This is a genomic window from Nostoc sp. FACHB-888, assembly GCF_014696655.1.
Taxonomy (GTDB): Bacteria; Cyanobacteriota; Cyanobacteriia; order Cyanobacteriales; family Nostocaceae; genus Nostoc.
Map to the genome: position 1 here is coordinate 57,672 of NZ_JACJQM010000026.1, position 40,953 is coordinate 98,624.

The window sequence follows — 40,953 nt, forward strand, 5'->3', positions numbered from 1 at the left end:
AAATTACCCAAAAGAATGGAGTAACTATTTATCTAAATCTGTAATAGACACTATATCTGTATTCCCGGAATTAGACTTTTTAGAACCAGAACAACTACCATTTAAAAGAAATTTTTTAATATTAGAAGAATTAGTTCGTCGAAGTGCTAAAAAAATACCTTTATTAGAAAATATGTCAGAATTCATAATATTAGTAGACTATTATTTACGCTTTAATTTGTTTGAACAAAATAATATTTAGATTTATGTCTACCAGTAACCCATTAGTTTCTACAAAATTTCAGTAAACCAAAAAGTTTTTTCCAAAGGGCGATGCCTACTTTAAGATTTTTTGTTGTCTGTGATACTTTCATTCCCAAAATCAATTAGCCATCTCCTGTAACTGATTCTAGTTCTTGAGACAGCAAATGTGTGTCTCTGAATGTTGAGGCAGGCAAGTACACTGTAAATTGAGTACCTCTGCCTATCTGACTGCAAACATTGACAAAACCACCGTGATTCTTAACGATACCCAAAGCCGTGGAAAGTCCTAAACCTGTACCTTTGCCTACGTCTTTGGTGGTGAAAAATGGTTCAAAAATCCGTTGCTGAACTTCCGACGACATACCCATACCAGTATCAGTTACCACGATCGCAACATAAGAACCCACTTTAGCATCAATATTGATCTGGGCAGAATGTTCACCAATCACTAGATTTTCCGCAGTAATCCTCAAGATACCGCCATTGGGCATGGCATCGCGGGCATTAACTACTAAATTTATCAGCACCTGATGTATTTGAGTTATGTCTCCACGGACATACCACAGATTTTTAGGGATATCTGCCTGACAGATAATAGATTTGGGGAATGTTTGAGCGATAATTTGCTCAATTTCTGCCATCAAAGGCTGAATTTGCACAATTGTTCGTTTGCCTTCAATACCCCGTGCAAAAGACAATACTTGCTTGAGCAAATTAGCGCCGCGTTTAACATTATTTTCTAGAGTTTGCAGTATTTGCTGACTCTGCGAATCGGGCAATTTCTTCTGCAACAGTTGAACTGACATTAAAATTGGGGATAGTATATTATTCAGATCATGGACGATACCGCCAGCTAACGTACCTATACTCTCCAAACGTTGCGATCGCAGAAGTTGAGCTTCTAATTGTTTCTGCTGCGTAATCTCGGTGTTCACACTCAAAATGGATTTGGGTTGTTCATTATCATCTCGGATCAATATCCAGCGACTTTCAACGATAATTACTTTACCTTCCTTTGTCAGTTGATCCAACTCACCCTGCCACTCACCTGTATTCATTACCTTCAAGTAAGCATCTTCTAACTGTGGTGAATCTTTATACAAAAGTTGCAAAACATTCTTACCCACAACTTCCTCAGCCTTCCAACCGTACAGACGTTCAGCACCTTGATTCCAAAACAAGATTTGGTTGTGGATATTTTGCACCAAAATCCCCTCAGTTGATACATCCAGCAGCAACCCTTGTTCACGGATTTTCTGTTCTGCTTGTTTTTGCTGGGTTATATCTCGCATCAGTGCCAAATGAATAAACGTACCATCGCATTCGTTACGCAATGGAACAGCATGAGTTTCTATGTAGCGACGGGTACCTTTAAATCCAACAATTTCAAACTTCAAATTTCCCTTGTTACCTTGGCAGATACTTTTATGCAAGTCGGCAAAAGCTTCTCTATACTCTGGTACAATTACCGCAGCAATTGGTTTACCAATTAATACATCAGCACTTTCCACTTCCATCATTGCCAATCCTTCTGCGTTAATTTCTAAAAGGGTTCCATCCCCGGCAATTAATTTGATGCATTCTGGTTCTGCATCTATCACAGCCCGTAAACGGTTTTCGCTTTGGCGTAAAGCTAGTTCCGTCTGCTGAAGTTGCCTGATATAACGCCACAGCAAATCATACAGCAGCGCCACCAGCACAAAATCCACAATAGCAGCGATAAAAAATGTGACTATTGCCTTTTGGGAACTTACTTGCGACTGCTGCATTCCCTGCTGTAATAAATTTTGTTCTATCTCTAAAAATTCGTGAATAAACTGTTGGATTTCTTGGCTACTTTGGTTGTCTTTATCAGATAAGATTCGCTGCCGAACTGCTTCAAATCCCTGGTTTTGTCTAAGAAAAATTTCTTGTTGCAGGATGTTGAGCCTGTTGGTAATTTTCGGCTTCAGCAAAGAAATCCACTGCTGCTTTTGATGATTATCAGCAGTTAATTTGCTAAGACTTTGACTCTTGCTATTAGTTTCTTGATAAGCTGCAACATAAATTTTAAAATCATCTGCATCTGCTGTAATTAAGTAATTACGTTGGGCAGTTTCAGTATCTTTGAGTGTAGATTGAATACTTTCAAGTTGAGTAATAACTTTATATGAGGATGTCATCCTTTGCTGGTTGTAAATCAGCTGAACAGTGTTGCTATATGAGACTACAGCATTTGTAAATACAACTGCCAGTGCTAAAACGAATATTGCTTTCAGCTTTTGGACTCGATACCATTTTTTGATCATGCGATCGCCCTTTCTGCCGCAGATGCCCTCCATCAGTTAAAATTAAAGATTAAAAACAAATACTGAAAATATTTTAATGATAATGATTGTGACAGCACAGGTAACAAAATACAATCTCTTAGAGTTGTAAATATCTGGATTCTTTAGGATAATGATTTATACATAATAGCTACAAATAAATCCGCTAATTTTTAATATAAATTCATTTTCAGCTTGAATAAGATAAGTTGCCTATCCATAACATTTGTAGAGACGTTGCATTGCAACATCTCTATATTTGGAATTCTAATTAACTCCCATTATCCGTAAATTTAAAATAAAACTAGTACAGCGCGGCAGAAATAAACAACCCATTTGAAATCAATGAAATGCCTACACTATATTCATTTTGACTTTTGATTTTTGCCTTGTGGTACTAGGGCATTGGTAAGCTGATGCGCGCCTAACGCGCCTAAACTGTATAAACACTCTTTACTGTCGTTAACTGTTAACTGTTGACGGTTAACGGTTATGAGTCATCAGTCATCAGTCATCAGCCTTCATGTAAATGTTCAAGTTAAATGCGTAACAGCTTATCAACTTAATGTTACATCAACGGTTTCTAACCGTTTAAATTTAAAACTAAATATATTCTGCAATATGCTTGACATGATTTAAGCAATATGCTAATAATTATAGTTTGTGGAAACTTTACTTCTTAATATAAGCTCTTGGCTAACGTCATTGTCATAGGTGCCCAATGGGGCGATGAAGGAAAAGGTAAAATAACTGACTTACTCAGCCGTTCCGCAGATGTTGTGGTTCGTTATCAAGGGGGTGTCAATGCTGGACACACGATTGTAGTTAAAGGTCAAACCTTTAAACTGCACCTGATTCCCTCTGGTATTTTATATCCAAATACCGATTGCATTATCGGCTGTGGAACAGTCATCGATCCACAGATTTTAATCGCAGAACTCGACCAATTAAAAGAACTAAATATTTCCACTGACCACCTGCTGATATCTGAGACAGCCCACGTAACGATGCCTTATCATCGGTTGATTGACCAGGCATCCGAAGAACGACGGGGAAGCCATAAGATCGGCACAACAGGTCGGGGCATTGGGCCGACTTATGCTGACAAATCTGAACGTACAGGCATTCGGGTTTTAGACTTGATGAACCCAGATGAGCTACGTGAGCAGTTAGAGTGGACGATTAATTATAAAAATGTCATTTTAGAAAAGCTTTACAACTTGCCACCTCTAAATCCACAAGAGGTGATTGAAGAGTATTTGGGTTATGCAGAGCGCTTGCGCCCTTACGTTGTTGATACATCCTTCAAAATAGCCGATGCGATTGCGCGACGGCGGAATATTTTGTTTGAAGGCGCACAAGGTACGCTCCTTGACTTAGATCATGGAACTTATCCCTATGTCACCTCCTCTAACCCAGTAGCCGGGGGGGCTTGCGTTGGTACAGGGGTAGGGCCGACAATGATTGACCGGGTAATTGGTGTATCGAAAGCCTATACGACACGAGTGGGAGAGGGGCCATTTCCCACGGAATTGGATGGAGAGTTGGGAGAAATGTTGTGCGATCGCGGTGCCGAGTTTGGCACAACCACCGGACGCAAACGGCGCTGTGGCTGGTTTGATGCAGTCATCGGTCGCTATGCCGTGCGGATAAACGGCATGGATTGTATGGCGCTCACCAAACTAGATGTCCTTGATGAATTAGAGGAAATTCAAGTTTGTGTCGCATACAACATAGACGGCCAACGCAGCGAACACTTCCCAACCAGTTCTCGTCAATTTGCTAGATGTCGTCCCATCTACAAAACCTTACCAGGATGGAAAGTGTCAACAACCCACTGCCGCACCCTGGAAGACTTGCCACAGCAAGCACTGGACTATCTAAAATTCCTCGCTGAATTGATGGAAGTCCCGATCGCGATCGTCTCACTAGGAGCAAGCCGCGATCAAACAATAATCGTAGAAGACCCCATCCACGGGCCTAAACGCGCTTTATTACAGGCTGACGGCACACCTGCTACCCTGCTAAGTGCGTAAATTAGTCATTGGTATCATTAGTTATTTCCTAATGACCAATGACTAACGACTAATGACTAATGACAAAGGACAAAGGACAATTTCTATGACTATTACAGTCGAATCTCAAAAACGTCCAGAAGGCAGCAAGCCAAGAGCTTTGCGCCGTTCTGGACTAATACCTGCCAATTTGTACGGTCACAAGGGTACAGAGTCAATTCCTTTGACTATTGAAGCTAAAACTGTTGAACGTTTGCTCAAAAGAGTTTCAGTCAACAATACATTGATTGAATTAAACGTTGCCGATGCACCTTGGCGCGGCAAAGCCCTACTGCGGGAACTTCAAATCCATCCAGCAAAAGGTACACCCTACCACCTCAGCTTTTTCGCGGTTGCCGGTCACGGCGACACCACTGTAGAAGTGCGGCTGCGTTTTGTGGGAGATGCTGTTGGTGTTAAACAAGAAGGTGGTGTATTAGACACCGTATTCACCGAATTGCAAGTGAGTTGTGCGCCAGAAAACATCCCAGATGTAATTGAAATCGATGTCACCAACTTGCAAATAGGAGACAGCTTGAGTATCAGTGATATACCCTTTCCTGAAGGTGTAACACCTCTAGCAGAATCAGAGCGACTTGTTGTGAGCGTTTTGCCGCCACAAATTAGCGCTGAAGATGCTGGGACAGAAACTGAAGCAGCTTCTTAAGCTAAGTAAACTGTGTAATAATTTTTGATGATACCAGGGGGAAACTCCTGGTTTTTTTGTATTTAAACCGCAGAGGCGCAGAGAGCGCAGAGGACAGAGATGACAGAAGCGACTCTTCCAGCTTTAATTGAGCAAATGTTGCAGCCTGGATTTTATCCCCATCCAGTAACAGAACCTATTCAATTAATTCAAACCCACATTTCTTATGTGCTGCTGACTAGGGATTATGTCTATAAGGTGAAAAAACCGATGAATTTTGGTTTTTTGGACTTTTCTACTTTAGAGAAGCGGCAGCATTTTTGTCAGGAAGAGTTACGGTTAAATCAGAGGGGTGCTGGTGAACTATATTTAGAAGTTTTGCCCATAACTCTGATAGGTGAGCAATACCAACTAGGGGGAACGGTCAAGCCTGTAGAATATGTGCTGAAGATGCGGCAGTTTCCTCAAGAGGCGCTATTAAGCACACTTTTTGAACAGGGTAAGTTAAATGAAACACACCTAGATGATTTGGGACGGGTGGTGGCTCAATACCATGCCGAAGCACAGACGAATGATTACATTCGCAGTTTTGGTGAAGTGCCAAAAGTTCGGGCTGCCTTTGACGAGAATTATCAGCAAACTGAAAAGTATATCGGTGGCCCCCAAACACAGGCGCAATTTACAGAAACAAAGCAATATACAGATAACTTTTTTGCTGAACGTCCAGAATTATTTGCTAGCAGAATTCAAAATAACTATATTCGTGAATGTCACGGGGATTTACACCTAAGAAATATTGCCCTGTGGCACGACAAAATCTTGCTATTCGATTGCATTGAGTTTAATGAGCCGTTTCGCTTTGTCGATGTAATGTACGATGTGGCGTTCACGGTGATGGATTTGGAAGCGCGGCAACGCAAAGACTTAGGTAATGCCTTTTTGAATGCCTACATAGAGCAAACTGGAGACTGGGAAGGCTTGCAGGTGCTACCTTTGTATTTAAGTCGTCAGGCTTATGTTCGGGCAAAGGTAACTTCATTTTTGCTAGATGATCCGAGCGTACCCGCAACGGTAAAGGAAGAAGCAACAAAAACCGCCGCCGATTATTACAAACAAGCTTGGGACTACACTAAACCAAAGCTGGGACAACTAATTTTGATGTCGGGATTGTCGGGTTCTGGTAAAAGTACCACAGCAAGGTATTTAGCCCGTCAACAGGGAGCGATTCATCTTCGTTCTGATGCGGTGCGGAAACATTTAGGGGGAATTCCTCTGTCAGAAAAAGGTGGCGATGATTTGTATACACCTGAGATGACCGAAAAAACCTACACACGGCTGTTGGAATTGGGAATTATCCTAGCTAAACAAGGTTTTTCGGTGATTTTGGATGCCAAGTATGATCGGCAGCAGTTGCGGCAAGAAGCGATCGCTCAAGCTACGAAGTATCAACTTCCTCTTCAGATTATCCAATGTACAGCACCACTAGAGGTTCTAAAAGAGCGCTTGAACAACCGCACTGGTGATATCGCTGATGCTACGGCCGATTTATTAGACTCACAACTCAAACAAGCTGAACCTTTCACTGAAGAAGAACAATCCTATGTAAAGATTTTGGATACAACTCAACCACAGCAGGCACAATTAAAATAATTCGTAATTCGTAATTCGTAATTCGTAATTTGTAATTCGTAATTGAACCGAAAATTACCAATTACGTTAGCGTAGCGTAAAGCCTTCTCTACGAAACGCTACCGCGTAGCTTGCTTCTCCGTAGGAGTAGGCTTAGAGCGAGTTATCGAGCGTTATTAGTAATTAGTTAATAGCCTTTTTTTACTTTATGGCAGATAAAAAGAACGACTTTTTTAGTATTTCTCCCAGCTTCTTTTCTCAACTTTTATTTGGGGCATTTTTAATATTTATATTAATAATGACCGGCTCCGCACCAGCCCTGAGCATCTTTTTGGGTATCATGGGCGGTTTCATTTTAGGCTGGATCACAAATGTAACCGAGAATAGCGCCCAGCCTCCAACTGTAGCCTCCTCTGATGGTGTTGATACAGGACTGAAATACTGGTTATTTTTCATGCTTGGCTTTGTATATTTAGGGTATCCAGCACCCATGAGTATTCTGCTAGGCGCAATAGGTGCTTTAGCTGGAGGCTGGATTACTGCTTGGTGGGGCAGTAAGGAAGAAACTAGAACTCAGTTGCAAGTTGAAGAGTCAGAAGAGGGCGAAATTGAACCAACGAACGACAGGATCAACAAACGGCAAACAAGAAGAACCGCCCGTCGCTACCGTCGCGGTACTGGAAGTAGTATCAATTTTAGGTTTTGGGAAAAGTAGTAATTTGGGCATTGGGAATTGGGCATGGGGCATTGAACATTAGTCAATAATCAATAGTTCTTCTTTCCCTACTCCCTCATCTCCCTATTCCCCATTCCCCACTATGTTTTTATATCTCTCCAAATTACTGCCACTATTTTTTTATCCACTAGGATTAGCCTGCGTGAGCTTGATAGTAGCATTAGTCACCTTGTGGAAACGACCGCGCACTGCGGCGATCGCAATTGCTTTTGCCCTAATTTTATTGCTATTTTGTAGTAATGCTTGGATTGCTAAATCATTAGTGCGATCGCTAGAATGGCAAAATCTTCCACTTGCAAAAATACCAGCAGCAGAAGCGATTGTGGTTTTAGGTGGCGCAACCAAATCAGCCTTTCCCCCCAGACCTACCGTTGATTTAAGCGAATCAGGCGATCGCGTGATTTATGCCGCACAACTATATCGCCAGAAAAGAGCGCCTATAATCATTCTCAGTGGGGGCCGGATTGATTGGCGTGGTAAAGGTTCATCAGAGTCGGCAGATATGGCAACAATACTTACATCTATTGGTATTCCATCTGAGGCAATTATCCAAGAACCTGACTCTCTGAATACTTATCAAAACGCTGTAAATGTCCGTAAAATTTTGGAATCTCGTGGCATTATTCAGGTATTATTAGTTACCTCTGCAATGCATATGCCGCGATCGCTTCAGATTTTCCAACGTCAAGGAATCAATGCCATTCCTGCACCCACCGACTTTTTGGTTAGTGAGGGTGAACTGCAAGAACTTGGTGGCACTCCCAAAGCCGCTATACTGAATTTATTACCTGATACTGACAACTTGCACCAATTTACCAGCGCTTTAAAAGAGTACATTGGTTCTTTAGTTTATCGCTTACGCGGTTGGCTCTAATAAAGTTATGAGTTATTAATTATAAAGTAGAGTAATTGCCTGAATTTAAAACTTCCCATTCAGTACAGACACGATTAATCGCGTCTCTCCTTTATTAACATTATGTCTAAAAACTTACCTTATATTATCCCATCCCCTCCACCCCAAGTTGAGGAAGCATTTGCCGCTTACCAAACAACCCATCAGTTTTACCACGAAGTTCGTTCACGGTCAGAGTTTCAGCGTTATTGTGAATGGTATTATACTACAGCAGAACAGAACCGCCAAGAGCTTAAAAGAATGCGCGGCGAACTGAATATTTTTCAGTGGTTTCGCCGCCGATAAGTGATTTAGATGACTTCTAACTCATTTTCACGTAAATGGGCTTTAAACTTTTTACTAAACTGGACTACAATCGGCAAATTAGCGCTTACGGGTCTGTCTCGCCATTGGGTGGCAATACCTACTACATCGCCTTCAGTGCCTTTGATATCAAAAGGCTGATTCCGATGTTCAGGATGATGATACACTACTACCGAATCTTTAACGCGGACGCGATCGCCAACTTTCATAACAACATTTACACCTAGCATTTGCTTTTTTCCAAGTATCTGCTACAAAATATATGATTAAATCGCTTAAAATTTGATTTAATCAGCTATTTCTTGACGCTTCACAGGGGTGCGACGGCGCATTTAACCCTCTGCGTCCAGGCACGTTTTAGCTATCCGTGCATACTTTTACAAGTTTTTGCCGCGTCAATGTCTATCGCCCTCACCCTTCGTTTTACCCCAAAACCAGGGAGACGAAAGAAAACGAACCGATATCAAATGTGCTTAGTACTTTGGCAAGAGATATAACCTTATTTATCTTCACTCTCGGATGTTCCCCAGGTCAACTCTCTCACCAATTTTCGTGCATAGTCAACTTAGAGCCAGGGCGATTTCCAGTTGCGGCTACACAAACATAGACGCTTTGCGGCTTCCCGCAGGGTAGTCTGCCTCCGCGAACTAAAGTCAAATCAAGGTTTTGTTTGTGTAGACGCGGTTTATAACCGCCCTTTTAATTTTGTGACTAACAATAGCTGAGAAACCTACGGTAGTTGTTGCTGTAAGCTATTCTCCAGTCCCCATCCTTTACTTTTCAGGCGGACATAATTGCTGTATTCTTTGAGGAAATTGCCGACACATTTGCTGGAATCCTTGAGGATTAAATTGCCACCAAGCAAATAATCCCAGACTTGTACCACCCACAAGCAACGTTAACACTCGCCCTAGGATTGGCAAACGTTTATCCCGTTTAGGTTTTCTCTTTAAGCTTGATGGAATTTCAAAGCTCAGAATTGGTTCCTCTGAAAGATCCAAATCTAGATCCAAATCTAGCAAAGCTTGGGAACTTTCTGTAAAAGAAATTGGTTCTTCTAATTCTTTTAGTTCTTCTTGTTTTTCTTGTTCTTCTTGTTGTTTTTGTATCTCTGCTTCTATAATCTCTTCAGGCAACGTCGGAGTCACAAATACTAAATATTCTGGGGAGACACGGCAATAAGTGAGAACAACCGACGTATTATCACGCCCATTCTTTTCGTTTGCTAAGTCAATCCAGTTGCGAACAGCATCTTCAACTGTCAGTTTCCCTGCTAACACAGGTATTGCATAATCCTGCCAAGATTGTTCTACCCAGTTATTATCACTTAAACCATCAGAACACAGTAGCAATATCCCATCTTCTTCTATAATGAATCGCTGAACCTTGAGACGCAAAGATTCTGAATTTCTTGTCCCCAACCCTTGAGTTAAGGCACTAGCATCTGATCTCAAGAGTGCCTTTCGATACAAGCTTTTAGCAAAACGTACTTCCCGCGTTGCTACATCATCATCTACTGTCAGTAGCTGACAATAATTGCGAGTAATCCAATAAGCACGGCTATCACCAACATTAGCCAAGTAAAGTTCATGGGTATTATTTGATTGCCATCCAGTACTTGTCTGCACTCGTTGTGGAACTTGCAACGCCATGACAATAGTTGTAGCCATGCGTTCTCTGCCTTGGCGTTTTTGCTCATTATTGCGGGCAGAAATCAGATTATTTACCACCCGCAAGCTTGCTTCTAATTGTTCCTGCAACAATTCTGGTGGTACAAGTACAGCTTGTTCTGTAACCTCCCTTAGTAAAACGCGCATTTGCAACTTTACAGACTGCACTGCCAACTTACTGGCAACCTCGCCGCCTTCATGTCCGCCAATACCATCGCAAACAATCGATAAGTGATGCGATAAAGGTTCATCTAAGTCACTCAAAGCATTAGGGTAGCAAGCATCTTCATTTTGCGCCATAATTGGGCCAATATCTGTAGAGCCTGCCACCTTCAAAACTAATGGCAATTCTGCCGCAGATGCTAGTAGTAAATTATTGAGTTGAGTAGCAATATCATCCAACTCAACCTCAGTTTCACACATCTGCTGGACTATATCCTGTAACCCCTTGGCTACTGATGGCTTTGCAGACGATACCCAAAACTGCCAACACTCCCCTAGATTTTGTAAACTCAGCTTCTTATCTGTTGGTGTTTGGTAAAGTTCCAACAGTCGCACACACCAACCTTGGACTCTCAAGTTGTCTGGCACTAGTAAACTGCGGCTAAGTCCTAATTCTGATAAAGGTTTCCAAAGTTGGAGAATTTGCCACAGCCAATAAACTTGTCGTACCGCCGTTGCTTGCTCCCATGCTTCAACAATAGTTGGATAGATATTTCCTGTCTCATCTATCGGCACATTTTCCAATAAGAGGATATCAGTTGTATCTCCCTCAAGGTTACTAACAAACCCATAAGCCTGCGGCAAACGTAACCGCTCTTGATATAATTGTAGATAAGGAATTACTTCCGTTGGCAATTCTTCAGGTACATCTGGCGACAGTCCCGGTTGAGTATCCAGCCAAATCTGGGAACTAATTACCTCATACCTATGTGCTACCTTTGTGCCTGGTGTGATTTTGGCAGACGATGAGCCAGTAGCCCAAAGATAGCGGTGAACTAAAGGAGTTTGACAAGTGGCACAAACACTATCTCCCATAGGATTAATGGGGCTATTACAGCTTGGATTTATACAATAAATTATCAGTTGAGTAGAAATCATAAAGGTATAAATTAAGAAAACAATTAACTCATTAACTTCGATTACATTTAGCTGGCAATGAATTGAAGGCTAGAATAGACTGGATTTGCGTACTGCTAGCTACACCTTGTTACTGAAATTAATCAAAATTATTGGTAAAAAGACCAAGTTTTCTTTCTGTAAATGACTTACGTCTGGCTGTATCTAATCGTAGAAATGCATTTACGTCAATGTATCTAGGAATGGCGCTATGCCAAGTTTTACCTTAATCTGGCTTCTGGCAGGAGCAGTTCTGTGTTTGATGGAACTGTTCTTACCATCGGCGTTTGTCGCCTTCATGATGGGAATTAGCGCTTTTGTGGTGGCACTGCTGTCTGGAGTGGGTTTGGGAAATGTATGGTTGCAAGTTGTGGTTTGGCTATTACTTTCCACATTATTAATTGTGCTTTCCCGTCGGTTTTTGCAACCACAACAACGCAAATCGAAAATTCAGGATGCAGTCATAGCTGAAACCTTAACAGAGATTCCGCCTGGGAAAACAGGGCGGGTGCTGTATGAAGGAAATTCCTGGCAAGCACGATGTGACGATGACAAATATACGGTAGCACCTCATCAAAGAGTTTATGTGGTTAGAAGAGAGGGTACTACTTTAATTGTGATACCAGAAAATTTATTGAGTCATTAGTCATTTGTCATTGGGGCATGGGGCATGGGGCATTGGGCAGGGATTAATAGTTCTTCCTCCCCTGCTCCTCTACTCTCACTCCCTTTCCTGTTGAGTTACATTTAATACTTAAAAAATCAGGAGATTTACAATGGAACAGTTATTTTTACTAGTATTTTTAGCCCTTGGTGGTTCTGCTGTAGCGGGGTCTGTAAAAGTCATCAATCAGGGCAATGAAGCTTTGGTGGAAAGATTGGGTAGCTATAACAAAAAGCTGGAACCAGGACTGAACTTTTTAATTCCTTTTTTGGATAAAATCGTTTATAGAGAAACCATCCGGGAAAAAGTCTTAGATATTCCTCCCCAAAAATGCATCACCCGCGACAACGTTGGTATTGAGGTGGATGCGGTATTTTATTGGCGGATTGTGGATATGGAAAAAGCCTGGTATAAGGTAGAAAATCTCCAGTCGGCAATGGTAAACATGGTGCTGACTCAAATTCGCTCCGAAATGGGGCAATTGGAGTTGGATCAAACCTTTACAGCCCGTTCCCAAATCAATGAACTTCTGTTAAGGGATTTGGACATTGCTACAGATCCTTGGGGTGTGAAAGTGACGCGGGTAGAACTGCGGGATATTATTCCTTCGCAAGCAGTGCGAGAATCGATGGAATTGCAAATGTCGGCAGAACGACGCAAACGGGCAGCAATTTTAAATTCTGAGGGTGAACGCGAAGCTGCTGTTAATAGTGCTAGAGGTAAAGCAGAGGCGCAAATATTAGATGCTGAAGCTCGTCAAAAATCGACAATTCTGCAAGCGGAAGCTGAACAAAAGGCGATCGTTCTGAAAGCTCAAGCGGAACGTCAGCAGCAGGTTTTGAAAGCGCAGGCGATCGCAGAATCAGCAGAAGTTGTTGCCCAAAAACTCCACACTAATCCCAATGCCAATAAAGCAGTAGAAGTTCTGTTTGCCTTGGGCTATCTGGATATGGGCGCGACAATTGGTAGAAGCGATAGCAGTAAGGTCTTGTTTATAGATCCGCGTACTATCCCTGCTGCTTTTGAGGGTATGCGTTCTGTTATCTCAAATGGTCAGGTTGACTCTAACGAGTTGTTTTCTAAGCAAATACCAGGATTAGAAAATAAGCGCCCTAGTTAGAACTAGAAGTGGAGAATGGAGACAAGGGGACAACTTTCTTCCTTGTCTCTTCGTTTTTTTCCAATGACAAATGACTAATGATAATTAACCCAGAACAGTTTATCAGCGCTATTACTGCGATCGCTAATCTTTTAATTAAGGAAAAAATTCAGCGCAATGAGACTGTAATTAAATTACTTCAGCAGTTTAAACTTGGCCCAGAGCATCCACCAGCAGATTTTAGTGGGGTTTATGCTTATGCACTGCTGGAGTACGGTGTTGGAAAACCCAACACTTAAACACGCCTACGCACTACTTATCTCATTCTTCTCGTGATCAAATAATCAAATTTTGATAATTTGTAAATCTATGACGTTATCTATTCGCCCAACCATAGCACTAAGTGTAGAAAATTTCTTACAACTACCAGAGACAAAACCAGCAAGCGAGTATTTTAACGGGCGAATATACCAAAAACCTATGCCACAAGGAAAACATAGCACTTTACAAATCGAATTAGCTTCTGCCATAAATCAAGTTGCAAAACCGCAAAAATTAGCTTATGCCTTTACTGAACTACGCTGCACGTTTAACGGACTTTCGATAGTACCAGATATTGCTGTGTTTGAATGGCAAAAAATTCCCCTTGATGCAAAAGGTAGAATTGCGAATAAATTTGAGATTCCCCCAGATTGGATCATTGAAATTCTCTCACCAGAGCAATCACCCAACCGAGTTATCCGCAAAATTACATTTTCTATTCAAAATGGAGCAAAGCTAGGTTGGTTACTTGATTCTGCTGATGAGTCAATCATGATTTTTGAACCCAACAAATTACCTGAATTAAAAGAACAGCAAGATATATTACCCGTTTTGAGTGTTTTAGAAAATTGGCAATTAACAGTCGCAGACGTATTTAGTTGGTTAACTTTTGTTTGAATAAAGCAACAGTAAGCTGACGCTAATGCACTTTTGAATCATTATAGAAAATAAATATTTGTAAAGGAAAGCTGATTTACCGTAGTAACAAAACCTCAACTCCTAAAATTTCAGCACTTGTTGCTAAAGCTTCATCAGTCGTTACCAATTGGATATTATTTTGAAATGCAATTGTCAAATGTAGAGCATCAAGTGTACGCAATGGTGTATCAAACCGACTAATCCACTCACGCGCTAAATTATAGTGAACTGTTTCCACTGCAATTTGAGTATAAAATCCACTATCTAAATCTGATTGAAACCTTTCTACAATAGCTGTTGCATCTTGCTGAGATATTTCTCGCATTCGGACTCGACGCGACAATGCAGAAACGAGTTCAACCTCAACCAACTGACTCAAACCTACTTCAGCTTCATTGACTAGTAATTGTTCAACTGCATCGCTTAAAGCTTCTGTCCAATACAAAGGAGCGATAACGCTAGTATCTAAATAAATCAACGACGTTCCTCTGTACGTGAATTGATGACAGTTGCACTCAATGACTCACCTTTAATTGCAAGGGAATCACGAAATTGTTTCATACTTACTAATTGTTCTTCTTTTTGTAGCGGAGGAACTAAACGAGCTACAGCTTTATCTTGCTCTAGCAAAATTACTTCTTCTCCCCTAGCTACTCGTTCCAAGAGAGATTTTAAATTCATAGCTGCTTCTTCAACGCTAATTCTCAACACTGCATTACTCCTGTAGTTAAGCTTGAAGATCAAAAAAAATTTCCTGCTTCCACGATTTATTTATAGAAATTCACATTATTAGCCTGCATAAGCAGGCTTTTTTCTGGTAGCCACGGGCTTGAGTCTGTGGAAAAATAAAGTGCAACATCACATAGAATTGGTATGATTATTGACTAATTTCACTAGCTTGATTTACCTGGCATTGGCTGCACAACCCAAAAAATTCTAAGGTGTGGTAAAAAACTTTAAACTTATGGCTGGATTCTAACTGGTGTTCTAAGTCATGCACGGGGCATTGATTAATTGGAATTGAGACACCGCATTGCAAGCAAGTAAGATGGTGTTTGTCTTGCTGCGCTAGACTGTAGAGGGCTTCACCGTTAGCCAAATTCCGCACTTGTACCATGCCTTCGAGTTTTAAGGCTTCTAGGGAACGGTAAACTGTTGCTAAACCCATGCTCTGATTAGTGTTACGTAGTTCTACGTAAATATCTTGAGCAGAAATGCCTTTTTTGATGGTTTTCAGTAGGTTGAAAATACGCTCTTGACTGCGGGTGCGTATGGCTCTCATAGACAATTATTTTAATATGCCACTGTAGTTGAAGCTGTTAGATGGGCTAATTGATCAATTAACTTTAACCGCTTCGTAATCTTATTTTCACTCAGTTGGAACAGAAAGTTATAGTATAGCGATCGCAGCATTCAGCAAAAGCCCGTGCAAACCAAGTATCTAGCCAAAATTTTCGTGACGCTTCGTCCTTCAGTCTTAGACCCTGCTGGCGTAGCTGTACAATCCGGTCTTAAGCAAATGGGATACGAGAACGTTGACCAGGTGCGGATTGGTAAGTACATTGAACTCACCATTACCTCGTCTGATGAGAAAAAAGCTCGTCAAGACCTCGATCGCATTTGTGACCAAATGCTATCAAATCCCGTGATTGAAAATTATCGCTTTGATTTGATTGAGGTCGAAACCCAAACGGGAGTATTTTAGGGATTGGGGATTGGGGATTGGTTATTAATTCTTCTTCCTCATCCTCCCCTGCTTCCCCTGCCCCCTGCTCCCATTCCCCGCTCCCCACTCCCTACTCCCTTTGATTAATCATGAAATTCGGTGTTATTGTTTTTCCCGGTTCTAATTGCGATCGCGATGTTGCTTATGTAACCAGAGACTTGCTGGGGCAACCGACTCGCATGGTTTGGCATCAAGAAACGGATATTGCTGATTTGGATGTCGTGATCATTCCTGGTGGCTTTAGCTACGGGGATTATCTGCGCTGCGGTGCGATCGCGCGTTTTTCACCCGTGATGCAGCAGGTTGTTGAACACGCCCAAAAAGGTAAGTTTGTGATCGGTATTTGCAACGGTTTTCAGGTATTAACAGAAGCTGGACTTTTGCCAGGGGTGTTGACTAGAAATCGGGATTTGCATTTTATTTGCGATCGCGTCCCTTTGAAAGTTGAGCGTACCGATCTCTCATGGACGCAAGCTTATACCACTGGTGAAATTATCACCTTGCCCATTGCCCACGGAGAGGGGCAATTCTACGCTGATAAAGCCACTCTTGCAGAAATTGAAGATAACGGGCAAGTTGTGTTTCGTTATGAAGGAGACAATCTCAACGGTTCACTGAACAACATTGCCGGGATTTGCGATCGCCAGGGCAATGTGTTGGGGATGATGCCGCACCCAGAAAGAGCCTCTGACGCAATGCTGGGGAATAGCGATGGCTTGAGGCTGTTTCAGGGCTTGCTAGAGAAGGTAGCGGCATTAGCTTAAAGCAAATATCGGGCGACTAGGTTGAGTATTTTGCGATCGCTGTCTGAAAGATAGATGAAGGTTATTCTAGAGATTGCGATCGCTCCATCACATCAAGCCAACATATAGCGGTTCTCATTTGGGTGCAGTACAGTTTTGACCTCACTTCCATTCCTCTCTCCTAAGAGGCTACGGTGTACGCACATCTCTGTACAAAACCAAAATGTTCTAGCTCCTCCTAAATCCTCCGATAAATTGGAGGACTTTAAGAGATTTTTGCCCCCCTTTTTTAAGGGGGGTTGGGGGGATCAAAAGCCTATGAGGCTCTAGAGGACTTGTGTATACACCGTAGCTTCTAAGGGGAGAGAGGCTTTGAATCTTACTCCCATTCCCTCTCTTCTCTACGAGAGGCTTCTCTTTCAGAGACGCGAACGCGAACGCCAACGAGACGCTACGCGAATGCAGGGAAGGGGTTGGGGTTAGGTCTGTATTGAACTCAAATGCAAACCGCTATAGTTATTCGTTGGATGACAACAAAAAAAACCTGTCCCTATCCTTAGTAAGGATAGGGACAGGTTTTGCTATGCAAAACCAGGGTGAGGTATCTCAGGATCTGCGCGATAAATCTTAAATGCTGCTACCAACAAGAGAACTTTTCAAACATCCTCTTGCGGTGAAGAGAGACAAGTATAGCTTTTGCAGAGTTTCTCCGGATTTAGTAAGTAATCAGACGGATATGATATAAGCGCTAACTTAATATCCTGCCCTTTGGCCCTCTACTAGACTTAATTGCCTACATTTACGTAAATATACTATTTTAAATTAATATATTTTGCGTATAAATTACTGTTGTATTTTCGTAAATAGTTTTACAGAAGGAAGATTTTGATGGATAAAATACATAAAATTATCAAAGGTAGTAATACTTATCGATTTATTAGTATTAACTATACTTCCTGGAGCTTAAGAACAATCTGGATAGCTTTTCTTCTGCTGTTGACAGCTACTTCTAGCAACTCGGCAGTTGCTGCAAATAATGGTGTTTCAAAAAACCAAGAATTTCAGTTAAGTGAATCTCAAAACCTGAAAGTATCTTCTATAGTATCTAAACTTAATTCACAGCAAAATATTAGCTTGCGGCAAAGGTTTCCAGCATTTAAAAAACGGAATACCGTTGCTCAATTAGAGACTGTAAAGATTCGTGATCGTTTTACTACTAACGTTAAGTCTGTAATATTTAGTAATTCTTTCCCTGTAAACAATTTTTTGCTTAAATCTCAAGAAAACTTAAAAGCCAATGGTAATTTAGAAAAACAGTTATTTGCTTCTAAAATTATTAGTGCTGATTTGCATTTAAAAGAGCAGACTAATGAATTGAAGCAAAAGCAACCTCAACTTTTTGTACAAACAGACTCTTCAGAAATTTTAGGTGATACTTTTGGTGAGACTAATAAATTACGCCAAGAACTTTTGATTGATCCCATCGTGAGGTTAGGTAAATCACCAAAAGCTGCCCCTGGTTCAAGCGCGGGTACTCCTTCTGCCTATGGTGCAAGTTTTGGTCAAGCCTATATTGGTGGTGGTTTACTTTTCCCTTTAGATGACGATAGAGATAGGGTAGATGGTTCTTTGTCTGTTGGTTTTGGTTTAGGAGATGCGGCTAAATCTGTAGGGTTGGAAGTTAATGCCAATATTACTAGTGTAGGCGGTGGTGACAGTTTTGATTTTGGTGATAGTGGCGGTGTAGGTTTTAAGCTACACAGATATTTAGGTGATGGTACAGCTGTAGCTGTGGGTTGGTCAAATCCTATTAAATGGGGAGATGTTACGAATGCTAAAGATACTATCTATGGAGTAGTTACTAAGTCATTTGCCCTGCAACCAGATAATGCTAATAACAAGTTACCCTTGACTTTTTCGGTAGGTCTTGGTAGTGGTGTTTTTCGTTCTAAAGGTGCAATAGAAGCAGATGATAATTCTGTTAATATTTTTACTAGTTTAGGTTTGAGAGTGATACCTCAAGTATCCTTAGTAAGTAGCTGGACAGGAAATCGTCTTAATATGGGTGCGTCTTTTGCTCCTTTCGATAACACCCCGATAGTGATCAATACTATTTTCACAGATGTTACTAGTAATTTGGATACTGGCTTAGGTTTTGCATTGAGTGCAGGATATAGTTTTCGTTTCTAACTGCTGAGATATATTGAAATTTAATCAACAAGAAAAACAATGAAAAAACAATCATTTTTCCTCACTTTTGCTATAGCATTCACTTTTTTTACTTATCTAGTGAGTGCGCCGATGAAAGTAAATGCTGGTGGTGCTGGCATCACAGGCGGTAGCGAAGATTCGTCTTCCTCATCTGGAGATAACTTTAACCCAGGAAATACACAGCCACCTGTTGAACCTGCACCTGGGGTAAATGTGGAATTTAGTGGTAATGGTGGTCTGAGCGTATCAACAGAAGTTCAAAATACTTTAAATGTAATTATCACTAATTTAGTAGGTCAAAATCCAGAGCCAAATAGCCCATCTGCTGCCATTATAGCTATTTTGCAGGGCGGTTTAAATGCCGAAGACTCAATGAAATTGCTACAGCGTTCTCTAGAAAATTTAGGAGTCTCAAAATCATCAGTGCAAAAATTAGTCAGTAGTTTAGTTAGTATAACCGGGAAGCAATCAGCCTCTGCATCAGGTGTTCCTGTTGGCATTAAAAATTTAGTAGCAAATTCAGCAATAGCTCAGAATGAAACATCTTTGAATGTGGATGTTAATCAGTTAAATATTGCTATTAATGCTTACAACCAAATTGTGATGGAAAGTAGTCCTGAAGTTCTGCAAAAACTGTCAAAAGATCCACAATTTTTAGAAATTGGTAAGCTGCTTAAGCAATTAAGGACTGCCATGAATAAAAATTAAAGCTTAGACCTGATTAGACTAAAGTTATTAGTGGTGCAATTTATAATCCTCTGGTTAAATTCAGAGGATTCTTATTTAAAAATATGTATATTGACTATCAAATCAATAACGTTTTATCTGCTCGTGCGCGTCTAGGAGAGGGGCTAGTGTAGGACTACTGTACAAATGCATTGTGATGTGAATTAACGAGCTTGAGGAAGTTTTCAGGATTTTCTTAATTATCCTGCGATGCCTACGGCGGTAAACTACGTAAATAGACCATGCTGTGCCCTTACGAAAGATATGGTTTTCAACTTAATCCATATTTTATATTTTTTGTCAATGCGTAAGTTCTAAATAAGTGCGATCGCCAAGGGCGTTTTTGGTTTGGTTCGATGTGTCTGGGTAAAACGCAGGGTAGCCTATACCGTTACGATCCTGATGGCTCTTTGCACTTGATCAAAACAGGATTAGCAATTTCTAATGGATTAGGCTGGAGTTCTGCTCAAAAGACATTTGACTTAACTGATTCCCCAACGCAGAAAATTTATGCTTACAACTTTGATTCGGGTTAGGGATCGGGATGTAAAATACAATCATGATAATCACAGGAAAATCCTCTTCCCTGCTATCTGCTGCCTTGTGTTTTATCCTAACCAACTATAAATATTTACCTTGGCCTACTAACTATGAAAACAGTACCAATACAGCTACCCGAAACTGTATTTTCATCTCTCCGTAAGAATCCAGAAGAATTTGTTCAAGAAATGCGAATTGCAGCCGCAGTTAAATGGTATGAATTAGGCGAAATATCTCAAAGTAAAGCAGCAGAAATTGCTGGAATATCTCGTGCAGAGTTTATTAATAGCCTGTCTCGTTATCGAGTTGATTTTATGCAGTATACTGCTGAAGACTTAGCAGAGGAACTGATGAATGTCGAGCAATGAAGCCATCATAAACTCTTCACCTTTAATTGTCCTTTTTAAAAGTAATCAAGCAGAATTACTGCCAAAGCTGTTTACAAAAATAATAGTCCCTGAAGGTGTTTTTGTAGAAGTTACAATGGCAGGAGAAGATGATGCTGCATCAAGACAATTACCCAGAGTTTCTTGGATACAACGAATAGAGGTTAGTAGCATTGCTCCTGAAGTTGCAGCTTGGGACTTAGGAAGTGGGGAATCGCAAGTTTTAAGTCTAGCTTTAAAAACTTCAGATTGTGCAGCTGTTGTTGATGATAGAGCAGCACGGCGTTGTGGCCAAGCATTGAGTATTACTACTATTGGTACAGGAGGTTTATTAGTACTAGCAAAACGACGCGGAATTATTTCTAGTATATTACCGAACATTCAAGCTTTACGTGATGCAGGTTTATGGTTATCTGATACTGTGGTGACTTTGCTTAAACAGCAGGCTGGGGAATGAGTATTATTATGCTTTTTCTTAAATTGTCTAAGTTTTATGTACTAGGATAAAACGCAAGCTGAGATTGATATGCTTAGTTTTAACGTAGGATAAAATATTAGCAGACTGGAGATTTTTCGTTTCATCATAACGATGACAACAGCAACCTCTTTGACTCTCGAAGAATTTCTCAAACTGCCGGAAACTAAGCCAGCCAGTGAATTTATAAATGGTTGTGTTTCCCAAAAACCTATGCCTCAAGGTAAACATTCGCGCTTGCAACTGAAGTTTTGTGATGTAGTCAATAATGTTGCAGAAACAGCAAAAATTGCCCTAGCCTTCCCAGAATTGCGTTGCACTTTTGCTGGACGTTCGATTGTTCCAGACGCTAGCGTGTTTCTTTGGCAGCGAATTCCTTTTGATGCAGATGGTGAAGTACCCAATGCTTTTAAAATTTATCCTGATTGGACAGTAGAAATTCTTTCACCCGACCAGAAAGCTACTAAAGTTATTAGTAATATTTTGCACTGTCTCAAACATGGTGCTAAGTTGGGATGGTTAATTGACCTTGAAGACCGAATAATTTTGCTATTTATTCCTGGACGAGAACCTGTGGAGTTGACTGGTAACGATACTCTTCCGATTCCAGAATTTTTAACACTGGGTTTGACCGTCGAGCAGGTTTTTGGCTGGTTGAAAATAGGCTGATTTTTATTTTCGCTTGGGTTTGGAAATTAAAAGTTATTTGAGGTGCAATTCGTTATCCTCTGGTTAAAGCTAGAGGATTGTTGTTTTCAGAATCACGATTATATGAAATGAAACGCAAGCTGAAATTGGTAAGGTGGGTTTTAACGTAGGCGTAGCCCGCCGAAGGCATCGCACTTTTATTAAGTAGTATCATTCCTGTGAGGATTGCGATCGCTTTTCATCAAACCCCAGTACCACAGGCTATTTTTGTGTTGGGGGGTGCTTCTGAGCGGATGAGGTTTGCGGGGCAATTTTGGCAGTCTCACCAGAATTTAGATATTTGGGTTTCTGATTTTGCTTGGAATTTAGACACTAATCGCCGGATATTTTTACAGTATGGTGTTCCTGATGCAAAGTTGCATTTGGATGGTAGAGCAACCGATACTGTGACAAATTTCACGACTTTAGCAAAAGATTTTGCTAATCAGAGGTTGCAGCATATTTATTTGATTACCGAAAATTTGGGTCTAAAGCCCCGTCGTTCTACGACGGCTTTCTCATGCTTATTGCTCATAGTTATGGTATAATTACGCTAGGTATAACAGCGTAACCATGCTTGTATTTGAGGCAAAACTTAAGGGTAGTAACGAACAGTACGGAAAGCTTGATGAAGCAATTCGGACTGCTCGTTTTATCCGCAATTCTTGTCTTCGCTACTGGATGGATAACGAAGGAATTGGAAAATATGAATTGAGTGCTTATTGCGCTGTTTTGGCTAAAGACTTTCCCTTTGCTAATAACCTCAACTCGATGGCTCGTCAAGCCTCTGCTGAGAGGGCTTGGACTGCAATCACTCGGTTTTATGACAACTGCAAGAAGAATGTAACCAAGAAGGGTTTCCCACGCTTTAAGAAGCATCAAACACATGGTTCTGTAGAGTATAAAACTACAGGTTATAAGCTTTCGGAAGATAGGCAAACTATCACATTCACCGATGGTTTTAAAGCAGGAAGCTTTCGGTTGTGGGGAACCCGTGATTTGCATTTCTACCAGTTGAATCAGATCAAACGAGTTCGGGTTGTTCGTCGTGCTGACGGGTACTATGCCCAATTCTGTCTTGATGTTGAACGAGTTGAGAATCGATTTCCAACGGGTAAAACCATTGGGCTGGATGTTGGTTTGTCCCATTTCTACACCGATTCCGATGGGCAGACCGTTGAGAATCCCCGACACCTGCGTAAAAGCGAGAAGTCTTTGAAACGGTTGCAACGCCGAATGTCCTCCACTAAAAAGGGTTCTAAGAATAGAATCAAGCGTCGGAATCGCTTGAGCAGAAAACACCTCAAAGTAAGTAGGCAGCGTAAAGATTTTGCTGTGAAGTTGGCAAGATGCGTTATCCAGTCTAACGACTTGGTTGCTTATGAGGATTTGATGGTGCGGAACATGGTTAAAAACAGAAAGCTGTCTAAGTCTATTTCTGATGCGGCATGGTCGGCTTTTCGTGATTGGTTGGAGTATTTCGGCAAAATCTTTGGTGTGGTAACTGTTTCTGTTCCACCCCACTACACTAGCCAGAATTGCTCTAACTGCGGGGAAGTCGTCAAAAAGTCTTTGAGTACAAGAACTCATAAATGTCACCATTGTGGGTTTGTACTGGATAGAGACTGGAACGCTGCTCGGAACATACTTGAACTTGGACTACGTACCGTGGGGCACACGGGAACGCTTAACGCCTCTGGAGACATCGACCTCTGCATTGGTGGGGAAACCCCTCAATGTAAGCCGAGTCGTGGAAAGAGGAAACCCAAGAAGTGATTCTTGGAATCCCCGACCGTTTACGGCGGGGAGGATGTCAAGTCGGATTATCACATGAGGCGTGCAAGTGCGATCGCAACTATTGTTTTGGGTAGCCAGGAGATTGTGGTTACATCTGTGGCAGTAGCTTCTCAAAATCAGCCATCAGAATCATTGATGCGAGTGTTGCGAGATTGCGATCGTTTTTGTGGTTTTTAACTGGGCGAGCTGGAGCTAGTTTGAATCCACGTTTAAAATAATTACTTCTTGGTAAGCATAGTCTTCAAATAAAATTTGTTGATATTCCTCTAAAGCACGCTGAAATGTATATCTGCTTTTATAAAGTTGACGCGCCTTTTCACCCATTACCTTAACTCTTTGCTTGTCATTAGCTAATTCACTAATTAACTTGGCAAGGTGTTGAGGATTATTCGGAGGGGTATTAATACCGCAACCAGCAGTTGTTAAAAGCTTGTCAATGTATGAGTTTGGCGCAGAGATAGCAATAATTCCCCTTCCTGCCGCTAACATACCGTAGAGTTTAGAAGGAGCAACTATTGATTCTGCCCCAGGTATAAGGCTAACTAGTGAAAGATCACAAGCGGTAAGAGATAAAGGCAGTAGTTCTCTAGGTTGGTAAGGTAATAAAAGTATATTTGTTAGTTTATGAGTGTGGATTGCTTGTTCAACTAATTCAGTTTTCGCTCCAGCACCAATAAAGACAAATTGAATAGGAGTGTCTTTCAGTATTTTAGCTGCTTCGGTGATACTTTCAATATCATGCAGTCTACCCAAATTGCCGGAGTATAAAACTGTGAAAACTTTGTCAATATTATACTCTTGAGCAAAATTATTTGCTTGTTTATTACAGTTAATAATATCTTCTACTGCCCAATTCTCAATTACTTTGATTTTTGGTTTTAATTCAGGATATTTATTCCCCAATAAACACTGCATAGAAGTGCTGAGAACAATAATATTGTCAGCATATTTGTAAGTTAAATAAATTAATTTAGTACAAAAAATAAATAAAAAGCTATTTTGCTTAAAAAGACCAGATATTACAGCAGATTCTGGGAAAATATCTTGGAGTAAAAAATGGTATTCCCCCCCACGAATGACTTTAAAAATAGTACCTAAAATCCCAGCATATGGTGGATTAGAAACGATTAGAACCGACGTAGTGCGAGGTAGTAAAAATATCACATATTTCAAAGCGCCTAAAAGAAAAAATATTGAACTAATAATTTTACTTAGAATACTAGTGCTGGCTGCAATAGGAGAGAAGGCACGGTTGATTATGGCTTGATTTGAGAATTCAGGAGTAGTGTTTTTTGCCTGAGTACCCGTAAATATATTTACCTGATAGCCTTTTTGAGAAAGCCCTTTGGCTAAATCGGTCATTAGTTGGGCGGTAGCAGCATGGCTAGGGTAGAAATATTGAGTGATTATTGTAATTTGTTCCATGTATTTATTGTGGAATCATCAAAGGGCTAATCCAGATTTTTTACGTCTCAGTTCTATGATTTTGACTACTGTCATAAATTCATACATGGCATAGAGTAGACAGAAAATAAGAGCCGTTATTCCTTCTAAAAAACCTAATCTTAGAAAATACATTTGGATAAATCTGATAAAGGGGCGCAGAAACCAAAGTTTAGCCGCCAATAATCTAAGTTTTAGTTTACGCTCAGTCCCTAAAGCAGATGCTTTGCCTGTTTCCAGAAATTCCACAACATTTTGGGCATCCCAAGAAGAATAACGATCATGCCGTTCTAACCAATCTCCAAATCCTTTAGAATTGGCATAATGATCGTAAGGAATATTAATTCTGCCAACTTTAGCATTTGAAGCAAAGCCTTCCCAAACACCACCTGTAAAAGTAACTTCTCCTAGTTTAAGTAAACGGGCATGCCAATTAGGATATCCTTGTGTAAGCTTGAGCCATTTACCCCAAAACAGATAACGAGCAGGCAGTTCATAAGCATTGTATTGTTGATTGCTGGCAGAACATACACACTGAATTTCTGTTGCTAAATTAGGTGGAATAATTTCGTCAGCATCCAAGAAAAACACCCATTCACTCTTTAATTGACAAGTTTCTAAAGCCCAATTGCGTTGTTCAGAAATTTTGAATGGTGGAGGTTGAATGTTAGTAAAAACTTTTATTCCTAATGATTCTGCTAACTGTATTGTTCCATCAGTACTACCTGAGTCTACAACAATAATTTCTTGACACCACCGTAAAGAGCCTATACATTGTTTTAGGTTGTAAACTTCATTCTTTGTCAGAATAATTGCTGAGATCGTCATATTATTTTTTAAAAATTATTAACATTTCTTCTTCTAGCAATGCCTGTTTTAGGAATGGGTGAATTGGTGAAGAAAGTAAATCTAGAAAATTAACAGTTTTCAGTGCAGCATTTTTTAGACTACTTAAGCCTTGGCTAGGAGCCTTTTCATTAATTCCACCTAAGTTTACTTTTGCTCTTTCTTTGCCTCCAAAAATTAAACCTACAGTATTTAAAAGTGCTTGATGGAAAATTGATATTCCTCTGCCACGACGACTATTTTGATAAATACAAGTAAAACCCAATTTTTCACACGCCATTATCAAAGCTCTAAAATTAGGAAAACTTATATGATCAGGTGGAGATACCCAAGAAACATTTTTGCCAAATAATCGTGAACTTATAGAGTCTAGGTTTGGCCCTTCTAAAATGAATAATCCATCCTTCTTAATAGAAGCATAAATTTTTTCTAGTAAATCTTGAGGATTAGGTACATGTTCTAGTACATGTCTAAGGATTAAAACATCAAATTGTTTATCTTGCACTTCAAAAAAACCTGAAATTATTTTGATACCTAACTGTTTACTACCTACTTCTGCTGTTGTTTTACTTAACTCAAACCCTTTAGCAGAATAACCAAAACTTTGCAAGTTATATAACAAATATCCCCAGGAACACCCTATTTCACCCACGTTGTGGGCGTTCGGCTGATAAAACTTAATCAAACTTGCATATTCCTTAGCTTCGGAAATAATTTTGGGATTCTTTGCTGCATCAATTAATTCTTTTTCATCTTTAGCATATGATGCCATAAAATAATTTTGAGAATAATAATCTTCTAATTCATGCTCATTAATTATTTCCTTTAAGAATAAAAACCTACAATCTAAACATTTACTAACGTTGTATCCTCTAGCATTGTTCCAGTGAGGAACAATATTATCAGAACCACAAAGAATACATTTTTGATGGCTTTTCATACTTTCCTCTTGTTTAATTTACTATTGATTAATGATTTCAAAATAATTACTAGCCATCTGTAGAGCAGTCTTTTTTATAGAATAAGTAGAGTCTACATATTTTCTAGATGCCAATATTACTTCTTGCATCTTTTTAGGAAATTGGATAAGTTCTCCAATAGCCTTAGTCCACTCTGATGGAACTCTAGAACGCACCCACCCTACGCCACCTTCAGCTACCTCATCATGTAGACCTACTTTGTCTGAAATTAAAACAGGGCATCCACAGGCTAAAGATTCGACAACAACGTTACCGAAATTTTCATGACGGCTGGGTAAAACAAACAAATTAGCCGCAGAGTATATAGCTGGCAGTTCTTTGGGTTCGCATCTTTCTAGGAAAATAACTTTGTCTGACAGCTTTGCAGATTGAAACTGCTGCTGTAGTTGTGCTTTAGTACCATCCTCATCACCACCTATAAAAACCATTCGCCATTTGAGATGTTGTAGAGGTGCTAAAGCTTGAGGTAATAAGTCTAACCCTTTTTTGTGGTGGAGGCGGCCTACATTTAAAAGTATAAATTCATCTTTATCGAGGTTCTGAGATTTACGCCACGCTTTTGCTTCTTCTAAAGCAGATTGCCAAAATTCAGTATTTAAGCCATTGGGAATAATAAAAGATTTTCCCGGCAATTTTAGCCAACGACATTCTTTGAATTCTTGCTTGCTAGTGTAGTGGATACCACCTGCATTTGTCATATTGAAGCGTTCTTGCCATAAATAATACAGTATTTTTTTAGCTGTTTTTTGCTGCCAAGAGTAAGGTCCTAGTGCGCCTCTAGGCGAAACAACATAGGGAACACCTTGAGTTTTGGCTGCTTTGCAGGCTGCTCCACTACTACGCTGCCAAACACCTGTGATATGGATAATGTCAAATTCCTTAGCTCTTGCTGTTACTGCTTGTTCCATACCTGGGCAATGAATTCCCATCCCTGGTTCTTGCTGAAAATATGTGACTTTGACCCCATTACGGATGGCTGGCTGGTTAAGGGTTAATTCTGGTTGATTTTCTAGCCCAGCGTTAGAGGTAATTACCTCTACTTCATGACCAAGAGTGGCTAATCCTTCACAAAGTTGGCTAACACTAAGTACAGGGCCACCGAACTGCCAAGCAGGGGCATAGACGGGGATGTAGTGCAGAATCTTGAGTTGGTTTTGCATTTGTTCACTCGCTAGATACTTGCAATATTTGGTCGCAAATCTGGTGACACCTCCGCTCAAAATTTTCATAAGAAAAATAGTCTAATCCTCGCGGTATTACTCCTTTAGGACGCTTCAAGGCCTCTAAAATCCCAGCCTTTACTTCTTCTAGGTCATCAGGATTAACAAGAATACCTAGTAAACCATTCCGTACTGCCTCACGACTGCCATCAACCTTACTCGCAACTACAGGTATGCCACAAGCCATCGCTTCTAAAAAAACAAAGCCAAATCCTTCTCCTTTACTTGGCATTGCATAAACATCTGCTAGGCGATAATGATCGGCTTTTTCGGCTTCAGAAATAAATCCTGTGAAAATCACTTTTTCCTGAAGATTAAGCGATCGCACTTTCTGTTCTAATCTCTCTCTATCCGATCCTTCTCCTACTATTAAATAGACTAAATTAGGAATTATTTCGCTCAATTTAGGCAACACCTCTATTACTTCATCAAACCCCTTACATCGTTCATAAGAGTCTAAACGTCCCAATGTCATCAGAACTATCTTGTCCTTCAATTCATATTGGGAAATAAGTTGAGCATTTTTCTCATCATGCCCATACTGTTCAAGGACGATCGCATTTGGCAGTAAAAATTGTTGCACCTTGGGTATATTTGCCCAGGATTGAAAACGATCCAATGTAATTTGGCTGATAGAGACGACACAATCTACTCTTGAAAGACAATAATTCACTAGGCTGTTATGAGGCTTCCAGGCTTCGATCCCATATATTTCTAGAAGAATAGGTGCTTTTATCCACAGTTTAACTAGCCAGGCAAGCGGTAGCATATAAAGATGACCACAGACAATTAAATCAAATTTGGGGTTGGCTCTGATGATACGAAAAACGGTACGAATGTAAGCGAACTTACCTTTTAGTCCGGAGGTAATATATGTGAGCTTCTGAGGCAAAGCCTCAATGCGATCAACAAGTTTTTTTCTGGGAATTCCGACCACTTCATCACAATTATCGGCACTACAGAGAGAGTTAATGAAGTCTCGGTTGTACTGTGAGATACCCCCTCGTCCTCCAAAGGCATCTGTCACAAAGTAAAGGATTTTCATAATATTTCCTGAGTACTTTAATGGGAATAAGCCAAATTATGTAACAAAAAATAAAGTTACTTTGATATTCATAATTGCTACATTCTAGTTCGTTCCATATGTAACTACGTAGTATACAATCACACTGCTATAGTTGTAAAATAATACTGTGCAAAAAATTTAGTATCTAGTCTCTAATCGCTTTTTCTGGTGTAACCAATTTCTGATCGACGACTTACTTAGTTTGACCTTTAAAAGATACTTTGACGCTAAATTTTATGATAGATATCAACAAACTTATCAAGATAAAGTCTCGTAAGAATGAATAACTAACCGTGCTTATTACACCAAGAATTGATGGAGTATAAAGACGCAAAGATACAAAAGAAAATGAACATAGCAAAGCTGGTTTAAGAAGGGGTTGTTTGATTAAACTAAGAAAACTTCCTACACAAGTTAACCAAAAAGATAGAATTAACGAGGCAAAGAAAACCATCAAATAACCACCTCGCTCAAAGGAGTCAGCCATAAATGTTATCGGCGCAGATGTGAATTCAGTAATATTCACACCGTAGTTATCACGTAACCTTTCTGAACCATCATCTAGCGGTAACTTTTCTCCTGTAATAAATTTTGGGATGAAAATGCTAGTAATTCGTTCAAAGTTCTGCAAGCCAATATATTTTTGTCTATCAGTAACAGCGTCAATCACTAATTGTCCTGTTGGTTCTGTAATTCTAGTTAAAAGTCCAAATACAGGATCATCATATTCATTACCCTGAAATTCTATCTTACCTAGCATTACTTGCGAAATAGTTGCCAGCCGATCACTAAAATCCCCGTTATAAAATCTTTGCTCTGCACGAGCATATCCCAAGATAATAATAAAAGCTAAAAGAAATGGAACCAAAAATAAGAAAATGTTTCTGAGAATGGCAAATTTTATTTTTCCTCCATAAATACTGCCTATAAAAAAGAAAAGAATTGAACGAATAACTGGCTCTCTTCCCCCAGCCATACTAGACAATATCACCGTAAAAGATATAGAAAATAGTGGGAAAAAATTTTTATGTGAAATAAGCGGTACTTGTAGACGAGTTCCTAGAAGAAAGAAAAAGAGATACTGCAAACTGCTGATAGCTCCAAGAAAGTAAAGTGGTGAATCAGATGAAACATTTCCTGCATACCTAGCATCATAATAACCAAATATGAAATTAGAAAGTGAACTTAATACAAAAACAATACCTGTAATCACAACTCCATTGCTGGTTAACTGAGTTGATAATGGTGAAAATAGAATTTGCATCTTTGGCAAACCTCTAACCTTTAGAGCCATCAAACTTCCTATCAAACTCGCCCACATGACTAAGTTAATCAAAATCATGGTAGTGATTGTATGTTTACCAATTTGATATCCTGTTGATGGCAGTATGTAAAAACATCCTAAAAAACCAATTACCCAGCAAGAAAATTGACCTGTCATATGAGCAATAGACAGTAATCTTAATTCAACACTTTTATCTAAAAATGATATGTAAATTATTAAAAATAAAGGAATAAATGCCAGTAAACCTAGAGATAGTTCAAGCAATCCTAGCAAAGCGCAAACTATCACAACGATTAAATTTATAATAAGGAAAATAGATGATTTTATAAACATTGATCATTTAGATAAGGAAGTAAGTATCAATCTTATTGATATAGAAATACCCTAAAGTCTACACTTGCGAATTGTGTAGATTTTCATAGGTAGTGATCGCTCGTTGAGTGTAACTGCTCCAATCCAGTCCCGTACTAACATTGCGAATAGATAGGACCGCCTCTCGTTTAGCTTGGAGGAGTTGGGAATTATTAGCTAGGTTTTTTAAACAGATGGCGATCGCCTCACTATCCCTTACAGGTACTAAATATCCGGCAGGATACTCTTCTATACCCATGTCTAACTTGACTGGTTCCACACCAGACATCCTTAATAAATCTTCGCCACCAGTATTAGTTGTGCAGATTAACGGTAACCCACACGCAAGAGCCTGTACCTGTACACAAGCCAGCCCTTCTTCAATACTTGGCATAACAAAAACACTACTATTGCGGTAGTAGTCTACTAATTCCAACTGCGGTACATGACCAATCAATTTAATTCGTTCATCTGCTACTGTTAGTAAATGAGGGGTTTCTGCCGTAGCTCCACCAACCAAACATAATTCACTATTGGCTATATTTGCCTGCATAAAAGCTTTAACTAAATAATGAATACCCTTACGTACGCTTAAAGAACCAGCATAAATAATGCGAAATAGATTATCCTCTTTTAATCCCGATGAAAAACTTTTGATATTTGTACCGAAATGGTTAAGTACTAAGCGTTTTTCAGGGAAACCCTGAGCTAGGAAACTACGTTTTACAAACAAGCTTGGTACTGCAAGTTTATCTGCCATTTTATACTCTCGTAATTCCTGGGCTACAATCTCTGGGTGTGTTTCTGTCCAATGCAAACCTAATTGCTGATATTCTTCCCTCAATAGTTGACATTGCACCTTCATGTGAGAAGAACTACGTTCTAACAAAAAGGGTATATTATTCCGTTTCGCCCAGTGCAAAGCAGGTTCAGAAAAACTTGACCAGCCATGTACTAAAGTACTGCCTTCTAGGTATCTACTTGCTGCTTTAGCAAATAGATTGTGCAATAAAGCTTGGGATTTCATCACCAAGTTTTCTTTGCCTATGTAGTACATAGCTTTTCCTAATAGAAGAGTTAAAGGCAAACTTACTACTTTATCATCAGGTATTCCCCATTTGCGGGTTTTGTATTTAGGATAGTTGGTGATTAAACGATGTAAAACGCCTGCGGAATGTAGTTCTCTTGCTAAGTCAAAAGCGTGCCATCTTCCGCCAACAACAATAGATATTTTCATATTTTATTTCTGGTAGTGTTGTATATATGTGGATAATTTCATTAAGATCACTTAGCAACTGAAGAATTAGAGCAGTCATCCACAGGCGTAGCCCACTACGATCTATTTATTAGCTTCTTTGATGCAACAGAGCAAAACATGACTTGATGTCAGCAAAGGATGAAGCCATGACTTTTTATCAGTAATTAATGTAGGAATAAAGATAAATATATCTGACCAATTTGCCAGAATATCATACTGATCAAAAACACTATAAGAATAAGCAATACCATCTCCCTCTGACGACATATAACCTCTTCCCTTAGTCTTTATATAATTAGCAAATCCCCATAATCCAAATTTGTAGAGCAATAATCTAATCCATCTAGTCCATAATTGTCCTTGACCAAATCTATTTCCATCTGATATGAAAATGGCGCGTCGTGCAACTCTTACCATTTCCCTAACAACTTTTTCAGGTTGAGCCACATGATGCAAAACGCCAAATGAGCAAACAACGTCAAAACTTCCATCATCAAAAGGTAGACATTCACCTTCTGCACAAATCAGTAATTCAGAACTGATACCTTTTTTTATACCTTGGTTGATTAATGCTTGGACAGGCTCTACTCCAATAACTTTTAAGTCAGGATATTTATCAAGGAAGTACTGGACACCACGCCCTGTTCCACACCCTACATCAAGAACAGTAGTTACTTTCAAATGATCCATAAAGGTCGAGATATACTTGAGGGCAGTATCATGTGCGCTATCTTCACCACCATGCATTTCATCGTACTTCTCTGCTGTATCCGTATAATATTTGCGTTGTAATTTTACATCTTTTCTCATCATTCAGACCTCCAATGTTTTATTAGAATATTTTTTTCATGCTACCATACACTATAATTAATACGGTTTTCTACCAAGTACAATAAGTGTTTGTGCATACTGTTCTTTAATATTTTCAGACACAGGAATATAAGGAATAGTAATATTGCCAAGAATGAAGCACACCGGATAAACGATTTTAGAAATTACTAACCAAGGGTGTGCCGCAAGGAATCCAAAGTAATTATGAGGCACTGTATGAATACACTGGAGTGATAAATTTTCAAACTCTTGCTTATGTAAACTACAGCTATAGTCCATTTCTGGCACATTATAACCACCTAAATCTCGTTCTCTAACTAATTTCCTCATAATATGCTGACCACACGGAACTACAGAAACAATCCAGCCGCCTGGTTTAGTTAAAGAATAAAGTTTATTCCAAATTTGCTGACGTTGTGATAATTCCAGAAAATGCTCTACTACACCGAAATGAAAGCACATATTATAAGAATCAGTACTCTCATAATTAAAAATATTAGCAACTTCGATAGTTGCTTTAATATCCTGAAACTTCCTAACCTCTTCTAAATAATTCTGCGCTCTTGATGCTACAGTAGCAGAAACATCTATACCGTGAACTTCAAACCCATTTACAGCCAAACTTGCTAAATGAATTCCTCCTCCATACCCCAATTCAAACAACCGATCAGATGGAGTAACTTTTGTGATTCTTAGTATTGTTTGCCAAACTCGCCCAAGCCTTTTAATTTTTTTTAAATTTTCTGCTGAGTAGCAGTGATGTTCATATCCTTGAAGTTCTAACTCTTGTTTCCAAACTTCACTCGCATCATAATTCGTATTCATCATTGACTCCTCAGCTATATAAATTTCATTTCTATTTTTTTATGAAAGTAAATACATACTGCTACTTTTAAGGAAAATGAGACTGTTATACCTATTAAAATTCCCAACTCTGACAACCACATTCCTAAAAGCAAGACAATTATCAAACGTAAACATGGTTCTACTGTTTGAATTATTAAATAGGCATTCAAAGCACCTGATAGTTGCAAAGCAGAATGAAACTGTATAGCGGCAGCTTGTCCCACAACAATAACAGCAATCCAAGGAATCATCCACTCACCACCCTCGAAACTTCTTCCCAAAAGTAACTTCATTATAGAAGAACCTAATAAGATACCTCCTATAACCAGAACTAACATAAGGCATAATAAAACCTTGACTGTTTTTATTAAATAACGACGTACTATATCAGGATTTGTCCAATCTAATTTTGCTGTACTAGCACTGGTTAAGGCATTTGATATCAAGCCGACTGGCAGCATGAGTGCAGTGATTCCAGTGTAATGACCAAGACTCACCAAGGAACTAAAGATAGAAAAAGCCCATATATCAATTCTTGTCGAGAATGATTCTAGTGAATAAGGGAAAAAAGCATGAAAAAGAGGGATTAGGGGAGGTCTTTGTTGACTAATTTCTCCTGTAATCATCTGTCCTTTTTTAAACCATCCCATTCCTAAAGAAATAGTATGGATGGCAATATAAATAAATACTACTGATTTAACAGACAGTAAGCTTGTTAACAGTAAAGCATATATTAAAACTAGATAACTACCTTGTAGCCCTATTCGCATGAAATATTGTCCATCAATACTACCAGCTGCAACGTAAATTGCAGATAGACAGCCACCAATGAAATATATAGGAAAATTTGCATTATATACAATACTGAGCCAACGAAAATTTTGTGGAATTTTATCAAAAACTAGGCTTGCAAATACTCCAAGTGGAATAAATATTACAGAAAGGCAGAAAGCATAATATATAGTTCTACGCCATGCTTCTCTAACTGATATTTGTTTTGAGGTAATCAAACCTTTTAATAGCCTGTCCCACTGACAAGTACCTAAAACAAAAATACTTGATGGGACAAGTATTACTAATGCAAGTAAACCTCTGTCTTCAGCACCTAACGTGCGATTGAGCAATAGAGAGGCAGGAAAAGAGAGAGCAGACATCAAAAGTTCCCAGCCAAGACTACGCGATGCACCAGGAGTAACTTTGTCTAGTATCTTAAAAAGATGTTTAGGCATATCAACTAGCCTTCACAGCATAAGCACGCATAACTCTTGTATATATTCCTGTTGAAGGGCCTCCAGTTTCTACAAAATGAATTAGCTTGATTATTTGCCTGATTACGCCCCAGATTCCAAATCTGGCTACACCTTTTAAAGAGGTTGGTTGCGGCCCATGTTCTTGAAATTGGACATTTCCAAAACCACAGGCTAAAAGTATATGTTTTAAACTGATAGCTGTGTAAGTTACTTCATGGGTTAAATCACCATATACCACACCGCCAGAGAGTGGTGAATCACCATTTGGTAGTTGTAAAATGAGATGACCACCAGGGACTAGAGCAGAGTATATAGCATCCAAAAATTTAACTGCTTCGTCTTTATTAAAGTGTTCCAATATATCAAAGCCTGTAATTAGAGAAAATTTATTTGGGTTTTGTAATAGATATTCAATCGCATCAGCACAAATAACTTGAGGGAATTGCTGACGAGCAATATTAACTTGTTCTTGACTTATATCTACCCCATATAAGTCAGTAAAACCCTCGGCTTGGAGTAAGTTCATAATATTACCAGATCCACAAGCAATATCTAAAACTTTACCGTTTTGAGCAATTCCCTTGAACCAATTACTCATAGCATATTGCAGGTTTATTATATTCCGGTTATCCTGCTTATAAGGATTAGCATTTAAATCGCGCTGAAATTTTTTATTTCCTGAAACATAATTATCATAGAGGCGTTGTCGATAGTTCATTTATCTACCACTTTTAATGTATTTACATTTGCTTGGATGGCAAGAAGACAAAAAATTAGCCGTAGCTAGATTCCTTGCAAAGTGACGTTCCATAAAATGAAAAAATAGTATTAAGGCATAATATTATGTAATTGATTTACTTATTGAAAAAATTTTTAAACTAAACCTCGATTAATCTAATATTTACTTATTACTAGATGGTTTGCCCAAGCGGACAAGATTAGCAGTAATTAAAAAATCATCTTCATATTTATTAATATATTTATTAGATAATTGTTTAAATAATTCAGGAAATTTAGCCTTAAATTCTAAAGATTTATGGTCGACTTGAAGAATTAAATCTTTTATTTGGAAACCTACTTCTTGAAAAATATCACAGTATTCTTGAGTACTTAAACGTGAAAATAAATCAAGCTCAACATAACGTCCTCCACTTTGAAAATCTTCATTATTTTGCAGAAATGAAAGAAAGTATTTCATATATTGTTCAGAATCTAGTAACAAATGGTTAAACGCATTTTGTAACCCACCGCGTCCTGAAAAATGATCGCCACCAGCACAAAACCATAGAGGCCCATAGCTAGCATATAGGCTCCCTCCTGCTTTTAAAACGCGAAATGATTCTTTAACAACTGATTTGAAATCTTGACAGTGTTCAAAAACTGCATCTGACGCACATAAATCAATTGACTCATCTTTGATAAATGAATGATTTTCCAAAGGAGATTGATAAAATTCTACTTCAACATTTAATGATTGTTTACAATAATATGTAATTTCACTCCAAGAATCTTTGAATTCAAATAAATCAGTTGCAATAATTTTTTTAGGCTTTAATCTTGCCCAAGAAATCACATCCCAGCCAGTTCCAGTCCCTTGAACAAGGATAGTAGCTTCTTTAATTTTGCATAACGCTGCTCCCCAAAGACGACGAGTTTCCAAAGGCATTCCACGTCCGGGAAGGACGAGGGATGGTTGAAGAATTTTGAGAGCCTGTGAAGATAAAAATTGACTAGCATATATAGAGAGTAAGGGGCGACTAAAAAAGTAAAATAAACGCTTCAATATGCTTGTTTTATGTAATTTATCTTGTTCTAACCAAGAGATATTATAGTAATTTTCCATGATGTCTACTCACAGCACAAATCTAATATAGTTTTTAATCGGCTTGTATATGTATTTGTATCTTTGGTAATAATTTGCATACCAAACTTTCGCATTAGTTCTCTTTCAATAGGATTTTGCAATAACCATTTGCACTTATTAGCTAAATCCTCCGGTGAGCTAAAGAAACCATAATCAGGATATCCTGCTAAGATTTCTCTGTGTTCTTGAGTATCTTCATAAATTCCACATCCACCACAGGCTGCTATTTCAAATGTCCTCATAGTTGATTCATCTTTATTACGTTTTCTAACAATACCAAGTGACAAATTAGAACAATAAATAGCCAACCGGAATTCATGATCAAAAACTGCTGGTAGTTTTTGCCATTTTTTTAGATTCAGTTTATCCCAAGCTGGACCATAAATTTTTAAATTAAATCCATTCAATGAAGCTATAGCATCCAAAAAAGGAATACGTTCACTATCACCTACACCTATAAAAGAAATATCTGCTCTAAATGAATCTTGCTCAAATTGAGAAAGATTTACCGGCTGGTGACAAAGAAAAGGATCATAGCCAAATGGCAAAAAATGAACTTTTTTAACTTCATGTTTAATTAGCTCTGACAAGATTTTTGTTTTTGTAGATATAACTAAATTATAATTTTTAAGATTTGATAAAAAAAATATACTTTTATGGTTGGGATTCCACGGGTAATCAGTTAAATAATTAACAATTTTTGCACCTATTTGAGAACATATATCGAACACTTCATTTCTCAAAGGAAAAAGTCCTGTTACTAAAACAACTTGTGGACGTAGCTCCTTTATTAAATTAAATAGTTTTTTATTAAATAACCACCATTCAAAAGGACGTTTGCCTGATATTTTGAAAAATCCTTTACCCCATAAATATTTCATAGATGGGGCGTAGGAATTCCAATTTGTATCACCCGTATAAAATAAAAGGCCTAACTCTTGAGATGCTCTGGCCAATATAGAACCTAATTGATAATTTTCCGAAACATTACCAATGATAAGTATTTTACGGTTCATAATTATATAATTTAACTCCTAAATTATCCACGTTTGCTTCATGTTTAGCCCATAAATTTACATAGTCTAAATCTTGAACTACATCAAAAAAAATACTGATTTCCCAAATTAATACTAGTTAGAGCAGCCTTAACCCAGTGATTTTACTTAAGCTAGACTTAATCTTATCTTTCCTATCAGAATTATTCTTTCCAGTATTTCTATGAGAGTAGTAGTAATTATAGTCATTATTATCAGTAGCCACACCATTCACCACCATTCCCAGCATAGGTACACGCGAATGCTCTAACAATGCCTTTGTAGCCTTAGCCGCAGCAGAATTAACCACACTAGGACGTGCAATTAACAACATTCCATCTGCCATTTTGCCTACTATCGAGGCATCTGCCAAAATACTTAAAGGTGGAGTATCGATAATTACGCAATCATAATCTTGGGCAGCTTGTTTCAATAACGCATTCATCCGTTGTGAATCCAGTAGTGCAGCAGGGTTGGGTGGCATGGTGCCAGCAGTGAGCAATTCTACATTTATCACCGCTTCCTTGGCAGCTTCTGCTAACGTAGCCTGTCCCACTAAAACATTACTTAACCCCATCAAATTAGGTTGTTTCCATATTTCGTGTTGACGGGGGCGGCGCATATCTGCATCAATCAACAGCACTCGCCGTCCCATCTGGGCAGTAGCCACTGCTAAGTTAGCTGCCACAAAAGACTTACCCTCATTCATCACAGAACTGCTAATCACAATTACCTTTAGTTCCTTATCAGAAAAGGTAAAACCCAGGTTAATCTGGAGCATTTCAAAGGCTGCATTGACTGAAGAATAAGGGTTATCGAGTACTGGCAATTCAGTTATACTCTCACCACGAGCCAGCCTAACTTTTTGATCAAAAACCGGAATTGTACCCAACAAAGGATACTCAAACAACTGTTGGGCTTCTTCTGCCGTCTTCACAGACTTGTCCCCAGCTTCTAGCAACAAAGCTGCGCCAATAGCTAAGAAGAATCCTAAAAATCCCCCTAGTGCCAAATTCAACAGGATACGAGGAGAAACTGGTTTTTTCGGGAGTAAAGCTTCAGAAACAATCCTGGCATTACCCACATTCTGATTTTCCACCACCTGAACTTCTTGCAATCGTTTCAGCATTTGTTCATAGGTTGTTTGCGCCACCTGTAGCCGTCGTTGTACCTGTAGCTGTTGTTGTTCCAGTTTAGGTAAGATTCTAAGACGTGCTTGATAAAGCATAAATGCCTTCATCAACACACCAACTTGATTCTCCAATCCCAACCTTTCTACTTCCACTTGCACCAAATTAGCGGTTAGAGCCTGCTTAAGTTCTCCTATTTGCAAATCTTGCTCTGGGACAGGTTGTGAAGTACCTAGAGTTTGGGTTACTCTACCTTCTAGCTGCTCTTTAAGAGCTTGTTCTTTATTTAATAAACTAGTAATAATTGGGTGGTCATCAGTAAATCGCGACCTCTCAACAGCCAACTCATCTTGAACCTTCTGGTATTCTGATAGCACTTGTTGCACTGCTTTTGATTGGCTTAAAGTGCTAAGTGCCATAGCTTGCCGTGTGTTCAACGCCAATTGGTTTTGCAAAGCACTAGAACGAGTTCTAGCATCAACCAACTGCGCCCGCAGTTGAGTTGTCTGGCTGGATAATTCATTCAGCCTTTTTACTCCTTCTATAGCCTCTTCTTCTAAAGAAACAATTTGGTATTTTTCTTTAAATCGGCGCTGTGCTGCTTCTGCTTCTATAACTTTTACTTCGACCAACGGTAATTGCTTATTTAAAAATTCCCGTGCAGCTGTAGCTTCCGAACGGTTAGCCCGAATGTTGCTTTGTAGATAAACACTCATCAATCTATTGATGATAATTGTTGCTTGTTCAGGATCAACACTACGGTAAGAAAGCTGCAAAATATCCGTTCCTCGGATACTTTTGATTTTCAAGTTACGTAGAAAATTGTCTATTTCTAAAGGTTCTCCCAGCTTATCTTTGAGCTGTAATTCAGCAATGGTTTTTCGAGCAATAGGGTTTGAGCGAATGATTTCGGCTTCAGTTTCCAAAGGATTAGAGAGATTTGTTACCCCACTGAGCTGTCCTAGCTGCTCACTTACACCTGTAAGAGAAGAGACACCATTTTGCTTGTTAAAAAGGAGTTTCCCCTCGGCTTCATAGATTGGTTTTTGGCTAAAAGTAACCAAACTTGTGAGTCCAAAGATCGACCCTATAATGATTGCTATCAGTAGCCAACGTCTTTTTACAATCAGCAAATACTGTTGAAAATTAATCGCGTCTTGATCGTCTTGGTGGGAAGGCATAATTCACGTAATATTTTAGATATTGAAACTTTTAGACATTTACTTCGCTCATTTGTACTCATATAGAGCGGTGAAGTAAAAGAGGATAGATCAACTTGCTCAATATTGTCTGAAATTGCTCCTTGTTAATTGCAACTAGTAGTCTGTGAAGTTTAAATTAATGGTTAAGTAAGCTCGTAGTAAAGACTTTAATCCTTATCTTCAAAGCACTAAATTCCTTACTACAAACCATCAAAACTGGTTTGAAAAAGTACTAGGGGTTTGGATAATCTATAAAGATTTAGTAAATAGGTTATCAAGCTTCTTCCTAAATAACATACGTATTATTACGGTTTTTTCTACATGATGCTATAAGGAGATATTTGCAAATTTCACTAGCTCAACTTGTTTATAATCTACTGTTCGCCGATGATCTAGCGGTTATCGTTTACTTGAACTACATCAGTAAAAACACAGTACTGCCCATCAGTCTAAACCTATTTAAAACCTTGTTTTTAGCATCTGGCTGGAAATGCTCTTCATTGCGGCAGAGCCGCAAGTCTTAAGGCATCTATAACGCTTCTCGTTTGGATGCAATATATTTTGACCTCTCTCCTAAAAGGCTACGGTGTACACACATCTTTTTGCTGGGTGCAAAATGTGTATTGATCCCCCTAAATCCCCTTTAAAAAGGGGGACTTTGAGAGCTCTTTGCCCCCCTTTTTAAGGGGGGTTGGGGGGATCAAAAGGCTGTGC

The 40,953-nt window shown here is 39.1% G+C and carries 41 protein-coding genes and 1 pseudogene (1 of these 42 cut by a window edge); 22 read left to right on the forward strand and 20 right to left on the reverse strand.

Translation table 11 applies throughout. From position 1 onward, the window contains the following. A protein-coding gene (locus H6G26_RS17775) for a DUF3800 domain-containing protein (RefSeq protein WP_190730506.1) crosses the window boundary here: on the forward strand, positions 1 to 241 show its 3' end. It extends 908 nt beyond the left edge of the window; 241 of the gene's 1,149 nt are visible here — the last part of the coding sequence; its start codon lies off the left edge, out of view; it ends in the stop codon at positions 239 to 241. A gap of 124 nt (positions 242 to 365) precedes the next feature. Here the strand turns inward: H6G26_RS17775 and H6G26_RS17780 are convergent, their stop codons facing one another. Beyond that, the gene (locus tag H6G26_RS17780; RefSeq protein ID WP_242053779.1) at positions 366 to 2,564 is read right to left on the reverse strand and encodes a PAS domain S-box protein; all 2,199 of its coding nucleotides are present in this window, start codon (positions 2,562 to 2,564) and stop codon (positions 366 to 368) included. A gap of 677 nt (positions 2,565 to 3,241) precedes the next feature. Here H6G26_RS17780 and H6G26_RS17785 point away from each other — a divergent pair. From H6G26_RS17785 to H6G26_RS17810, 6 genes are all read left to right on the forward strand, one after another. Continuing rightward, on the forward strand, positions 3,242 to 4,585 hold the full coding sequence (locus H6G26_RS17785) for an adenylosuccinate synthase (RefSeq protein ID WP_190730508.1): 1,344 nt from the start codon (positions 3,242 to 3,244) through the stop codon (positions 4,583 to 4,585). A gap of 85 nt (positions 4,586 to 4,670) precedes the next feature. Then, positions 4,671 to 5,270, forward strand: coding sequence for a 50S ribosomal protein L25/general stress protein Ctc (locus H6G26_RS17790; RefSeq protein ID WP_190730509.1), 600 nt, complete (start codon positions 4,671 to 4,673; stop codon positions 5,268 to 5,270). A gap of 99 nt (positions 5,271 to 5,369) precedes the next feature. Continuing rightward, a complete protein-coding gene (locus tag H6G26_RS17795) occupies positions 5,370 to 6,899 on the forward strand; it encodes an AAA family ATPase (RefSeq protein WP_190730510.1) in 1,530 nt (509 codons plus the stop codon). A 187-nt stretch (positions 6,900 to 7,086) separates the two neighbouring features. Continuing rightward, on the forward strand, positions 7,087 to 7,593 hold the full coding sequence (locus tag H6G26_RS17800) for a hypothetical protein (RefSeq protein WP_190730511.1): 507 nt from the start codon (positions 7,087 to 7,089) through the stop codon (positions 7,591 to 7,593). 103 nt (positions 7,594 to 7,696) lie between these two features. Further along, the gene (locus tag H6G26_RS17805; protein WP_190730512.1) at positions 7,697 to 8,488 is read left to right on the forward strand and encodes a YdcF family protein; all 792 of its coding nucleotides are present in this window, start codon (positions 7,697 to 7,699) and stop codon (positions 8,486 to 8,488) included. 102 nt (positions 8,489 to 8,590) lie between these two features. Beyond that, entirely contained in the window at positions 8,591 to 8,812 is a 222-nt protein-coding gene (locus tag H6G26_RS17810; RefSeq protein ID WP_190730513.1) for a hypothetical protein, read from the forward strand. Between the two features lie 5 nt (positions 8,813 to 8,817). Here H6G26_RS17810 and H6G26_RS17815 read toward each other — a convergent pair whose 3' ends face one another. Continuing rightward, positions 8,818 to 9,060: a ferredoxin-thioredoxin reductase variable chain gene (locus H6G26_RS17815; RefSeq protein WP_118165770.1), complete on the reverse strand. Its 243-nt coding sequence runs from the start codon at positions 9,058 to 9,060 to the stop codon at positions 8,818 to 8,820. Between the two features lie 543 nt (positions 9,061 to 9,603). After that, positions 9,604 to 11,601: a protein phosphatase 2C domain-containing protein gene (locus H6G26_RS17820; RefSeq protein ID WP_190730514.1), complete on the reverse strand. Its 1,998-nt coding sequence runs from the start codon at positions 11,599 to 11,601 to the stop codon at positions 9,604 to 9,606. A gap of 229 nt (positions 11,602 to 11,830) precedes the next feature. Here H6G26_RS17820 and H6G26_RS17825 point away from each other — a divergent pair, with 229 nt between their 5' ends. From H6G26_RS17825 to H6G26_RS17840, 4 genes are all read left to right on the forward strand, one after another. Continuing rightward, positions 11,831 to 12,265: an NfeD family protein gene (locus H6G26_RS17825; RefSeq protein ID WP_190730515.1), complete on the forward strand. Its 435-nt coding sequence runs from the start codon at positions 11,831 to 11,833 to the stop codon at positions 12,263 to 12,265. Positions 12,266 to 12,395: 130 nt separating this feature from the next. Next, positions 12,396 to 13,403, forward strand: a complete 1,008-nt coding sequence (locus H6G26_RS17830; RefSeq protein ID WP_190730516.1) for an SPFH domain-containing protein — start codon at positions 12,396 to 12,398, stop codon at positions 13,401 to 13,403. Positions 13,404 to 13,480: 77 nt separating this feature from the next. Then, positions 13,481 to 13,681, forward strand: a complete 201-nt coding sequence (locus H6G26_RS17835) for a hypothetical protein (RefSeq protein WP_190730517.1) — start codon at positions 13,481 to 13,483, stop codon at positions 13,679 to 13,681. Between the two features lie 70 nt (positions 13,682 to 13,751). Then, on the forward strand, positions 13,752 to 14,321 hold the full coding sequence (locus H6G26_RS17840) for a Uma2 family endonuclease (protein ID WP_190730518.1): 570 nt from the start codon (positions 13,752 to 13,754) through the stop codon (positions 14,319 to 14,321). A 76-nt stretch (positions 14,322 to 14,397) separates the two neighbouring features. Here the strand turns inward: H6G26_RS17840 and H6G26_RS17845 are convergent, their stop codons facing one another. From H6G26_RS17845 to H6G26_RS17855, 3 genes are all read right to left on the reverse strand, one after another. Next, positions 14,398 to 14,820 (reverse strand): type II toxin-antitoxin system VapC family toxin, encoded by a 423-nt coding sequence (locus tag H6G26_RS17845; protein WP_190730519.1) that lies wholly within the window; start codon positions 14,818 to 14,820, stop codon positions 14,398 to 14,400. Further along, complete coding sequence (locus H6G26_RS17850) at positions 14,817 to 15,053, reverse strand: type II toxin-antitoxin system Phd/YefM family antitoxin (protein WP_190730520.1); 237 nt, start codon at positions 15,051 to 15,053, stop codon at positions 14,817 to 14,819. The genes H6G26_RS17845 and H6G26_RS17850 overlap by 4 nt, the downstream gene beginning before the upstream one ends. Positions 15,054 to 15,219: 166 nt before the next feature. Next, entirely contained in the window at positions 15,220 to 15,624 is a 405-nt protein-coding gene (locus H6G26_RS17855; RefSeq protein WP_190730521.1) for a Fur family transcriptional regulator, read from the reverse strand. Between the two features lie 144 nt (positions 15,625 to 15,768). Here H6G26_RS17855 and purS point away from each other — a divergent pair, with 144 nt between their 5' ends. From purS to H6G26_RS17910, 11 genes and pseudogenes are all read left to right on the forward strand, one after another. Then, a complete protein-coding gene (gene purS, locus H6G26_RS17860; RefSeq protein ID WP_190730522.1) occupies positions 15,769 to 16,047 on the forward strand; it encodes a phosphoribosylformylglycinamidine synthase subunit PurS in 279 nt (92 codons plus the stop codon). 110 nt (positions 16,048 to 16,157) lie between these two features. Continuing rightward, positions 16,158 to 16,832, forward strand: coding sequence for a phosphoribosylformylglycinamidine synthase subunit PurQ (gene purQ / locus H6G26_RS17865; RefSeq protein WP_190730523.1), 675 nt, complete (start codon positions 16,158 to 16,160; stop codon positions 16,830 to 16,832). Between the two features lie 867 nt (positions 16,833 to 17,699). Further along, the gene (locus tag H6G26_RS17870) at positions 17,700 to 19,001 is read left to right on the forward strand and encodes a hypothetical protein (RefSeq protein ID WP_190730524.1); all 1,302 of its coding nucleotides are present in this window, start codon (positions 17,700 to 17,702) and stop codon (positions 18,999 to 19,001) included. A 39-nt stretch (positions 19,002 to 19,040) separates the two neighbouring features. Further along, positions 19,041 to 19,730: a hypothetical protein gene (locus H6G26_RS17875; RefSeq protein WP_242053780.1), complete on the forward strand. Its 690-nt coding sequence runs from the start codon at positions 19,041 to 19,043 to the stop codon at positions 19,728 to 19,730. A gap of 350 nt (positions 19,731 to 20,080) precedes the next feature. Further along, positions 20,081 to 20,284 (forward strand): annotated as a pseudogene (locus H6G26_RS17880) (SMP-30/gluconolactonase/LRE family protein); the annotation flags it as partial. Between the two features lie 114 nt (positions 20,285 to 20,398). Continuing rightward, the gene (locus H6G26_RS17885) at positions 20,399 to 20,656 is read left to right on the forward strand and encodes a UPF0175 family protein (RefSeq protein ID WP_190730525.1); all 258 of its coding nucleotides are present in this window, start codon (positions 20,399 to 20,401) and stop codon (positions 20,654 to 20,656) included. Beyond that, positions 20,643 to 21,131 carry a DUF3368 domain-containing protein gene (locus tag H6G26_RS17890; RefSeq protein ID WP_190730526.1) on the forward strand — a complete coding sequence of 163 codons (489 nt, stop codon included), beginning with the start codon at positions 20,643 to 20,645 and terminating at the stop codon, positions 21,129 to 21,131. Before H6G26_RS17885 ends, H6G26_RS17890 begins: the two co-directional genes overlap by 14 nt. A 132-nt stretch (positions 21,132 to 21,263) precedes the next feature. After that, positions 21,264 to 21,818 (forward strand): Uma2 family endonuclease, encoded by a 555-nt coding sequence (locus H6G26_RS17895; protein WP_190730527.1) that lies wholly within the window; start codon positions 21,264 to 21,266, stop codon positions 21,816 to 21,818. Positions 21,819 to 22,015: 197 nt separating this feature from the next. Next, positions 22,016 to 22,384 (forward strand): ElyC/SanA/YdcF family protein, encoded by a 369-nt coding sequence (locus H6G26_RS42670; RefSeq protein WP_347242474.1) that lies wholly within the window; start codon positions 22,016 to 22,018, stop codon positions 22,382 to 22,384. 25 nt (positions 22,385 to 22,409) lie between these two features. Continuing rightward, positions 22,410 to 23,612, forward strand: coding sequence for an RNA-guided endonuclease TnpB family protein (locus H6G26_RS17905; RefSeq protein ID WP_190730528.1), 1,203 nt, complete (start codon positions 22,410 to 22,412; stop codon positions 23,610 to 23,612). A 3-nt stretch (positions 23,613 to 23,615) separates the two neighbouring features. Next, a complete protein-coding gene (locus H6G26_RS17910; protein ID WP_190730529.1) occupies positions 23,616 to 23,810 on the forward strand; it encodes a hypothetical protein in 195 nt (64 codons plus the stop codon). A 15-nt stretch (positions 23,811 to 23,825) separates the two neighbouring features. On the opposite strand, the gene H6G26_RS17915 is transcribed toward H6G26_RS17910, so the two are convergent. The 14 genes from H6G26_RS17915 to H6G26_RS17980 all read right to left on the reverse strand — a co-directional run bounded on the left by H6G26_RS17915 (position 23,826) and on the right by H6G26_RS17980 (position 40,218). Next, a complete protein-coding gene (locus tag H6G26_RS17915; protein WP_190730530.1) occupies positions 23,826 to 25,058 on the reverse strand; it encodes a glycosyltransferase family 4 protein in 1,233 nt (410 codons plus the stop codon). An 18-nt stretch (positions 25,059 to 25,076) separates the two neighbouring features. Continuing rightward, entirely contained in the window at positions 25,077 to 25,904 is an 828-nt protein-coding gene (locus H6G26_RS17920; RefSeq protein WP_190730531.1) for a glycosyltransferase family 2 protein, read from the reverse strand. Between the two features lies 1 nt (position 25,905). Beyond that, entirely contained in the window at positions 25,906 to 26,862 is a 957-nt protein-coding gene (locus H6G26_RS17925) for a class I SAM-dependent methyltransferase (RefSeq protein ID WP_190730532.1), read from the reverse strand. A gap of 21 nt (positions 26,863 to 26,883) precedes the next feature. Beyond that, on the reverse strand, positions 26,884 to 28,062 hold the full coding sequence (locus H6G26_RS17930; RefSeq protein WP_190730533.1) for a glycosyltransferase: 1,179 nt from the start codon (positions 28,060 to 28,062) through the stop codon (positions 26,884 to 26,886). Positions 28,063 to 28,066: 4 nt separating this feature from the next. Beyond that, positions 28,067 to 29,167, reverse strand: coding sequence for a glycosyltransferase family 4 protein (locus H6G26_RS17935; protein ID WP_190730534.1), 1,101 nt, complete (start codon positions 29,165 to 29,167; stop codon positions 28,067 to 28,069). A 214-nt stretch (positions 29,168 to 29,381) separates the two neighbouring features. Next, the gene (locus tag H6G26_RS17940) at positions 29,382 to 30,806 is read right to left on the reverse strand and encodes a hypothetical protein (RefSeq protein ID WP_190730535.1); all 1,425 of its coding nucleotides are present in this window, start codon (positions 30,804 to 30,806) and stop codon (positions 29,382 to 29,384) included. A 58-nt stretch (positions 30,807 to 30,864) separates the two neighbouring features. Then, positions 30,865 to 32,061: a glycosyltransferase family 4 protein gene (locus H6G26_RS17945; protein ID WP_190730536.1), complete on the reverse strand. Its 1,197-nt coding sequence runs from the start codon at positions 32,059 to 32,061 to the stop codon at positions 30,865 to 30,867. Between the two features lie 102 nt (positions 32,062 to 32,163). After that, the gene (locus H6G26_RS17950) at positions 32,164 to 32,895 is read right to left on the reverse strand and encodes a class I SAM-dependent methyltransferase (RefSeq protein WP_190730537.1); all 732 of its coding nucleotides are present in this window, start codon (positions 32,893 to 32,895) and stop codon (positions 32,164 to 32,166) included. A gap of 54 nt (positions 32,896 to 32,949) precedes the next feature. Continuing rightward, the gene (locus tag H6G26_RS17955; RefSeq protein WP_190730538.1) at positions 32,950 to 33,741 is read right to left on the reverse strand and encodes a class I SAM-dependent methyltransferase; all 792 of its coding nucleotides are present in this window, start codon (positions 33,739 to 33,741) and stop codon (positions 32,950 to 32,952) included. Between the two features lie 11 nt (positions 33,742 to 33,752). Further along, positions 33,753 to 34,988 (reverse strand): hypothetical protein, encoded by a 1,236-nt coding sequence (locus tag H6G26_RS17960; protein ID WP_190730539.1) that lies wholly within the window; start codon positions 34,986 to 34,988, stop codon positions 33,753 to 33,755. Position 34,989: 1 nt separating this feature from the next. Then, entirely contained in the window at positions 34,990 to 35,727 is a 738-nt protein-coding gene (locus H6G26_RS17965) for a class I SAM-dependent methyltransferase (RefSeq protein WP_190730540.1), read from the reverse strand. Positions 35,728 to 35,910: 183 nt separating this feature from the next. After that, on the reverse strand, positions 35,911 to 36,852 hold the full coding sequence (locus H6G26_RS17970) for a class I SAM-dependent methyltransferase (RefSeq protein ID WP_190730541.1): 942 nt from the start codon (positions 36,850 to 36,852) through the stop codon (positions 35,911 to 35,913). A 5-nt stretch (positions 36,853 to 36,857) separates the two neighbouring features. Continuing rightward, complete coding sequence (locus tag H6G26_RS17975) at positions 36,858 to 37,889, reverse strand: glycosyltransferase (protein ID WP_190730542.1); 1,032 nt, start codon at positions 37,887 to 37,889, stop codon at positions 36,858 to 36,860. A gap of 118 nt (positions 37,890 to 38,007) precedes the next feature. Beyond that, positions 38,008 to 40,218, reverse strand: coding sequence for a polysaccharide biosynthesis tyrosine autokinase (locus tag H6G26_RS17980; protein WP_190730543.1), 2,211 nt, complete (start codon positions 40,216 to 40,218; stop codon positions 38,008 to 38,010). Positions 40,219 to 40,953 lie beyond the last annotated feature (735 nt).

Excerpts from the sequence above, each read along its gene's own strand:
- H6G26_RS17780 (WP_242053779.1), bottom strand. The coding sequence starts at position 2,564 with ATGGAGGGCATCTGCGGCAGAAAGGGCGATCGCATGATCAAAAAATGG.
- H6G26_RS17790 (WP_190730509.1), top strand. The coding sequence starts at position 4,671 with ATGACTATTACAGTCGAATCTCAAAAACGTCCAGAAGGCAGCAAGCCA.
- H6G26_RS17795 (WP_190730510.1), top strand. The coding sequence starts at position 5,370 with ATGACAGAAGCGACTCTTCCAGCTTTAATTGAGCAAATGTTGCAGCCT.
- H6G26_RS17800 (WP_190730511.1), top strand. The coding sequence starts at position 7,087 with ATGGCAGATAAAAAGAACGACTTTTTTAGTATTTCTCCCAGCTTCTTT.
- H6G26_RS17805 (WP_190730512.1), top strand. The coding sequence starts at position 7,697 with ATGTTTTTATATCTCTCCAAATTACTGCCACTATTTTTTTATCCACTA.
- H6G26_RS17810 (WP_190730513.1), top strand. The coding sequence starts at position 8,591 with ATGTCTAAAAACTTACCTTATATTATCCCATCCCCTCCACCCCAAGTT.
- H6G26_RS17815 (WP_118165770.1), bottom strand. The coding sequence starts at position 9,060 with ATGCTAGGTGTAAATGTTGTTATGAAAGTTGGCGATCGCGTCCGCGTT.
- H6G26_RS17820 (WP_190730514.1), bottom strand. The coding sequence starts at position 11,601 with ATGATTTCTACTCAACTGATAATTTATTGTATAAATCCAAGCTGTAAT.
- H6G26_RS17825 (WP_190730515.1), top strand. The coding sequence starts at position 11,831 with ATGCCAAGTTTTACCTTAATCTGGCTTCTGGCAGGAGCAGTTCTGTGT.
- H6G26_RS17830 (WP_190730516.1), top strand. The coding sequence starts at position 12,396 with ATGGAACAGTTATTTTTACTAGTATTTTTAGCCCTTGGTGGTTCTGCT.
- H6G26_RS17835 (WP_190730517.1), top strand. The coding sequence starts at position 13,481 with ATGATAATTAACCCAGAACAGTTTATCAGCGCTATTACTGCGATCGCT.
- H6G26_RS17840 (WP_190730518.1), top strand. The coding sequence starts at position 13,752 with ATGACGTTATCTATTCGCCCAACCATAGCACTAAGTGTAGAAAATTTC.
- H6G26_RS17855 (WP_190730521.1), bottom strand. The coding sequence starts at position 15,624 with ATGAGAGCCATACGCACCCGCAGTCAAGAGCGTATTTTCAACCTACTG.
- purQ (WP_190730523.1), top strand. The coding sequence starts at position 16,158 with ATGAAATTCGGTGTTATTGTTTTTCCCGGTTCTAATTGCGATCGCGAT.
- H6G26_RS17870 (WP_190730524.1), top strand. The coding sequence starts at position 17,700 with ATGGATAAAATACATAAAATTATCAAAGGTAGTAATACTTATCGATTT.
- H6G26_RS17875 (WP_242053780.1), top strand. The coding sequence starts at position 19,041 with ATGAAAAAACAATCATTTTTCCTCACTTTTGCTATAGCATTCACTTTT.
- H6G26_RS17885 (WP_190730525.1), top strand. The coding sequence starts at position 20,399 with ATGAAAACAGTACCAATACAGCTACCCGAAACTGTATTTTCATCTCTC.
- H6G26_RS17890 (WP_190730526.1), top strand. The coding sequence starts at position 20,643 with ATGTCGAGCAATGAAGCCATCATAAACTCTTCACCTTTAATTGTCCTT.
- H6G26_RS17895 (WP_190730527.1), top strand. The coding sequence starts at position 21,264 with ATGACAACAGCAACCTCTTTGACTCTCGAAGAATTTCTCAAACTGCCG.
- H6G26_RS17905 (WP_190730528.1), top strand. The coding sequence starts at position 22,410 with ATGCTTGTATTTGAGGCAAAACTTAAGGGTAGTAACGAACAGTACGGA.
- H6G26_RS17915 (WP_190730530.1), bottom strand. The coding sequence starts at position 25,058 with ATGGAACAAATTACAATAATCACTCAATATTTCTACCCTAGCCATGCT.
- H6G26_RS17920 (WP_190730531.1), bottom strand. The coding sequence starts at position 25,904 with ATGACGATCTCAGCAATTATTCTGACAAAGAATGAAGTTTACAACCTA.
- H6G26_RS17925 (WP_190730532.1), bottom strand. The coding sequence starts at position 26,862 with ATGAAAAGCCATCAAAAATGTATTCTTTGTGGTTCTGATAATATTGTT.
- H6G26_RS17930 (WP_190730533.1), bottom strand. The coding sequence starts at position 28,062 with ATGCAAAACCAACTCAAGATTCTGCACTACATCCCCGTCTATGCCCCT.
- H6G26_RS17935 (WP_190730534.1), bottom strand. The coding sequence starts at position 29,167 with ATGAAAATCCTTTACTTTGTGACAGATGCCTTTGGAGGACGAGGGGGT.
- H6G26_RS17940 (WP_190730535.1), bottom strand. The coding sequence starts at position 30,806 with ATGTTTATAAAATCATCTATTTTCCTTATTATAAATTTAATCGTTGTG.
- H6G26_RS17945 (WP_190730536.1), bottom strand. The coding sequence starts at position 32,061 with ATGAAAATATCTATTGTTGTTGGCGGAAGATGGCACGCTTTTGACTTA.
- H6G26_RS17950 (WP_190730537.1), bottom strand. The coding sequence starts at position 32,895 with ATGATGAGAAAAGATGTAAAATTACAACGCAAATATTATACGGATACA.
- H6G26_RS17955 (WP_190730538.1), bottom strand. The coding sequence starts at position 33,741 with ATGATGAATACGAATTATGATGCGAGTGAAGTTTGGAAACAAGAGTTA.
- H6G26_RS17960 (WP_190730539.1), bottom strand. The coding sequence starts at position 34,988 with ATGCCTAAACATCTTTTTAAGATACTAGACAAAGTTACTCCTGGTGCA.
- H6G26_RS17965 (WP_190730540.1), bottom strand. The coding sequence starts at position 35,727 with ATGAACTATCGACAACGCCTCTATGATAATTATGTTTCAGGAAATAAA.
- H6G26_RS17970 (WP_190730541.1), bottom strand. The coding sequence starts at position 36,852 with ATGGAAAATTACTATAATATCTCTTGGTTAGAACAAGATAAATTACAT.
- H6G26_RS17975 (WP_190730542.1), bottom strand. The coding sequence starts at position 37,889 with ATGAACCGTAAAATACTTATCATTGGTAATGTTTCGGAAAATTATCAA.
- H6G26_RS17980 (WP_190730543.1), bottom strand. The coding sequence starts at position 40,218 with ATGCCTTCCCACCAAGACGATCAAGACGCGATTAATTTTCAACAGTAT.